Raw genomic sequence first — 42221 nt, 5'->3', positions numbered from 1 at the left:
ATGGTGAGACACGTCGAGGTCCTCGAATCGGATCAGCGAGTTTGCGCTTCTGATCCTCGGGGACCTCGACCCCTACCCGCCCGAACTCACCCGGCGAGCCTCACCCCCACCGGATGTCCGAAGAGCCGCTAATGACAACAAGATCGCTGGATACGTCGCGACACTGCAGATGCGCCTCAGCCGCCTCCTTGCCGATGGCAGATACGACTTCATGACCAGGGTCGAGAAACACGATGACCCCCTTGGTACCTATCTGCGTGCAGTGATGGGAGCCGACCCGACGAAGGACAACGATTCATCAGATTGGCCCGCCGCCGCAAATTATCGAGAGCAAACGAAGAACCACGATTCTGGCCCGTCGGTTACTATCTTCGACCTGAGCCTTATCGCCAGTGATGTACTTGAGAACGTAACGGCGCTGCTTGGTCGTATCCTCTTCGACTTTGCTGTGCGCAGTGATCCTCGCGCGAGACACCCATTGCTGCTGGTGCTCGAAGAAGCACACCGCTTCATCCCGGCTCGCCATGACAGCAACGGAGGCGGAAGCCGCTCAACTGCCGTCTTCGAACGCATCGCAAAAGAAGGCAGAAAGTTCGGAATATCCCTTCTGCTCGCGAGCCAGCGTCCGAGTGAGCTGAGTGAGACTGTCGTTGCGCAGTGTGGCACAGTAATCGCGCACAGACTTACCCACGAGTCAGATCAAGCACTGCTTCGTCACGCCACTGCGCTGAGTTCTCGTGCCCTTCTCGATCAACTGCCGGGCCTTGCTCAGCAACATGCTCTGGTTACCGGGGTGAGTACCGGAGTGCCAGTAGCGGTGCGTATTCGAGATGTTGTGGACGCCCCTAAGAGCAACGACCCCGATTTCATCGCAAGTTGGACTGATGAGGAGAGGATTGCCGAGCTACCTCAGCACATTGACCGGGTCGTAGTGGACTGGCAAGGCCACGCCTAATTAGGCTCGGACAGGCGACCTATCCCGGAGTATTCACGTGCAGTGGACGATTTATTTGCTGCGACCGTGGGTATCGCGCATTGCGACTCCTGAGTCGATGAGCCAGGTGCGCACTGTGCCCGCCGAGAACCCAAGTCTGCTGCCGACCGTTTCAAGCGAGTCGCCAGCCTCGTATCGGCGACGCATCTCATCGACCTCGTGCGGCTCAGGAGCACGGCCTCGGAGTTTCAACCCGCGCTTGCGTAGCTGGTGCGCAAGTGACTGGCGGCTGATTCCAAGGTCTGAAGCAATCGCCTTGAGAGTCGCGCCTGCTTCGTATCGAGCTTCAGCGATGACCAGCTTCTCCTCGCTCAAAGGCGGGAGATGAGTGGGGAGTTTCCGGCCGTGGCGACGCTGTAGCAGAGGTCGCTGTCGGATGAGATGATGGGTACTCACTATGCGGCGCAAGGGCGGGGCACTTTTCGACAGTATTCCCCTTACTTCCACCAAAATGCCCGCCCTCCGGGCGGCGATCCACCCAAGCACCCGCCCTCCGGGCGGCGATCCACCGAAGTTCTGCTTCCCCGATTGAAATGAGTCGGCGGCATCCGGACATGTGTGTGGTGTGACTCGAGACCGAAGCGTGACACAAGTGACCGACCCAGAGCGCGAGAAGCGATTCCGCTCAATCGCCGAGCTCGTCGTCGAGCCGGTACGGCGATACCTCGCGCGTCGAACCGATCCCGCCACCGCCGCCGAGGTGCTCAATGAGACGTTGCTCGTCTGCTGGCGGCGGCTCGATGAGGTGTGGGGATCGTTCGACGATTCGGTGAGCCACGAAGTCGTGCCATGGGCGATCGTGGTGGCGCGCAACCTGCTGGCCAACGCGGAGCGCGCCGAACGGCGCCGGAACAGGCTTGTGGGCAAGATCATCGCACTCGACCCGCCCGCCTCCGTCATCGACGACCCACCCTCCGACGAGACGGGAGACGCCGACACGGTGCTCGACGCCCTCACGCGCTTGCGCTCTGCCGATGCCGAGCTACTGCGCCTCTGGGCCTGGGACGGCCTCGAGAGCCCGCAACTGGCGACCGTGCTCGGGATCAGCGCGAACGCGGCAGCGATTCGCCTGCACCGCGCGAAGGCGCGCCTGCGTGCTGAACTTCTCAACTCGCAGAGCCTGATGAAATCTGCCCACCCCGCCGGACATGTCGAGGCAGAGGAAGGGAGCGAGAATGCACGACGATGACCACCCGCTGCGCGAACAGCTGCGCCGAGTCGACCCGGCGCGCGATCTCGCTCCCCTTCCCCCGACGTGGCTCGACCACAGGATGGAGCAGATGATGACCGACTCGACCGATACCGCTGGCGCGATCAGTGCACAGCCGGCGCGGAGGCGACGCGGATGGATAGTTGCCGCCGCCGCTGCTGCGCTCGCCGCCGGCGCCGCGATCGTCGTGCCCCTCGCGCTCGGAGGTGCACCCACTACCGAGGTGCTCGCCCACCCGAGCGGCGGCGGGATCACCACGGGCAGTTGCCTTCCCGTGACCCCTGAAGGCCTGTCGTCGCAAGAGAAGGCCTTCGCCGCGCGCGTGATCGCGGTCGAGGGTGGCACCGTGACGCTCGAAGTGACCGAGCGTTTCGCAGGCGAGGTCGCCGATCGCGTCGAGGTGACGCAACCCGACGCGATCGACAGTGACTTCTCCAGCGTGTCCTTCGAGTTGGGCGAGTCCTATCTGGTCGCGGCGGGTGACGGGACGGTCCGCGGTTGCGGTCTCAGCGGCACCGACAGCCCCGAACTGCGGGCCGTCTACGACGCTGCGTTCGGTGACTAGGACTCCGGGCCGCCCTGCGTCTCCGCTCCGCGACCGCGGCCCTGGACCAGCTGATCCTCACCCGGGCCGCCGATGAGATCGTCGTCGCCGTTGCCGCCGACGATCTCATCGGCACCGAATCCGCCGATCAGGATGTCGTCGCCGTTGCCGCCGGAGATCTGGTCGTCTCCCGCGCCCCCGCAGATGACGTCGGCTCCGTTCAAGCCCCGGATGACGTCGTCACCACCCAGCCCCATGATCACGTCGGGACGGTTGGTGCCGGTCAGCGCGTCGTCGCCGTCGGTTCCGATGATCGTCGGCTCGAGGCCGGCGCAGCGCTCCATGAGGCCGATCCCGACGATCACGGGGTCGTGGTCGCTCGACCGGTAGGGGTGGGCGGCGTAGAGCTCCGGGTCGCCGCTGTACTGGTACGCGAACGACTCGACCGCGTTGATGTTCCAATGCACGGCATCCGTCACCTTGTCGGCGAGCGGCTGGGAGGCGAGGGCGTGATCGAGCGAGCCGGAGAGCTCGTCGAACACGTAGCTGTAGCGGCCCGGGTCGAACTCGCGCCCGAGGTCGACATACCCGGCGACCTCGAGAGCGACGATCGGATCCTCGCGGCTGTAGGCGTTGAAGTCACCCATGAGCAGGATGTCGGCGTCGCCGGTCTGCTCGGCGATCCCCGCCGCGAACTCCGCGAGCGACTGCGCCTGTCGCACCCGGTCGCCGTTCCACGCCGCCTGCCCGTCGCCGCTGTCGGCGTTGTCGCCCGTCGCCCCGGCAGGGCTGCCCTTGGACTTGAAGTGGTTGGCGATGACGGTGAGGGCGTCGCCATCCTTCACGAACGTCTGGGCGATCGGTTCGCGGGCGTTGTCCCAGACCGTCTCATCGACGAGTCCCACCGAGTCGCCGACGGGTTGCACGACATCCGATCGGTAGATGATGCCGTTCCGGATGACGTCGCGGTCGACCGCGTACAGCTCGTCGGGCAGGGGCACGTAGGCCCAGGCCCCGGAACCTTCTGCGGCGTTGAGGCGTGCGACGAGATCCGCGAGCGCCGCATCCGCGTCTCCGGGGCGGTATCCGGTGGAGTCGGTGTCTTCGATCTCCATGAGCGCCACCACCTCGGCGTCGAGGGCGAGGATCGCGGGCACGATCTTGCCGGCCTGCAACTCGAACTGCTCGGCGCTCCGCGCGCCCCGCCCGACCGCAGGGTCAAAGGTGACGAAGTAGTTCAAGACGTTGAACGCCGCGACCCGTAGGTCGCCGCCCACCGCGTCCGGGGTCGCCGGGCGGGTGTTCTGCGGGGCGAACACCCCGTCGGCGGTGCCATCGGCGGGCTGCAGGCGCCACGCGCTGAAGCCGAAGCCCAGCACGAGCGGTTCGGTGAAGGCGACGACATCGCCCACCCGTACCGGAGCATCCGGCGCGAGGTAGGGGGCGGTCGTGGCGTTCAGCCGTGCGGTGCTGCCGTCGTCGAGCAGGATGCGGCGCAGGGCGTTCTCGGCGGCGATCTGTTGCGCTTCCGCTCCTGGTCGGGCGAGCTCGGTCGGCTGCACGAGCAGGCCGCCTTCGCTCAACGTGAGTTCGCCGAAGCTCGTGAGGTCGAAGACCTCGCTCACCGTGAGGGCGTCGGCCGGTTGGACGAGCATCCCCTCGAGGCTCTCGCGGGCGGCATCGTCGGCCGGGAGATCCAGAGCGGATGCCGCGGGCAGGTCGCCTGCGCCGCCGTCGATGCACACCGCGACGTCGGTCTGCGACGTGATCTGGGTCTGCGCGAAGGTCTCGCTCACTCCGCCGGTGACCGCGACGGTGTCACCGAGCCCGACGTCGACGGGTGAGAAGACGAAGATGCCGTCGGAGGTGGCGGTGTCGCCGTCGCCATCCGGGTCCTGCACATAGAAGCCGGACAGGCCGGGAAGGTCGCCGACGACGACTCCTCGCAGCGTGACCTGCTGGCCCGGGATGGGGGTCGCGGCACCGGTGCCTTGTACGGCACCGATCTCATGGGTCGGTGAGACCTCGCAGGTGGCCGGATCTTCAGGGTCCTCGGGGTCCGGGGTTGGGTTGACGACACCCTGGGTCGCCGCCGCCGGGCCGCTCCAGACGAGCGCGTCGGCCCCGGGGTCGTAGCTGCGCGACAGCGAGAACCCGACGGGGTCGCTCCCGGTCTCGGCCACACCGATATCGGTGCTGGTCATCCCGGCGGCGGGTCCGTCGACGGCTGTCAGGGCGCCCTCGTACGACAGGAATTCGAGCACGGTTCCGTTCGAGACGAGGGCGACCCCGTCGGGCGACCCGTTCTGCAACGTGCCCGCGTAGGCGACGACCGCGACGGCGGGAGCATCGGCGGGCACGGTCATGCCAGGGAGGGCATCGGTGTCGTACAGCTGCCCGTTCGAGCCGTTGTAGAGCACGACGCTCAGGCCGGCGCTGCTGCCGCCCGCGGGAATCTGCACCTCGACGAACTCGCCGGCGTCGGCGCCCGTGTTGTCGTAGTGCAGTTCGGCGATGAACGGCTGCGTCGGCGGAGCGGCACTCGCACCGAGGGCCGGCAGCAGGGCCGCCGTGAGGGATACCGTGCCGGCGATGGCGAGTGCCGTGACAGCACGGCGGTGGCGTTGAGGAGAGCGCATCATGGGTCCTTCCCGAGAATGACGGGGCAAGCGTCTCCTTGAAAGGTAAACTCTGTGTGCCCTGTTTGGGGGTAGACCGGGGGGTATTCGTTACCTGCTCGTAACCTTCAGCAGACAGGGTCGGGAAGTCCCGCCAACTTCGAGCATTGGGAGATCCATGTCCACGAAATCTCGACGCCGCGTGCTCCTCGCCGCGGCGACGGCCGCTCTCACGGCCACCGCATCCGCCGTGCCGACCCTCGCGATGGCAGGGCCGCCGGCGACGCCGAAGGCCGATTTCACCCTCACGGTGTTGCACGCCAACGACATGGAGTCAGCGCTCCTGCCGATCACCGGCACCGACGGCGGCAGTTACGGCGGGGCCGCTCGGTTCGTCGAACTCTTCCAACAGCTCGAGAAGGGCGCGACGAGCGGGCGACCGGCGCCCGGTCACGCGGGCAAGCGCGGCGTGATCACCGTCTCGGCCGGCGACAACTTCCTGCCCGGGCCGAACTTCTCCGCCAGCGAGGACTCCGGCGTCGCCAACTATGACGCCCAGGCATTCTCGGCCGCGGGCTTCGACGCGTCGGCGCTGGGCAACCACGACTTCGACCTCGGGCCCGGCTACCTCGCCGACTGGCTCGGCGACGTCAGCACCGACCCGGCGTTCGTGTCGAACAACCTCGGCTTCGACGCCGAGCCGGAGCTGCTCGGGCGCGTGCAAGACGGCACGATCGTCACCAGCTACGTCGAGAGGGTGAAGGGCGAGCGCATCGGCATCATCGGGCTCACGACGCCCGATCTGCCGCAGCTCACGAGCCTCGGCGACGTCACCGTCGACCCGGCGCTCGCCGAGATCGCGAATGCCCAGGCGGCCGCCTACGCCGAGGCTGGGGTCGACAAGGTGATCCTCGTCTCGCATCTGCAAGACATCGACAACGAGCGGGCGCTTGCGGCCGAGCTGACCGGCATCGACATCATCATCGCCGGTGGCGGGGGCGAAGTGCTCGCGGATGCCGACGACCCGATCGTGCCGACCGGCGCGACCCGCTATGGCGACTACCCGGTGGTCGAGACGGATGCTGACGGCGACGAGGTGCCGATCGTCACGACCACCGGGCTCTACCAGTACGTCGGCCGCCTCGTGGTGACCTTCGACCGCGACGGCGAGATCATCTCGTTCGACGAGGAGCTTTCGCGGGCGATCCCCGTCGCCGCTCAGGGCCCCGACGCGGTCGACCCCGACCCGACGGTTCTCGCGAACGTGGAGCAGCCGGTGGCCGCGTACGTCGCGGGCCTCGCCGAGACGGTGATCGCGCAGACCGCGGTGCCCCTCGACGGCATCCGCGACAACGTGCGCAGCGTCGAGACGAACCTCGGCGACCTGGTCGCCGACTCTCTCGTGTACGCGGGGCAGCTCGCCGCAGCCGAGGCCGGCATCACGGCGCCGATCGTGGGCCTGCAGAACGGCGGCGGCATCCGCATCAACGGTGTCATCCCGCCGGGTAACGTCACGCTGCTCACCACCTACTCGGTACTGCCGTTCCCGAACTTCGTGTCCGTCGCGCCCGATCTGCCGATCGAGACGTTCGTGGCGGTCGTCGAGCACGGTGTGGGCGGCGCGGTGAGTGGCGACGTGCTGCAGCCGGACGGTCGCTTCGGCCAGGCCGCGGGCTACAGCTTCACCTACGACGCGAGCCAGCCGGTCGGGCAGCGGGTCGTCAGCATCACGCTCGACGACGGCACCGTCATCGTCGCGGGCGGCGAGCTCGCGGCCACCGCGCCAACGACGATCTCGTTCGTGACGAACGACTTCACGCTGCGTGGCGGGGACGGCTATCCGCTCGCCGGGGTGCCGTTCGTCGTTCTTCCGTACACCTACCAGGAGGCGCTCGAGACCTACCTCATCGACGGGCTCGGCGGCGTCGTCTCCGCCGCCGACTACCCCGTCGGTGGCGAAGGCCGCATCGTCGAGGTCGACTGACGCACCGAGGTCGGAGCCGTACCATACATACCCTAGGGGGGTATGTATGGTACGGTTTCCCCTTACAGGTAAGGAGCCCTGAATGTCGCACGATCACGACCACACGTCACCCGCCGCCCTGAGCGCCGCAGACGACGAACTCTCCGTCTGCCCGGTCATGCCGTCCAACGTCGTCGTGAAGCAGGAAGCTGAAGAGGCCGGCCTCTACCGCGACTACGAAGGTCAGCGCTACTGGCTGTGCTGCGGGGGTTGCGGTCCGCGCTTCGATGCCGACCCCGAGCGCTTCGTGGCCGCCGCGGCGACCCTGCCGAGCCCTCGAGAGGTGCTGTCGGAGCGTGCCGCGAAGGCCGCCGCGCACGATCACGCCGCGCACGATCACGCCGCGCACGATCACTCGAAGATGGGCCACTAGAACACGGGCCCACGCGGCGGCGGGCGCTCCTGGAGGGTAATGTGCACCGCCTCCAGGGCGGCCCCGGGATCTACAGCCCCTGGGCGAGCCGGTAGTAGGCGGCGTTCCAGCGCAGTTCGCGGCCGAACTCCTCGGTCGTCGTGTTCTCGTCGATGACGAGCAACTCGACCCCCGACATCGCCGCGAAGTCGCGGAACACGTCGACCCCCACCTGCGTCGACATCACGGTGTGGTGGGCGGCGCCGGCCTGCAGCCAGGCGGATGCCGAGGTGCGGAAATCGGGCCGCGGCTTCCACACCGCGTGACCGACTGGCAGCTTCGGCATCGGTGCGGGCAGCGGCACGTTGTCGACGACGTTCGCGACGAGACGGAACCGCTCGCGGACATCCGAGAGCGCCACAACCAGAGCCGGGCCGGGGTCGGCGGTGAAGACCAGTCGCACCGGGTCGTCTTTGCCGCCGATGCCGAGCGGGTGGATCTCGAGGCGCGGCTTCGCGGTCGTGAGCGACGGCGAGACCTCGAGCATGTGGGCGCCGAGGATGAGCTCGTTGCCGGGCTCCAGGTGATAGGTGTAGTCCTCCATGAGCGAGGCGCCGCCGGGTAGACCGGCGCCCATCACGGCGGCGGTGCGCACGAGCACGGCGGTCTTCCAGTCGCCTTCGGCGCCGAAGCCGTAGCCGTCGGCCATGAGGCGCTGCACCGCGAGGCCGGGGAGCTGGCGCAGGCCGCCGAGGTCTTCGAACGAGTCGGTGAAGGCGTGGAAGCCGCCCGCCTCGAGGAACCCGCGCAGGCCCGCCTCGATGCGTGCGCCGTCCCGCAGCGCGTCGTGACGCTCGCCGCCTTGGAGCAGTTCGGGTACGACGTCGTACGCCGCGAGGTACTCGGCCACCAACTCGTCGACCGCGGCCTCGGAAACGCCGGCCGCGGCATCCACCAGGTCGTTGACGCCCCACGTGTTGACCTGGACGCCGAGGCGGATCTCGGCTTCGGTCTTGTCACCCTCGGTGACGGCGACGTAGCGCATGTTGTCGCCGAAGCGGGCGACGCGCATGCCGCGGGTGGCATCCCGGCCGGCGGCGGCGCGCGACCAGACGCCGACGCGCGCGGTGACGGCGGGGTCCGAGACGTGGCCGACGACGGTGGTGCGCGGGATGCCGAGGCGGGTCTCGATGTACCCGAACTCGCGGTCGCCGTGCGCGGCCTGGTTGAGGTTCATGAAGTCGAAGTCGATCTCGCCCCACGGCAGGTCGACGTTCGCCTGGGTGTGCAGGTGTAGCAGCGGCTTGGCGAGCGCGTCGAGGCCGGCGATCCACATCTTCGCGGGGCTGAAGGTGTGCATCCAGGCGATCACGCCGATGACGTCGTCGTCGGCGTTGACCTCGAGCATCGTGCGGCGGATGGCGTCGCTGTCGGTCAGCACGGGCTTCCAGACGACGGTGACCGGGATGTCGGACGAGTCGGCGAGACCCGTTGCGACCGCCTGCGACTGGGTGGCGACCTGACGCAGGGTCTCTTCGCCGTACAGGCCCTGGCTGCCGGTGAGGAACCAGACGGTCTTGGTCTTCAGGTCGGGAACGATGGAGCGGCTCATGAGGGTTTCCTTCGGTTCTGTGTGTTCAGAAAGTCAGAGGGCGGTGACGGCGGCGCGTTCGACGGCGAGGCCGGCGCGGTAGCGGTCGAGGTAGGCGGCGTAGCCCGCGACGTCATCGACGCCGGGCTGGACGGTGCGGGACGCGGTGGATGCGAACACCCGGTCTCGGAGATAGGCATCGAGATCGCCGCCACCGTCAGAGGTGAAGGCGGCGAGCACGGCGACGCCCCACGCGCCACCCTCGCCGGCGCTCTCGGCGACCTCGACGGGGGCGTCGAGGGCGGCGGCGAGGAAGCGCTGCGCGACGCCCGCGGTGCGGAACATGCCGCCGTGCGCCGACATCCGGTCGAGTTTCACGCCCTCCTCGGCCAGCACCTGCATGCCGAGGCTGAGGGTGCCGAAGACGCCGTAGAGGTGGGCGCGCATCGTGTTCGCGAGGTTGAGGCGACTGTCGGGGGTGCGCACGAAGAGCGGGCGCCCCTCGGTGAGCCCGGCGATCGGTTCCCCCGCGAGGTGGTTGTAGGCGAGCAGCCCGCCGGCATCCGCGGCGCCATTGAGGGCCTCTTTGAAGAGCACGTCGTAGGTGGTGTCGATGTCGATCGCGAGCCCGGCGGCTTCGGCGAAGCGGTGGAACATGTTCGCCCACGCCGCCAGTTCACTCGCGCCGTTGTTGCAGTGCACCATCGCCACCGGGTCGCCCGCGGGGGTCGTGACGACGTCGAGTTCGTGGTGCACGTGTTGCAGCGGCTGCTCGAGCACGACCATCGCGAAGATGCTCGTGCCGGCACTCACATTGCCGGTGCGCGGAGCGACGGCGTTGGTGGCGACCATGCCCGTGCCGGCGTCGCCCTCGGGCGGGCAGAACACCGCGCCCGGCTGGAGCGTGCCGGTGGGGTCGAGCAGCGCCGCGCCCGCGGCCGTGAGTTCACCCGCGGGTTGCCCGGCGACGAGCACCTCGGGCAGCAGCGACTTCAGAGGGGCGTGCAGCGATGCGAGTCGGTCGTACCGGGCGAGGAAGTCGGCGTCGTAGTCGGTGCCGTCGATCGGGAACATTCCCGAGGCGTCGCCGATGCCGAGCAGGCGCCGGCCGGTGAGTTTCTCGTGCACGTACCCGGCAAGGGTGTTCACCGCCGCGATCGACGGCACATGGGGTTCGGCATCCCGCACCGCCTGGTGCAGGTGGGCGATCGACCAGCGCAACGGGATGTTGACGCCGAACAGTCCGGTCAGCTCGGCGGCGGCCTCGCCGGTGCTCGTGTTGCGCCAGGTGCGGAACGGGACGAGAAGCTCGCCTGACGCGTCGAAGGCGAGGTAGCCGTGCATCATCGCAGACACGCCGATCGCGGCGAACCCTGTCGGCTTCTCGCCGAGGTCGCGCACGAGGTCGGCGTAGGCCGCTTGCAGTCCTGCCCAGACGTCATCGAGGGCGTAGGTCCAGACGCCGTCGACGAGCTGGTTCTCCCACTCGTGCGACCCGCTCGCGATCACGGACGTCGGGTCGCCGACATCCACCAGACACGCCTTGATGCGCGTCGAGCCGAGCTCGATGCCGAGTACCGAACTCATCGCCGTTCGTCTCCTTGCTGTCCGTAGACGTTCTGGTAGCGCGCGTAGAGCGCGTCGATCTTCTCCTGGGGGATCGGGATGAGGTCCCCCGCCTGCCGGGCGAGGTGCACGCTGCGGGCGGCGTCTTCGCACATTACGGCGGCCTTCACGGCATCCTTCGCGGTCACGCCGATCGTGAACGGCCCGTGGTTCTGCATGAGCACCGCGCGCGAGCGGTGACCGCGCAGCGTCTCGACGATGCCGCGGCCGATCGAGTCGTCGCCGATGACGGCGAACGGTCCCGAAGGGATGGGGCCGCCGAACTCGTCGGCCATGCCGGTGATGACGCACGGGATCTCTTCGCCCCGGGCGGCCCAGGCGACGGCGTAGCTGGAGTGAGTGTGCACGACGCCGCCGACCTCGGGCATCTCGCGGTAGACGTAGGCGTGGGCGGCGGTGTCGCTCGACGGGCTGCGCTCGCTGCCGGGCGTGCCGGGCACGACCTCGCCGTCGAGGGTGCAGAGGATCATGGTGTCGGGCGTCAGGTCGTCGTAGGCGACGCCGGACGGCTTGATGACGAAGTAGTCGGTGCCGGGCACCCGGCCCGAAACGTTGCCGCCGGTCCAGACCACGAGGCCGTAGCGCACCAGTTCGCCGTGCAGCCGGGCGACGTCGGCCCGCACCGCGGCAATGGCCACGTCGACGGTGTCGCTCATCGCATCCTCCTTGACGGTATGGCGATGTTATCGCTCACATGACCGGATTCAAAGTCAAGCCCGAAACGGCGAAGTCGACGAGCGCACGACGAGCGTCGGGGTGACGGTCGGGGTCGCCGGGTCGGGCTCGCGCCCCTCGATCCGGGAGACCAGGTCGCTCACGGCACGGCGTCCGACCTCCTCGAAATCCTGGTGCACGGTCGTGAGCGGCGGCAGGCTGTGCGCCGACTCGGGGATGTCGTCGAAGCCGACGACACTGACGTCGCCCGGCACGGCGCGGCCGAGATCGGCGAGGGCGTGGATGAGGCCGAGCGCCATCTGGTCGTTGCCGCAGAGCACCGCCGTCGTCGCCGGGTCGAGGGCCGAGCCGGCGGCATAACCCGAGTCGGCCGTCCAGTCGCCGGTGAGGTGGGGGAGCCGCGGCGCTCCGGCGGCGGCGAGTTCGTCGTCGACGGCATCCCGGCGCGCCACCGCCTCGAGGTAGTCGGCGGGGCCGGTGAGCTGTTGGATGCTGCGGTGCCCGATGTCGAGCAGGTGACGGGCCGCGAGCCGGGCGCCCGCGCGCTGGTCGACTGCGATCGCCCCGGCCGCGCCGGCATCCCCCGTCTGCAGCAGGGCCGTCGGGATGCCCGGGGGCACGGCATCCAGCTCGTCGGTCACCACCCGGTACGGCGCGATCACGACGAGCGCCTCGATCGACTGGTCGAGCAGAAACTGCAGGCTCTCGCGCACCGCCTCGGTCTCGATGAGGGTGCTGGTGATGAGCGCGTGGTAGCCGGCGGCGCGGGCGGCACGCTCGATCGCGTGCAGGCTGCTCATCGGACCGAAGTCGGCGGTCGCCGGCACGAGCACCCCGATCGCCCGGCTGCGGCTCGTGACGAGGGCGCGCGCCGCCCGGTTGGGGCGGTAGCCGAGGTCGGCGATCGCGGCGAGCACCCGCTCCCGGGTTTCGGGGCGGATGCCGGCGAAGTCGTTGAGCACGCGCGACACCGTCTGGTGCGACACCCCCGCCCGGGTCGCGACGTCGTACATGCTCGGGGCACGCCGGGTCGCATCGGTCACGGCGGCCAGGCTACCTGCCGATCGGGCCTGGTCGAGTGTCGGAGGTGGAGCTTAGGCTCGTGGACATGACTGAGCCGTCGTCGTCTTCGGCCGCCACCGACCCCGTTCCGCCGCCGAACGGCATGCGCACGTTCCTCGGCGTTCTCGTCAACACCGCGATCGCCAACGTCACCACGAGCTACCTCTGGTTCGGTCTCACCTTCTGGGTGTACCTCGAGACCCGGTCGCTACTCGCGACCGGCATCATCGGCGGTGCCTACATGCTGTTGATCGCCCTGTTCGGCATGGTGTTCGGCACGATCGTCGACCGGTTGCGCAAGCACACCGCGATGATCGTCGCGACCGGAACCTCGCTCGCGGCATTCCTGGTCGCGGGCGTGCTCTACCTGCTCTTCCCCGAGAGCGTTCTGCTCGACTACGGCGGTCCGTGGTTCTGGCTATTCGTCGGCATCATCCTGTTCGGCGGCGTGATCGAGTACATGCGCAACATCGCGTTGTCGACCACCGTGACGTTGCTCGTGCCGGTCGAGCGACACGCCAACGCCAACGGCCTCGTCGGAACGGTGCAGGGCCTCGCCTTCATGGTGACCAGCGTGTTCTCGGGCCTCTCGATCGGCATCCTCGGCATGGGCTGGACCCTGCTGATCGCGATCATCTTCACCGCCCTCGCCTTCGCGCACCTGCTGTTCCTGTCGATTCCCGAAGACAAGCCCGAGGTCATCGAGAAGGCGCCGATCATCGACGTGCGCGGCGCCCTCGGGGCGATCAAGCTCGTGCCCGGGCTGTTCGCGCTCATCCTGTTCTCGACCTTCAACAACCTCATCGGCGGCGTCTACATGGCGCTGATGGACCCCTACGGGCTCGAGCTCTTCCCCGTCGAACTGTGGGGCGTCGTATTCGCGGTCGCCTCGACCGGGTTCATCATCGGTGGGCTCGTCGTCGCCAAGTTCGGTCTCGGACGCAACCCCATCCGCACGCTGCTCATCCTCGTCATCATCATGGGCGCGCTCGGGGCGCTGTTCACGATCCGCGAGTCGTGGCTGCTCTACGCGGTGGGCATCTGGATGTACATGACCCTCATCCCCGCCGTCGAAGCGTCGGAACAGACCGTCATCCAGAAGGTCGTGCCGTTCCGCACGCAAGGCCGGGTGTTCGGCTTCGCGGCCGCGTTCGAGGCGGGGGCGGCCCCGATCACGGCGTTCATGATCGCCCCGATCGCCGAGTTCATCATCGTCCCGTATATGAACGAGGGCGGCGGAACTCAGGACTGGGCGTGGTTGCTCGGCGACGGCGAGGTGCGCGGCATCGCGATCGTGTTCCTGTTCGCCGGGCTCGCGATGGTCGTGTTCGCGCTGCTCGCGTTCCTCACCCGGTCGTACCGCACGCTGTCGAAGACCTTCGCGGGTCAGACCGAGTCGGTGAAGCCCGCCGAGGTTGACGGTGCGGATCTCGACGGTGCGGATCTCGACGAGGAGTCGTCCTCGACGCGCTGATCCGAGGCCGCGGCGCCGCCTTCGCTGCGCCACTCGTCGGTGGCACGGTCATCGGCAGCAGCGGTCGCGGCCGTCTTGCGAGCTGCCAGCTCGTCGAGTAGTTCCCGCAGACGTCCCACGGTGTCAGCCGCGGTTCGTCGCGGCGCAAGGAAGCATCCCGCAACGGTAGACCGCGCAGTTGTGCGGGCTCCCAGGTTCAGCGCAGCACGGCCAACTGAAGGGTGTCGTCGCGCGGCAGGTCGTCGACGACCGCCAACACCTGGAGGTCGGTGATCCGTACCGGAAGGTCGCCACGCGCCGACAGAAACGCGATGTCGGCGGCATCTCGACCCGTCGCGATGCGCACCATGCTCTGCCGCGGGGCGAGCGTGGTGGCATCGACCACGTGCCAGACGCCGTCGATCGCGGCCTCGGCGACGGCGTGGAAGTCCATCGGCGCGAGTCCCGGCGCGTACACCGCAACCACCCGCGCCGGAACATCCAGAGCGCGCAGGAAGGCGACGACGAGGTGCGCAAAGTCGCGGCACACACCCCGGCGCGACAGCATCGTGCTCACGGCGCCGTCGGTCGGCAGACTCGAGCCGGTGACGTACGCGACGCGCGTGCCGACCCAACTCGCGACAGCGGAGAGCAGTTCGGCGCCGCGCAGCCCCGAGAACTCGGCGACCGCGACAGGGCGCAGCATGTCGGACTCGCAGTAGCGGCTCGGGCGCAGATAGCGGATCTGTTGCATCGCGTCGATGTCGGCCTCTGCCGCCTGGCCGGTCACCGTTGCGAGGTACTCGACACGAACCGGCCCGGATCGCACGTCGAGCACGTGCAGACGGCCGCCGTGGATGTCGTCGAGCACCGTGACTGGAATTTCAGCACCCGACTGGGTCGCCGTGAAATGTTCCTCGGCCCTTTGCCCGCCGGCGATCGCGACGGCGAGGGCGAGTTGAGCCGGCCCGTCGGACTCGAGGTCGAGGGTCACGGTCACGTTGCGCTGCACGATGCATCCTCGCAGTCGGAGCTGGACGTCCGGCTGAATGGAAGAACCCCGCCCCCTTCGAGAGGGGACGGGGTTCGTTCGGTGTGCGGGACTATCAGCCCTGCGTGATGTTCGACGCCTGCGGGCCTTTCGGGCCCTGGGTCACGTCGTACGAGACCTTCTCGCCCTCATTGAGGTCGCGACGGCCCGTGCCGGCGATCGCGCTGAAGTGCGCAAACACGTCGGGAGTGCCGTCGTCGGGGGCGATGAAGCCAAAGCCCTTGTCGGCGTTGAACCATTTGACGGTTCCAGTTGCCATGATGTTGTTCTTCTCTCTACTGCGGTAAATCCCGATCGAAGTGATCGGGGGTCCGGTCTGTCGACCGGGTCAGGTGCGTCGGTATCGACCGAGCACCGGACAGGTGAAGGGGTCACGCGCGAAGCGCCCGACCCGGTTGAGGTACTCGATGACCTCCGCATAGGCGCGGGGGATCGAGGTCTCGGTATAGGGGATATCAAGCGTACGCGAGTGTTCGCGCACGATGCGGCGGGTCTTGGCCAGGTGCACGCGCGCCATGTTGGGGAACAGGTGGTGTTCGACCTGGTAGTTGAGCCCGCCGTAGATCGCGCTCGCGAGGAAGCCTCCGCGGATGTTTCGCGAAGTCGTGACCTGCTTGGTGAAGAAGTCGAGTTTGGAGTCGGCGGGGATGATCGGCATGCCGATGTGATTCACCGCGAACGCCGCCCCCATGTAGGCGCCGAACACCGCGATCTGCACGCCGAGGAACGCGAACGCCATGCCGAGCGGCAGGAACCAGAACACGACCCCGAAGAGCAGCGCGAACCGCACCGTGAGCAGGCCGAGCTCGATGTATCGGCCTTTGACGCCGCGGCGGGTGAGCAGCCACTGGTACGACTGCACGTAGAGGTTGAGGCCCTCGAGCGTCAGCAGCGGGAAGAACAGCCAGCCCTGACGCTTGTTGATGACCGCCATCAGGCCGCGGGCGTTCGTCGCCTTGCCTTCGGTGAACGCGATGATGTCGCCGGCGATGTCGGGATCTTTGCCGACCTGGTTCGGGTTGGCGTGGTGCCGGGTGTGCTTGTTCATCCACCAGGAGTAGCTCATGCCGACGATGAAGTTGCCGACGAAGCGGCCGACCCGGTCGTTCGCCGGGCCCGATGCCAGAACCTGCCGGTGGGCGGCTTCGTGCGAGAAGAACGCGAACTGGGTGAAGAGGATGCCGAGGGCAGCTGCGATGAGCAACTGCATCCAGGTGTCGCCGAGCAGCACGAAACCCGTGCCCGCGGCGATGAGCGCCAGGCCGAGCCCGGCCATCAGGGTCGCGTAGAACCACGGCGCGCGGCGGAGCAGTCCCGTCTCGCGGACCACCTGGGCCACCGCCGTGAACTGCCGGGCCGGATCGACTTTCGCGGCGGTGCGAGGGCTCGTAGCGCGGATCGGCCCGAGAGCTGCGGCGCCCGTCGAGGCGGGGTTCGAGATGTGGATCCAACCGATCGGTGGCCGCCCCGAGAGGGGTGGTGGCCGTTCATACGCCAAAGGCAGACGCCGATCGCTGTCCCCAGCCTAGGGGGTCGGCCTGGGAATCCGCTCCTCGAGGTCGATAGGGCTGAATTCAGTGCGCGCGAGGGAAGCGAAAATGCTCCAAGATCGTCATGTGAACGATCACGCGGCAGACCCGGCCGACGCCGAGCCGGGTCGCAGCCGGGCCCCCAACATCCGGGATGTCGCCCGACTGGCGGGCGTGTCGTACCAAACCGTGTCGCGTGTTCTCAACGACCACCCCAGCATCCGCGACTCGACCCGCGAACGAGTTCTCGCGGTGATCGCCGAGACCGGGTACCGGCCCAACCCCGCAGCGCGGGCCCTCGTCACGAGCCGCTCGCGCACGATCGGGGTGCTGAGTTCACAGAGTTCGCAGTACGGGCCGGCCACGAGCATCGCGGCGATCGAGATCGCGGCGCGGGATGCCGGCTATCGGTCGAGCGTCACGTCGATCGCCACGACCGATGTCACGTCGATCCGCGCGGCGCTCGACTACCTGATGAGCCAGTCGGTTGAAGCCCTCGTCGTGATCGCCCCCCAGCAGCGGGTGCTCGAGGTGATCGCCGAGATCGCACCCGACGTGCCGTACGTCACCCTGCAGACCGCGAATCTCGCCGAGGGCCACGGGATGTCGACCGACCAGACCCTCGGCGCGCGGCTCGCCACCCGGCACCTGATCGAGCTGGGCCACACCGAGATCCTGCACATCTCGGGCCCCCAGGACTGGATCGAGGCCGAGGCCCGGATGCAGGGGTACCTGGAGGAGATCAACGACGCCGACCTGCGCACGCGGGCGCCGATCCTCGGCGACTGGAGCGCGCACTTCGGCTACTACGCCGGCCTCGAACTGTTGCGTTTCCGCGACTTCTCGGCGGTCTTCGCCAGCAACGATCAGATGGCGTTGGGCTTCATGCACGCCTGCCGCGAGATGGACCTGCGCATCCCGGAAGACATCAGCCTTGTCGGCTTCGACGACATCCCGGAGGCGGCGCACTTCGCCCCGCCGCTGACGACGGTGCGGCAGAACTTCACCGAGATCGGCCGCCGCGCCGTGGCGCTGCTGATGGCGGAGCTGCGGGGCGCGGCACCCGATCATGAGCTCGTGGTCCCCGAGCTCATCGTGCGGCAATCGACGGCGGAACCGCACGCGTCGATGCGCAACTGACCGCGGCTCATGTCACGTTCGGGTCACGGCTGAGGTAATCCGTTTGCGGATGTGACCGTTTCGTGTTTACGATGAGCCGTCTCGTGTGACCGGTCACATGGTGGCGGGGCAAGTGGTCCGAAAGAGCGACGATGGAGTCACAGCGTGGTTGAGCAAGAAGCGGTGCGCACGGGAACCCCCGGTGCCTCCACCGACTTCACCCCCGAACTCCAGGTCACCATCGCCCGGGTGCGCGAAGAGGTCTCGGCCCTTCACGCCGAACTCGTGCGCTACGGCCTCGTCGTCTGGACCGGCGGCAACGTCTCCGCCCGCGTGCCCGGCGCCGACCTGTTCGTGATCAAGCCGAGCGGCGTCGCCTACGACGACCTCGCCCCGGCCAACATGATCCTCTGCGACCTCGACGGCGCGATCATCCCTGACACCCCCGGCGCCGACCGAGCCCCGTCGAGCGACACCGCGGCGCACGCCCACGTCTACCGGAACATGCCGGAGGTCGGTGGCGTCGTACACACGCACTCGCCGTACGCGACCGCCTGGGCAGCGCGCGGCGAAGCCATCCCCTGCGTGCTCACCGCGATCGCCGACGAGTTCGGCGGCGAGATCCCGGTCGGGCCGTTCGCCGTCATCGGCGACGCCTCGATCGGCGAAGGCATCGTCAAGACCCTCTCCGGCCACCGGTCGCGCGCCGTGCTCATGCAGGGCCACGGGCCGTTCACGATCGGCTCCGACGCGCGCGACGCGGTCAAGGCGGCCGTCATGGTCGAGGATGCCGCCCGCGCCGTGCACCTCGCGCGTCAGCTCGGCGAGGTGGCCCCGCTGCCCGCCGACGCGATCGACAGCCTCTTCGCGCGCTACCAGAACGTTTACGGACAGCATCCCGAAAGGGACCTTCCGTGACCCCCAGACTCCCCGGGCAACAGCCCGGACGAGACGCCCGGCTTTCATGGACGATGCCGGGTATTGCACTAACGAACTTGGCGTCCATTCAGAAAGGAATCACACAGTGAAGAAGCGAAGTGTGCTCGCGCTCGTCGCCTCCGCTGCCGTTGCGCTCGGCCTCGTGGCCTGCGCGCCGGCGGCAGGCGGTGGCGGCGACAGCGAAGGCGGCCTCATCGGCATCGCCATGCCCACCCGTTCCTCGGAGCGCTGGATTCAGGACGGCGACGCCCTGAAGGCCCAGTTCGAGGAGGCCGGCTTCGAGGTCGACCTGCAGTATGCAGAGGACGACATCCCGACGCAGGTCAGCCAGATCGAGAACATGGTCACCAAGGGCGCTGTGGCGCTCGTCGTGGCCGCGATCGACGGCACCACCCTCACCACCGTGCTCGAAGAAGCCGCCAGCCAGGATGTCGTCGTCATCGCGTACGACCGCCTGCTGCGTGAGACCGAAGCGGTGAGCTACTACGCGACGTTCGACAACTTCAAGGTCGGACAGCAGCAGGCGTGGTCGGTGCTCAACGGCCTCGGCCTGACCGAGCTCGACGGCACCCCGATCGCGGACGCTCCTGCCGGACCGTTCAACATCGAGCTGTTCGCCGGCTCGCTCGACGACAACAACGCGTTCTTCTTCTTCAACGGCGCGATGGATGTGCTCCAGCCGCTGATCGACGACGGAACGCTCGTCGTGAAGTCGGGTCAGACCGACATCGAGCAAGTCGCCACGCTGCGCTGGGACGGTGAGACCGCTCAGAGCCGCATGGAGGACATCCTCGCGTCGCAGTTCTCGGACGGCTCGACGGTCGACGCCGTGCTGTCGCCTTACGACGGCATCAGCCGTGGCATCATCTCCGCCCTGACCGACGCCGGCTACACCGTCGGCGCCGACTTCCCGATCATCTCGGGTCAGGACGCGGAGCTGGACAGCGTCAAGGCGATCATCGCCGGTGAGCAGTACGCGACCATCTTCAAGGACACGCGCCTGCTCGCCGCCAAGGCCGCCGAGATCACGATCGCCGCGCTGAGCGGCGAGGAGCCGGAGATCAACGACACCGAGACCTACGACAACGGCGTGAAGGTCGTTCCGTCGTACCTGCTCGAGCCGTTCATCGTCGTGGCGGACAACATCCAGGAGCAGCTGGTCGACAGCGGCTACTGGACCGAAGAGGAGATCAACGGCTAAGTCCGTCTTCTCTTCACCTCTCCTGGTGGGGGGAGCTACGCTCCCCCCACCGGCAGTTCCCGAATACAACGTCGCTTCTTAGAAAGCTGGTCGGATCGCGATGGCGAACACCCTCCTTGAGATGCGGGACATCACCAAGACGTTCCCGGGCGTCAAGGCCCTGCAGAACGTGACCCTCGAGGTCGAGCCCGGCGAGGTGCACGCGATCTGCGGCGAGAACGGCGCCGGCAAGTCGACCCTCATGAAAGTGCTCTCGGGCGTCTACCCGCACGGCACGTACGACGGCACCATCCTCTTCGAGGGTCGCGAGATGAACTTCCGCACCCTGCGCGACAGCGAGGCCGAAGGCATCGTCATCATCCACCAGGAGCTCGCCTTGAGCCCCTACCTCTCGATCGCCGAGAACATCTTCCTCAACAACGAGGTCAAGGGCCGCTTCGGTCTCATCGACTGGAACAAGGCCAACCAGGAGGCGAAGAAACTTCTCGCCCGCGTCGGGCTGAGCGAGAACCCGACCACCAAGATCCGCGACATCGGCGTCGGAAAGCAGCAGCTCGTCGAGATCGCGAAGGCGCTGAGCAAGCGCGTGAAACTGCTCATCCTCGACGAGCCCACGGCGGCGCTCAACGACGAGGACTCCGACCACCTGCTCGACCTGATCCTGCACCTCAAGGGTCAGGGCATCACGAGCATCATCATCAGCCACAAGCTCAACGAGATCAAGAAGGTCGCCGACCGCGTCACCGTCATTCGTGACGGCAAGGCGATCGAGACGATCGCGAAGACCGACGTGACCGAAGACCGCATCATCAAAGACATGGTCGGTCGCGATCTCGAACACCGCTACCCCGATCACACCCCGCACATCGGCGAGGAGGTGCTGCGTGTCGAGGACTGGACGGTCCACCACCCCCAAGACCCGGGCCGGGTCGTCGTCGACAACGTCGATCTCACCGTGCGAGCCGGCGAGATCGTCGGCATCGCCGGGCTCATGGGCGCGGGACGCACCGAGTTCGCGATGAGCGTGTTCGGGCGGTCCTACGGAACGCGCATCTCGGGCAAGGTCTTCAAGAACGGCAAGCAGATCCGCATCCGCAACGTCGCAGAGGCGATCGATCACGGCATCGCGTACGCGACCGAAGACCGCAAGTACTACGGCCTCAACCTCATCGAAGACATCAAGCGCAACATCTCGGTCGCGTCGTTGAAGAAGCTGTCGCGCGGGGGACTGGTCAACGACGGCGAAGAGTTCAAGGTCGCCAACCAGTACCGCAAAGAGATGAACATCAAGGCGCCGAGCGTGCTCGTGCCCACCGGCAAGCTCTCCGGCGGCAACCAGCAGAAGGTCGTGCTGTCGAAATGGATCTACTCCGCCCCCGACGTGCTCATCCTCGATGAGCCGACGCGCGGTATCGACGTCGGCGCCAAGTACGAGATCTACACGATCATCAACCGGCTCGCCGCCGAGGGGAAGGCGATCATCGTCATCTCGTCGGAGCTGCCCGAGCTGATCGGCATCTGCGACCGCATCTACGCCCTGTCCGAAGGCCGGATCACCGGGGAACTCCCGATCGAGAAGGCAACCCCCGAAGCACTCATCAAGCTCATGACCATGGAGGCCCCGCGCTGATGTCCGAACCGACCACTCGCACCACCGTCGCCGAGACGTCGTCGCCCCCGACCAACCGCATTACGTCGGCGCTGGCCCACGTCGTCACCGACCTCGGCCGCAACGGCATCTTCGTCGCCCTCATCGCGGTCGTCGTGCTGTTCTCGATCACCACGAGCGGGGTGCTGCTGCGTCCGCAGAACATCTCCAACCTGATCGTGCAGAACGGGTACATCCTCGTGCTCGCGATCGGGATGGTATTCATCATCGTCGCCGGGCACATCGACCTCTCCGTCGGGTCGGTCGCCGCGTTCATCGGCGCCGTCTCGGGGGTGCTGGTATCGCCGTTGTATCTCGGGTTGCCGTGGTGGGCCGCGATCGTCATCTCGCTGCTGGTCGGGGCGGTGGTGGGGGCCTGGCAAGGCTTCTGGGTCGCCTTCGTCGGCATCCCAGCGTTCATCGTGACGCTGGCCGGCATGCTGATCTTCCGCGGGCTCGCGCTCGTCACCCTCGGCAACCAGAACATCGGGTCGTTCCCCGCCGAGTACCGGGCGCTCGGCAACGGCTTCCTCAGCTTCCTTGAGGTGCCGTACGGCGCGCGCGGGCACATCGACCTCATCACCCTCATGGCGGGCGGGCTCGCGATCATCGGCATCGTCGTGCAGTCGCTGCGCACCCGCCGCGGACGTCAGAGCTACGCCCAGGAGGTCGAGCCGCTCGGCTGGTTCCTGCTCAAGATGGCGCTCGCCGTCTTCGGCATCGGGGCGTTCGCCTTCGCGCTCGCCCAGGCGAAGGGCCTGCCGATCACGCTCATCGTGCTCGCCGCGCTCGTGCTCATCTACGGCATCATCCAGAACCGGTCGGTGTTCGGGCGCCACGTCTACGCGATCGGCGGCAACCGCCACGCCGCCGAGCTGTCGGGCATCAAGACTCGCCAGGTGGACTTCTGGCTGTTCGTCAACATGGGCACCCTCGCGGCGCTCGCCGGCCTGATCTTCACGGCGCGCCTCAACCTGGCCGGCCCGAAGGCCGGTGACGGCTTCGAGCTCGAGGCGATCTCGGCCGCCTTCATCGGCGGCGCGGCGGTACAGGGCGGCGTAGGCACCATCGGCGGCGCGATCATCGGTGGTCTCATCATCGGCGTGCTCAACAACGGCATGTCGCTCATGGGGATCGGCATCGAGTGGCAACAGGCGGTCAAGGGCCTGGTGCTGCTGCTCGCCGTCGCGTTCGACGTCTTCAACAAGCGGCGCTCCGGCGGGCGTTGACACATGGGATATTGACACCATGATCGAGCGCGACCCCGCCCAGTTGCCCGGCCCGACGGCCGGCCAGTGGCAGGGTCGCGCCCGGCTGGTGCTTGCGGCATCGATCGGCGTGCTGCTGGTCACTCTCGCCGCGCTCGGCTTCGGCTGGCGGCCGCATCCGGCGGTTCTGATCGTGCCGGGCGCGATCGTGCTCGTGGACTTCGTCGCCTGGATCGTCCTCGGAGAGTTTGCCCTGCGCCGGATGCGGGTGGAGCACGACAACGGCTACTCGACGACTCTCGACGTGAACGAGATCGATCTGCGGGATCCGCGCACGGGCGTGCTGGTTCGCGCCGCCGGGGAACCGCCGGTTCAGCCCCGACGGGATGCGCTCGTCTGGCGCATGCTGCAGTTTCCGCGCGGCTCGCTGCTGGAACGCCCGCCGCGCGAGTGACTCAGCGCCCGCGCAACGCTTGCGTCAGCCGGTGGGCGTGCTCGAGCAGCAGCCGCCCGAGTTCCGGTCGTCGGTCGGCCGAGAAGCGCGCCTCGATGCCGGTGAGGCTGAGCGCCCACGCGGGTTGATCGGAACCGTCGAACACGGCGGCACCCATGCCCCAACTGCCCTCGACGAGCAGCCCGGGGTTGAGGGCGTATCCGGCGGCGCGAGTGGCGGCGACACGTTCCCGCACGAGCTCGGTCTCGTGTGCCGGCCCGAACGCCGATAGGTCGGCCGAGGCCAGGTAGCGCTCGATCGTCGCGTCAGGCAGGAAAGCCAGGATGGCGAGGCCGGCCGAGGCGACCCCGAGTGGAAAGCGGATGCCCTCGTGCAGTACGTGCGAGCGGATAGGGAAGGCCCCGTCTTCCCGCAACAGGCAGACGGTCTCGTCGCCGCGCCGCGCCGAGAGGAAGGCGCTCTCGCCCGTGGCCTCGGCGAGGGCGCGCACGACCGGGCGTGCCGAGGCCGTGATGTCGTAGCGCTCGGCGGCGGCCGCGCCGAGCAGATAGAGCTCCGGCCCCGGAACCCAGCGACCCGAGAGAGCATCGTGGTCGATGAAGCCTTCGGCCGCGAGGGAGGCGAGCAGCCGGTGTGCGGTGGGGCGCGTGAGTCCGGTCGCGATGGCGACGGCCGAGGTGCTCAAGCCGCGCGGCATCGCGGCGCCCACGGCGCGCAGCACCGCGGCGGCGCGGCCGATCACCTGAGTACCGGGAACAGTCGTCACGTCCACATTATGGACGCCTCTCGGGGCAGGTGGCCACATCGCGACCGATCTTCGACAGACAGCCTTGAAGAACGTACGCTGAGCCTCGACCACGATGTGGGCACGCGCACGAAGGAGTGGCATGGCTCAGAAGATCTGGCCGTCGGCGACGGAAGCCCTCGCCGGCGTCGTCGAAGACGGGATGACGATCGCGGTCGGCGGGTTCGGCCTGAGCGGCAACCCGACCAACCTCATCCGCGCGCTGCGCGACACCGGGGCGAAAGACCTCACCATCGTGTCGAACAACATGGGCGTCGACGGCAAGGGCCTCGGCCTGCTGCTCGAGAACAAGCAGGTCAAGAAGGTCATCGCCTCCTACGTCGGCGAGAACAAGCTGTTCGCCGAGCAGTACCTCTCGGGCGAACTCGAGGTGGAGTTCGCACCCCAGGGCACGCTTGCCGAGCGGTTGCGCGCGGGGGGCGCCGGCATCCCGGGCTTCTACACCCCGACCGGCGTCGGCACCCCGATCGCCGAGGGCAAACCCGAGGCCGAGTTCGACGGGCGTCGCGTGATTCTCGAGCGCGGGATCGTCGCCGATGTGGCGCTCGTGCGGGCCCGGTGGGCCGACCCGTACGGCAACCTGCGCTACCGGCTCACCGCCCGAAACTTCAACCCGCTCGTCGCGACCGCGGGCAAGGTGACCCTCGCCGAGGCGGAGGAGATCGTCGACGGGTTCATCGACCCCGACGACGTGATGACTCCCGGGATCTTCGTGCAGCGGCTCGTGCTCGCGGAGGACCTGACGAAAGAGATCGAGCAGCGCACGGTTCGCCCCAAGGAGGCCGCTCATGTGGACGCGTGACGAGATGGCCGCCATCGCGGCCCGTGAACTCAAGGACGGCGACTACGTCAACCTCGGCATCGGCATCCCGACGCTCGTCGCCAACAACCTGCCTGCCGGAGTCTCGGTGACGCTGCAAAGCGAGAACGGCATCCTCGGCATGGGGCCGTTCCCCTATGAAGGGGAAGAGGATGCCGACCTCATCAACGCGGGCAAGCAGACCGTGACGCTGTTGCCGGGTGCCGCGGTGTTCGACTCGGCGATGTCGTTCGGGATGATCCGTGGCGGTCACGTCGCGACCGCGATCCTCGGGGCGCTCCAGGTCGCGGGCAACGGGGATCTGGCGAACTGGACCATCCCGGGCAAACTCGTGAAGGGCATGGGCGGCGCGATGGATCTCGTCGCCGGCACCCCCTACGTCATCGTCGTCACCGAGCACGTCGCGAAAGACGGCAGCCCGAAGATCGTCGAGACCTGCGATCTGCCGCTCACCGGGGTCGGCGTCGTCGACCGGATCGTCAGCGACCGCGCCGTGTTCGATGTCACGCCCGACGGGCTGGTGTTGCGCGAGATCGCGCCGGGAGAAGATGTAGAAGAGCTGCGGACGCTGACCGGGGCACCGTTCACCGTCGAGTTGGGCACCGTCGAACTGGAGGCACACTGATGGCCGTCGTCATCGCGGGCTACGCCCGCACCCCGTTCTCCCGCTTCACCGGCCGGTTCGCCGACATCCCGGCATCCGACCTCGCGGCGCACGCCATCCGGGCGGCGCTCGCTCGGGCCGCTGTCGAGGCGGCAGAAGTCGAGCGCATCTGGGGTGGTCAGGTGTTGCCGGCCGCCGCGGGCCAGGGGCCGATTCGTCAGGCGGCCGTCGGCGCGGGCATCCCGCTCTCGTCGCCGGCGATGACGATCAACGCCGTCTGCCTGTCGGGGATGGAAGCGGTCATCGCGGCCGCCCGCAACATCGAGGCCGGCGAGCACGGCATCGTCGTCGCCGCCGGCATGGAGTCGATGTCGCGCGCTCCGCACGCCTACCGGGCCCGCGCCGGGGTCAAGTACGGCGCCATCGAGATGGTCGACACCCTCGAACACGACGCGCTGCTCGACTCGTTCGAGCACGTCTCAATGGGGGCCTCGACCGAAGACGGCAACGCCGAACACAAGGTCACGCGTGAGGCTCAGGATGCCTGGGCCGCGGGGTCTCATCAGCGTTCTGTGGCATCCGCCGCCTTCCTCGCGGAAGAGATCGCCCCGTACACGCTCACCTCGCGCGCGGGCGAGACGGTCGTGACGGATGACGACGGCGTGCGGGCCGACACGACGCCCGAGTCGCTGGCGAAGCTTCGTGGCGCGTTCTCGCCCACCGGATCGATCACTGCGGGCAACTCGTCGCAGATCACCGACGGCGCCGCGGCTCTCGTGCTCATGTCAGAGGAGACGGCCACCGCACGCGGGATCACGCCGCTCGCCCGCATCGAGAGCCACGCCGCCGTGGCCGGGCCTGACACGCGGCTGCACGCCCAGCCGGCCAACGCCATCCTGGCTGCCCTCGCGCGGCTCGAGGGGGTCACGCCGGCCGACCTCGCTGCCGTCGAGATCAACGAGGCGTTCGCCGCGGTCGCGGTGCGCTCGGTCGAACTTCTGGGAATCGACGGTGCGATCGTGAACGCCCACGGCGGCGCGATCGCGCTCGGGCATCCGGTCGGTGCCTCGGGCGCCCGCATCGTCGGCACCCTCGCCCGGCAGCTCGTCGCCGCCGGGTCGGGATCGTACGGCGCTGCCGGCATCTGCGGCGGTGGCGGCCAGGGTTCTGCGGTCATCCTTCGCGCGTTCTGAGGGTCAGTCGTAGGGCCAGCCGGTGTAGGCCTCGGCGAGGTAAGTCATCGCCGCGTCCGACGAGACGACGCTCTCGAGTTCGCCGATCTGCCGACGGCGGTCGAAGTCGCTCGCGTCGGGGGTCGAGTGCAACATGCTCGTCATCCACCACGAGAAGTGCTGGGCGCGCCAGATGCGATGCAGGGCGCGTTCCTCGTAGCGGTCGAGCTCGGTTGTGTCGTTGCGGGTGAAGAGCGCGAGCAGACCCTCGTGCAGGATGCGCACATCGTTGACCGCGAGGTTCAGGCCCTTCGCGCCGGTCGGGGGCACGGTGTGGGCGGCATCCCCGGCCAGGAAGACCCGGCCCTTCTGCAGCTTGTGGGCGACGAAGGAGCGGAAGCGCAACACGTCGCGCTGGAAGATCGGGCCCTCGTGCAGGGTGCGGCCGGCGACGCGGGTCTGGAGGGAATCCCAGATCTGGGCGTCGCTCCACTCGTTCGGGTCCTGCTCGGGGTCGCACTGCAGGTACATGCGCTGCACCGTCGCCGAGCGCTGGCTGATGAGGGCGAAACCGTTGTCGGAATTGGCGTAGATGAGCTCGTCGGATGACGGGGGAGCCTCGCAGAGGATGCCGAACCAGGCGAACGGGTACTCCCGGAAGTAGCCGCCGGTCATCGAGCCGACGACGGCGGTGCGGGCGACGCTGCGGGATCCGTCGGCGCCGATCACGACATCCGCGACGATCTCGAACGGCTGGCCCGCGGCATCCTTCCCCACCACGCGGGGGGCCTCGGTTGTGCCGTCGACGTCGATGGCCTCGTGCTCGAAGCGGATGTCGCCGCCGTCGGCGATCCGCCGCGCGAGCAGGTCGATGAGAACCTCGTGCTGCGGGTAGAGGTAGACGGCGCGGCCGACCAGCTTCTGGAAGTCGATGCGGTGACCCTCGCCCTGGAACTGCAGCTCGATGCCCTCGTGGCGGTGGGCCTCTTTCAGGACGCGGTCCGAGGCGCCGGTCTCGACGAGCAGGTCGACGGTGCCGTTCTCGAGGATGCCCGCGCGGATCGTCTTCTCGATGTCGGCGCGGGTGCGGTTGTCGATGACGATCGACTCGATGCCGTCGAGGTGCAGCAGGTGGGAGAGCAGCAGCCCGGCGGGGCCGGCGCCGACGATGGCGACGCGGGTGCGGATGGGGGTGGGCATGTGATCTCCTTCGATCGTTCTCGGGACTTTCGCCAGTTTGGGGTGCTCGTGCGGCGCTGGGGTCAAGTTGCCCGTTCAATGGGATATGAATTCGAGTCCTTCACAGGGTGTTTTTGCGCGACTTCTTGTACTTTCGAAAGTTTGTTCTGGTTGGGAGAATGGGGTTCGGAAGGATGATTCTCATGACCTCGACTGCCGCTCTGGCCACCGCTGTTGCGGTGCTGCGGGACGTGCCGCGGTCGGTGTCGGCGTGTCGTGCGGCGTCGGATGCTTCGGTGATGGAGTGGCTGCGGCTCGCGGGGGAGGCTCGGCGGCTGGCGGATGCGCATCTGGCGCTCGCGGCGGGGGAGCTGGCGCGACGTTCGGACCCGTCGCTGGGCGGTGCCGGGTTGGCCAGGCGGGAAGGTGCCCGCACCCCCGAGGAGTTGTTGAAGTCGGCGACCGGCGCGACCGGTCGGGATGCCGTCGTCGCTGTGCGGATCGGGCGGCTCGCGCAGACTGAGGATTCCGTTCTGGGCAGCGCTGTCGCCGAGGGGTCGGTGTCGGTGCAGGAGGCCGAGGCGATCCGTGCCGGCCTGGATGGGGCGGCCGCGCCGCCGGAGCTTGTGGCTCACGCGACCGAGCTGTTGTGTGAAGAGGCGTCGACCCTTGACCCTGATCGGTTGCTGAAGCGGGCCCGGGAAGTGCGTGACGAACTCGACGAGGCCGGCATCGCACCCCGCGAAGCGGTGCTGCGGGGTCGGCGGTCGCTGCGCCGACTCGACCTGCGCGACGGGATGAAACGCCTGATCTGGGACTACGACCCGGTCACCGCCGGGGTCGTCGACGAGATCTACGACCGCGCCACCTCACCCCGCCGAGGTGGACCCCGGTTCGTCGATGACGAGCAGAAGGGGCGCGCAGAGGCGTTGGAACGCGATGAGCGCACGACCCAGCAGATCGCGTCGGACGCGTTCACCGAACTGCTGCGCCAAGCGGCCACCATCGGCAGTGATGTTCTGCTGGGGAAGGGTGCGCCGGCGGTGCGGGTGTTGGTGCAAGCCACCGACCTGATCGCCGGAACCGGGCACGGCGTCATCGAAGGGTCGGGCGAAGTGCTCTCGATCGGCACCGTGCAAGCCCTCGCCTGCGCCCAGGGCACCCAGACCGCGCTGATCGACTCGCTCGGGGATGTGCTCGACCTCGGCCGCGAACAGCGGCTGTACTCGCGCCACCAGCGGGTCGCGCTCGCGATTCGTGACGGCGGATGTCTCTGGCCGGGCTGCGAACGGCCGCCCTCCTGGTGTGAAGCGCACCACATCGACCACTACGTCAGGGATCAGGGCCGCACCGACCTCGAGCGGGGCGTGTTGCTGTGCAAGCACCATCATCTGAAACTGCACAACGAGGGGTGGCAGATCCGCCGACGAGAGGGTCGCTACTGGCTCCACCCACCACCCGATCGACGCCGAGCCGCGGTATCACTGGTCACGAAATCCCGAGCCATCCGCGAACACCTCAGCCGAAGACGGAGGGCGAGCGCGTGAGTGTCTCCTCGATCTCCTGCGCGGCGGCGCGCAACACGGCGACCGTGCGTCGCTCGTCGACGTTCTCGCGCGGCAGCACGACGCCCAGCGCGGCGACGACAGCGCCCCGGTCGCGCACGGGCACCGCGATTCCGGTCGACACGGTTTCGACCGACCCCGGCGCGGCGGCAAAGCCCAGGCGTCGCACCTCGGCGAGTTTGCGCCGTAGTGCGGCCGGATCGGTCAGCGTGCCGGGGGCGAGCCCGGCGAGCGGGCCGGCGAGCACCCGCTCGAGCACCTCGGGGGGAGCTGCCGCGAGCAGCACCAGACCCGACGACGACGCGTGCAGCGGCAGCCGCCCGGCGATGCGGGCGATGTTGGCGCCGGCGTCGGGATGCGACAGGCGCTCCAGGAACAGCACCTGGTCGTCATCGAACACCCCGAGCTGCGTGTGCTGGCGCAGCGCTGCCTGCACCTTCTCCATGGCAGGAAGTGCCGCCTGTCGCAGACCCAGGGCCAGCGACCCCCGCGTCGCCAGCTCCCAGAGGCGCATGCCCACCCGGGCTCGGCCGTCCTCATCCCGTTCGAGCAGACCCGACCCGATCAGGTCGGCAACCAGGCGGTGCGCAGTGGAGGCGGGCAGCTCCGCGCGGCGGGCGATCTCGCTCGGGGTCTGGGCCGTGTGCCCGGCGTCGAACGTCGCCAGCACCCGCACGAGACGGTCGATCACGCTGTCGCCCGAGCGCGAGTTCGCCATGCACCGACCATATGCTGCCGCCCTCCTGCCGCCCCTCCTGCCGCCCCTCCTGCCGCCCCGCATCGAGATCGTCGACAATTTTGGCTACATTCGAGTCGTGATCATCGACTGCCACGGCCACTACACGACGACGCCGGCCGGAGTGGGGACCTGGCGCGCGGCACAGGTCGCCGCGCTCACCGGCGGCTCGGCACCGGACGGCTCCTTCGACGTGACCGACGACGAGATCCGCGAGAGCATCGAAGGCGGCCAGCTTCGCGTGCAGCGCGAACGGGGGATCGACGTCACGCTCTTCTCGCCCCGCGCATCCTGGATGGGGCATCACGTCGGCGACCAATCCACCTCGATCGGCTGGACGGTGCGCCAGAACGACCTCATCGCGCGTGCGTGCCATCTCTTCCCCGGCCGGTTTGTGCCGGTCGCTCAACTGCCGCAATCGCCCGGCGCATCGATCGATGCCTCGGTACGGGAACTGCGGCGCACCGTCGACGAACTCGGATTCGTGGCCGTCAACATCAACCCCGACCCCACGGGCGGCTACTGGACCGGCCCCGACCTCGGCGACCGGTATTGGTGGCCGCTCTGGGAGGCGATGCAAGAGCTCGACGTGCCGGGGATGCTGCACGTCAGCCAGGCCGAGAACCCGTTCTTTCAGACGACCGGCTCGTACTACCTGTCGGCCGACACGACGTTCTTCGTGCAGGCGCTCAGCAGCGGATTCATGAAAAACCAGCCGGGGCTGCGGTTGATCATTCCCCATGGGGGCGGGGCGATTCCCTTCCATTGGGGGCGGCTTCAGGGCATGAGCGTGCGCGAAGGGTGGGACTTCGACGCCTCGACCGAGCGCATCTACTTCGACACGTGCGTCTACCACCAGCCGGGAATCGACCTGCTGCTCGAGGTCGTGCCGACCGATCGGGTGCTGTTCGGCTCCGAGATGCTCGGGGCAGTCCGCGGCGACAACCCGACCACGGGTTCCGGTTGGGATGACACCGGCAAGTACCTCGAGGCGTCGGCGTTGGCCGCGGAGGCCAGGGCCCAGGTGTACAGCGGGAACGCGCAACGGGTCTATCCTCGGCTGGCGGCGTACCTCAGCTGACCGCGACCGGTAGACCTCTAGCCGGCTGGCGGTGCGCCCGCGTGCCGCGGGGGGCCCAGGTGGCCGTCGTGGACGGCGGGACCGTGCTGCTCGAGCAGATGCTCGAAGTAGGCCATCGACCGCTCCGACGAACTCACCAGCTGCCGGTAGACCCCGCCGGGGCGGGCCTGCGGGTGGCCCGGCGGCAGGTAGCTGCGCAGGAGGGCGTCCGAGATCCCCGTCGCGGCGAGCTTCAGCAGCCGCACCAGGTCATCGACCGGCGAGTGATCGTTGGGAATGACGACGCTCACCGTGCCGACGACGACATCCTGTGACCCGCGCACCGGCACGGCGATGCCGCGGGACTCCTCGAAGATCCAGCCCTCCGACACGGCGTATCCCAGACGGCGGGTAGAGGCCACGGCATCCCGCAGCTGCGCGGGCGTCGCCAGACTCGACGGGGTGATCGGCGCGAGCCCGCGCTCGATCACCTTCTCGGCCAAGTCGTCGTCGGCGTCGGCGAGCAACACGATGCCGCTCGACGAGTGTTGGATGGGGATACGCCCGCCGACGATCGACGCGTTGACGACGGCGTCGCGCGACGACAGCCGCTCGATGACGAGCACGTCGAGCCCCGACCGCACGAGCAGCTGGGTGTGCTGCCGCACCCGCGACTGGATCGCGTGCAGGAATGGCAGCGCGATCTCGCGCAGCCCCAGAGCTCCCGGGGTGCGGCTGCCCATCTCCCAGAGTCGATTGCCGACCCGGTAGCTGCGGTCTGGCATCCGCTCGAGCAGGCCGTGTTCGACCAGTTCGGTGACGATCCGGTGGGCCGACGACATCGGGATGCCGGCGCGTTCCGAGATCTCGCTCAGCGAAAGGAACGGGGCCTCGAACGAGAACGTGTCGAGCACCATGACGACGCGGCTGATCGCCGAAACGCCGTTCGACTGCCGCGCCATCGAGCTCCTTCGCTTGTCACGACCCTACTTCCTTTCATAGAGAGCATCCGACCGGATGGCGCCGTGCCGCTCGTACACTCCGAACCGAAGCCGACGCCATCGACGACGTCGGTCACGAAAGCGAGAACTCCGATGACATCTCCCACCCCGCAGGCCGAGTCGCTCGCCGCCGCCGTGGCCCGGGCAGGCGGCCCCGTCGAACTGCTCCGCAACCAGGACTGGCCGTCGATCACCTTCCCGATCCAGCCCGAATTCACCAACTGGCGCGACGAGCAACGGGCCTGGATGACGAGCGTCGCGATCATGGACCAGTCGCACCACATGACCCAGCTGTTCCTCGGCGGGTCCGACCTGATCCCGATGCTCTCCGCCATCTCGCCCAACACGTTCGCGAACTTCCGCCCGGGTGTCGCCAAGCAGCTGATCTCCGTGAACCACGCCGGCTACCTGATCGGCGACGGGATCCTCTTCTACAACTCCGACGAGCGGGAAGGGATCGTGTTGGTCGGCCACCACATCCTCATCGACTGGGTGCGCTACAACGCCGAGAAGGCCGAAGCCGCGGGCAACGACGTGCACCACCGCCTCGAAGCCAACTCGAACATGCGCGGTGCCGGCAACGACCCGACGTTCTTCCGCTACGAGATCCAAGGCCCCGAAGCCGACCACGTCATGGAGAAGCTCTGGGGTGGGCCCGTGCCCGACGTGAAGTTCTTCCACATCGCCGACCTTGAGATCGCCGGCATCCCGGTCAAGGCGCTCCGCCACGGCATGGCCGGCCAGCCCGGCTTCGAGTTCTACGGCAACTACGCCGACGGGCAGACCATCATCGACGCGATGATGGAAGCCGGGGCCGAGTACGGCATCCGGCGGGTCGGGGCGAAGGCGTACTCGTCGTCGCCGCTGGAGTCCGGGTGGGTGCCGACGCCGTTCCCCGCGATCTGGGACGACGACTTCGCCGAATACCGCGAATGGCTTCCCGCCGCCCGCGCGGGCTCCATCGGTGGCTCGCTGTACTCGACCGACGTGCATGACTACCAGTTCACGCCGTACGACCTCGGGCTCGGCCGGTCGGTCAGATTCGACCACGACTTCCACGGCCGCGAAGCACTCGAGAAGATCGCCGCGAACCCCGAGCGCCGCAAAGTGACGCTGCTGTGGAACTCCGACGACGTCGCCGCGATCGTCAAGTCGCAGGTCGAGCCGGGCATCCCGGCGAAGTTCCTCGACTTCCCGAAAGCCCGCTACGGCTTCTACCAGATGGACACCATCGAGCTGGGGGGCACGCAGGTGGGCATCTCGACCGACGCCGGCTACGTCGCCAACGAACAGCTCTACATGTCACTCGCCACCCTCGACACCGAGGTGCCCGAAGGGGCCGTCGTGGAGGTGGTCTGGGGTGAGGACCCGATCTCACGCAAGCCGCAGGTCGACCAGAACCATCGGCAGGTGAAGGTGCGGGCCACGGTCGCGCCCGCCCCGTACCACGACTATGCGCGCACCGTGTATCGGGCGAATTGAGTTCCTCGCTCGTGGGGTCGACGTGCGGTCGCCTCGATCGTCGGGGCTGGGCGCCTGCGCTTGCCCGGATTGCCGGGGTCACCGCGGGGGGAGACCGGCCACCAGCACGGGGGTGTTCGCGTTGAGCAGGATCTCGTGGAGGACGCTGCCGATCGGGGAGCGCTCGATGCCCGTCGAACCGGGGCCGATCACCAAGAGCGCCTGAGACCGGGCCGCGTCGAGGAGCGCCGCCGACGGCGCCCGGTTGGATCGGCGTGCCTGAACGACCAGCTCGGGGTAGGCGGTGCGCGCGCAGGCGAGCGCGACCTGGAGGGGGGCGTCGTCGGCGACCGCACCGGAAAGCCCGGCATGCACCAGGGTGAGCTGGTCGCCGCAGACGGTGGCCTCGTGGGCTGCGACATCGACGATGTGGCGGGCCGTCTCCTCACGGTCGATACCGGCCACGACGCCGCGACGGAAGCGCACATCGGTGGCGGGGATGACGGCGACCGTGCATCTGCAGGCGGCCGCGATCTGAACACTCCGCGAGCCGAGGACCCGCCCGCTGCTGAACCCGGTCTTGTGAGTTCCGACGACGAGCACGTCGCCGGCGCGGGTGAACCGGGTCAGCTCCCACGGGGTAGACCCCTCCAGCAGTTCGGAGGAGAGCTCGAGGGTCGGCTCCTCCGTGCGCAGGCGGGCTTGCGTCCGCTCCAAGAGGCGACGGCCGAGCTCGGTCGCCTCGGCGCGGAAGTCGGGCCCCATCCGACCCGCCTCCGCGTCGACGACGTGGACGACGACGAGGGGGGCTCGGTCGCGGCGCGCCCGACTCACCGCCCAGCTGACGGCGCTCTCGGACGGGGCCGAGCCGTCGACGCCGACGATGTACCGCATGTTGGCCTTTCCCTCGTCAGCACGATCATCGTCCGCATCCCGCGTCGGTCCCAGGGACCTAGGTCCCCCGGGCTGGCTACACTCGCACCAATGACCGACGGATCGCCGTTCACGGATGCGCCTCGCATCCGGGAACTGTTGCGCGCGACGCGCGTCGTCGTCGAGCAGATCGATGTCGACCAGGTGCTGCGCACGATCGTCGAGGCGGCCGTGTCGCTCTCTGGGGCGCGCTACGGCGCACTCGGTGTCATCGCGCCGACCGGGGGTCTCGAACAGTTCATCCATGTGGGGATCGCGCCCGAACTGGCTGCCCGCATCGGCCATCTGCCGGAAGGTCGGGGGCTGCTCGGCGCGGTGATCGACTCCGGGGCATCGATCCGCCTCGAGCATCTCGGCGCCGACGAGCGGTCCGCGGGCTTTCCGACCCACCATCCGCCGATGGACTCCTTTCTGGGAGTTCCGGTCGTCGTGCGCGGTGAGGTGTACGGCAACCTGTATCTGACCGACAAGGCCGGGGGTGCGTTCTCGGCGGAAGACGAAGAACTCGTCGCCTCGCTCGCTGCCACCGCAGGCATCGCGATCGACAACGCGCGGTTGTTCGCCGAAAGCCGCCGCCGCGAGCGCTGGAGTGCCGCGCTCGCCGAGATCAACGTCACCCTGTTGTCGGGTGAAGTCGACGATCCGCTCGCCGTCGTGGTCGAGACCGTCGCGTCGGCCGTCGGCGCCGAACTGGTCTGCCTCATCCGACCCCGCGACGATGGCCTGCACATCGAAATCGCCCGGGGCGAGGGGGGGCTCAGCCTCCAAGGGACCCTGGTCGAGGCCGAAGGGTCGCTCGTGACCCGGGCACTCGAAAGCGCGGGGCCGGTGGTCGTCGACTCCCTCTCCCATCCGCAGAGCGGAGAATTCGGCTACGGCCCGACGGTCGCCGTGCCGTTGTTCGCCGACGGGCAGCCGCTCGGTGGGCTCACGATCTCACTCCCCGTCGGTAGCGAGCGATTCAGCACGGCCGATCTGGAGATGGCTGCCGAGTTCGCGCGTCAGACGAGTGTCGCCATCGCCTTCGCCCGCGCCCGGCTCGACCGTCAGCAGCTGGAGCTCGTCGAAGAGCGCACCCGCATCGCGCGTGACCTGCACGACCACGTCATCCAGCGGTTGTTCGGCGCGGGGCTCGGTCTGCAATCGGCAAGCGGTCTCGCCGACCCCGCGCTCGCCGCGCGGATCGCCGAACAGGTCGACGCCATCGACACGGCGATTTCTGAGATCCGCACCGTCGTCTTCACCCTGCAGTCGCGGCCGAACGCGGCCCGCGACGGCCTGCGGCACCGAGTGCTCGACGTGGCGACATCGGCGGCCGCCGCCCTCGGCTGGAGCCCGCGCCTGGCATTCGCCGGAGCCATCGATCTGTTCGTCGGCGACGACCTCGCCGACGACGTCGTCGCCGTCGTCCGCGAGGGCCTCGCGAATGTGACGCGGCACGCGCGAGCCCGACGGGGTGACGTGCGGATCGAGCTGGCGAACGGGCGCCTGATCGTGACGATCGAAGACGACGGCGTCGGCCTGCCGGAAAGCCCCGAACGGTCGAGCGGGACCGACAACCTCGCCGACCGCGCGGCTGCTCGGGGCGGAACGTTCCTGCTCGCCGCGACCGAACCGCACGGGACGCGGCTGGAGTGGTCGGTTCCGTTCGCCGAGGAGGCCTGATGACACGCGTGTTCCTGGTGGACGACCACGAGATCGTGCGGCGGGGGATCGCCGAACTCGTCGATGCCGAGCACGACCTCGAGGTCGTCGGGGAGGCCGGCGATGTGAAGCAGGCGCTGGCGCGTATCGCGGCGACCCGCCCCGATGTCGCCGTTCTCGATGTTCGGCTCCCGGACGGCAACGGCATCGACCTGTGCCGAGAGATCCGGTCGCGGTATCCCGAGATCGCGTGTCTCATCCTCACCGCCTACGACGACGACGAAGCGCTGCGCTCCGCGGTGCTCGCCGGGGCGGCCGGGTATGTCGTGAAGGACATCCGCGGGCAGGCACTGATCGGCGACATCCGCCAGGTCGCTGCCGGAAAGCGATTGTTGCCTGCGGCGGCGGGGCGCCGGGTCGTCGAACAGCTCGTGGCGACCCCGACGGCGCCGGCCGACCCCGAGCTCAGCTTGCGCGAACGGCAGGTTCTCGAGTTCATCGCCGACGGGCTCACCAACCGCCAGATCGCCGAGCGGCTCGACCTCGCCGAGAAGACGGTGAAGAACTACGTCTCGGGGCTGCTCGCGAAGCTCGGGCTGGAGTCGCGCACGCAAGCGGCCGTCTACCGGGTCACCCGTCGTCGGACCGGCGAACCGGGGCGCGCTCAGACGTAGCGCTCGGGTTCCGGCCCGCGACGGAACGCCCGGCCGGTCACCGACTCGGGACGGATGCGCACCCACCGGTACTTGGGTGTGGGGATCCACGGCGTGAGCGGTAGCTCCTCGGCGGCGTCGATGTCGGCGTGACGCTCGAGGCGCTCCGCGACGCCCTTCACGACGACACTGAACGCGGTGTCGTCGTCGTAGCCGTCGACTTCGAAGGCGACGCGCGGGTTCGCCGCGATCTCCGCGAGCTTCGACCCCGGCGCGGTGCGGAAGTAGAGATCGCCGCCGGAGAGCACGACGTTGACCGGAACGATGTCGACCTGGTCGGAGACACTCATGGCGAGTCGGCCGTACGGAGCGGCAGCGACGCGGTCCCAGCATTCCGCTTCGCCGAGTACCCGAACCGGCTCGTCAGATCCCATGGGCCGAGGATGCCGTGCCCGGCGTGATCGCGCCCAGGCCGAAAGTCCCGCGGGTCATGCGGCGAGCCGCAGCAACCGATCGCGACTGCGCGCGGTGGCGGGATGCCGCAGGGCCCGGGGCACCCCGTCGGGTTCGACGGCGGCGGCGGCGACGATCGCGCGGGCCAGGGTGGCATCCGGGACGACCCGCCTCGCGCTGTCGTCGGCGAGCAGTTCGACGAGCACGTCGACCTCTTCGGCGGCGCGCGCGGCGATCGGGAACCAGGGCAGGGCGCTCCGCCACGCCCGGAAGGCGACCAGCAGGATGTCATGGCGCTGCTCGAGGTGAGCTCGCTCGTGGGCGATGACGGCGGAGAGTTCGTCGGGGCTGAGCCGGTCGAGCAGACCACGGGACAGCACGGTGAGCGAGTTCCAGCCCCTCGGGACGCAGTAGGCGAGCGGCGCGCTGTCTTCGAGAACGAGGGTCGATGCCCGGGTGGGGTGGGGCGAGGTGAGGAGGCCCAGCAGTGCCCGATGTCGTCGTCGTGACCGCGCGACGAGGGCGACGGTGACGGCGAGGTGACTCAGCAGGTAGGCGGCGAGGGCGGCGCCCGCGCCGAACACGATGCCGCCGCCGATCTCAGTGGACGGCAGGAGCGCGAACCCCGCGGCGATGAGGGCGCCGATCATCGAGAAGCCCCCGGCGAGGGCGATGACCTGCCAGAGCAGCAGGGCGCGGGCCGGCGCCCGAGTCGGCCAGGCGGTGCGGGCGAGCGCAATGGGCACCGGCACCGCGAGGGCCGCGGCGATCAAGATGAGCGCTGCGGCGACGACGAGCAGTCCGGTCATCTGGCATCGTGGCGCCGGGCGAGCAGGTCGCGTAGCACGGCGGCGTCGGCGGCCGACACTCCTCCGACGAAGCGTTCGAGCACGGCGTGCCGGTCGGCCGACTCGCCGAGCGCTTCGTGCAGCAGTTCGGCGACGTGGTCGGCCCGGGATGCCGTCGCGGTGTAGCGGTGCGGGCGGGCGGTGCGGTCGGCGCGCACGAAACCCTTCTTCTCGAGGCGGCTGAGTACGGTGAGCACCGTCGTGACGGCGAGGCGTTTGGTCCCGCCCGCCCCGGAGACGAGGGGCAGCACGTCGTACGCCGACAGAGGCGCGTCGGCATCCCAGAGCGTCTGCATGACGCCGCGTTCGAGTAGCCCGAGGTTGGCCATGTCCACCTCCTCCGCCCGATTCTACGCCCTGTCGAACTGTTTCGATCGGGTGTAGAAATAGTTCTACATAGTGTAGAAATTGGAGAGGACCATCGAAAGGAGCACCCCACAGTGGACCCCCTCGACATTGCCCGTTGGCAGTTCGGCATCACCACCGTCTACCACTTCGTCCTGGTGCCGCTCACGCTCGGGCTGGGTCCGGTCGTCGCGTTCTTCCACTTCCGCTACGTCGCCACCGGCGACGAGAAGTGGCTGCGGCTGACCAAGTTCTGGGGCAAGTTGTACCTCGTCAACTTCATCCTCGGCGTCGCCACCGGCATCGTGCAGGAATTCCAGTTCGGCATGGCCTGGAGCGAGTACTCCCGCTTCGTCGGCGACGTCTTCGGCGCCCCGCTCGCCATGGAGGGGCTGCTCGCCTTCTTCGTCGAGTCGACCTTCCTCGGCCTGTGGATCTTCGGCTGGGGCAAGCTGCCCCAGAAGGTGCATCTCGCCACCATCGTGCTCGCCGTCGTCGGGTCGTGGATCTCGGCCTTCTTCATCATTGCGGCGAACTCCTGGATGCAGCATCCGGTCGGCGTCGAACTCGTCGACGGCCGCCCCGTGCTCGTCGACATCTGGGCGGTGCTCACCAACAACACCGCAATCGCCGCCTATACCCATACGCTGTTCGGAGCGGTGGCGGTCGCGGGCGGGTTCCTGCTCGGTATCGCCTGGTACCAGCTCTGGCGCCGGCGCAAGGATGGCATCGACACCGTCGACGAGAAGGGTCGCGTCGTCGTCGGCGAGGCGCCCGAGATCGCCGGCCGGGACGTCGCCGACCACAGCGTCTGGCTGACGTCGCTGCGGGTCGGCGCGGTCATCGCGATCGTCGGATTCGGCGGGGTCGCCCTCACCGGCGACCTCCAGGCGAAGCTCATGTACGAGCAGCAGCCCCTCAAGATGGCCGCGGCCGAAGCGGCGTGCCACACCGGAACCGAGTTCTCGGTGCTCTCGATCGGCGACCTCGGCTCGCAGGACTGCGAGAGCGTCACGACCGTGATCGCGATCCCCGGGCTGCTCTCGTTCCTGGCCAACGGCGACTTCGAGACCGAGATGCCGGGCATCAACGAGCTCATCCCGCAGTACCAGGATGCCTACGGCCTCACCCTGCCCGACGACCCGCGGTATGGCGACCGGGCAGGTCAGGAGATCTCCTACCTGCCGCTCATGGAGGTGACCTACTGGGGCTTCCGCATCATGATCGGGTTCGGCGCGATCGCCGCCTTCGCCGCGGTCGTGGCGCTCTGGATCACCCGCAAGGGCACCGTGCCGCGTTCGAGGTGGCTCATGCGCCTGGCCGTGTTCGGCATCCTCGCCCCGTTCGGAGCGAACATCTCCGGCTGGGTGTTCACCGAGATGGGTCGCCAGCCGTTCGTCGTCGCGCCCAACCCCGACCCGAGCGGCATCGACGGGGTGTACATGTTCACCGCCGCCGCCGTGTCACCGGGCGTCACGGCCGGCGAGATGCTGTTCTCGGTCATCACGCTCACGCTCGTCTACGCCGCCCTCATGGTCGTCGAGGTCGGCCTGCTCGTGAAGTACGTGCGCGCCGGCGTCGCGGGAGCGATGCCCGAACTCGGTCACCCCGATGACCACGGCCCCGATGACGACGACCCCGACGACCACGGCCCCGACGGCACATCGCGTCGCGACGACGTGCTGGCGTTCGCCTACTGACCCCGAAGGGATCGAAGAGAGATGGATGTTCTGCCCACGGTCTGGTTCATCGCGATCGCCGCGCTCTGGATCGGCTTCCTGCTGCTGGAAGGCTTCGACTTCGGGGTCGGGATGCACCTGCTGTTCCGCGCCCGCACCGAACAGGAGCGCCGCGTGATGCTCAACGCGATCGGTCCGGTCTGGGACGGCAACGAGGTCTGGCTGCTCACCGCCGGGGCCGCGATGTTCGCCGCCTTCCCGCTCTGGTACGCCTCCCTGTTCTCGACGCTGTACGTGCCGCTCGTACTCGTGCTGCTCGGCCTGATCTTCCGCGCGGTCTCGATCGAGTACCGCGGCAAGGGCTCGGGACGTCGCTGGACGCGTGCCTGGGACCTCGCGATCGGCCTCGGCTCGCTCGTCGCCGCGTTCGGCCTCGGCGCGGGGCTCGCGCTCACCACCACGGGACTGCCGATCGACGCCAACGGTGATCGCGTCGGCGGCCCGTTCGTCTGGCTGACCGTGCCGGCCGTGCTGGGCGGTCTCGCCGTCGTCGGCTTCGCGCTCGTGCAGGGCGCGACCTTCCTCGCGCTGAAGACCGAGGGCGAGGTGCGCGAGCGCGCCGGGCGCGATGTCGTGCGCTTCGCGCCGGTGGCCCTGGTGCCGATCGTGGGGTGGGTGCTGCTGGTGCAGGTGCAGACCGGAAACCTGGCGTCGTGGCTGCTCGTCGGCGTCGCCGTCGTCGCGGCGGTGTTCGGCTGGCTCGCCGCCCGTCGTCGCCGCGAGGGGCGCGCGTTCCTGGGCTTCTCCGGGTTCCTCGTCGCCGGGGCCGCGTCGCTCTTCGTCGCGATCTACCCGGTGGTGCTGCCCTCGACCGTCGACGCGGCGTTCAACCTGACGGTCTCGAACGCCTCCAGCAGCGACTACACCCTCGCGGTCATGTCGGTCGTGACCGGGGTGGCGCTGCCGGTCGTGCTCACCTATCAGGCGTGGAGCTACTGGGTGTTCCGCAAGCGCATCGCGGTGCACCACATCCCGGAGCCCCACGAGGTGGTGCCGGCGGTGCGCGGATGACGCGAGACCGCTCACCCGAGGTGCCGCGGGCGACGCTCGCGGCCCTCGCGGTGTCGGCGGTCGTGCGGGCCGCGGCGCTGCTGCTCATCGCGGAAGGGTTCGCCCGGCTCGTCGCCGAGGGATCGACTGCTCTCGTGCCCGGGGCCGCTCTGGCACTCGGCGGTCTGCTGCTGCGGGCGGCCGGGGGATGGGCGACCGGCGTCACGGGGCGACGTGCCGCAGCGCATGCCAAGCTCGCCCACCGAGCCGACCTGGCGCGCGGCGTCGTCGAGCGTGATCTCGACGCCGGCTCCGTCGCGGTGACGGCGAGCCGTGGCCTCGACGGCCTCGACGCCTACTACACCTCCGTCGTGCCGGCCACGGTCGCGGCGATCGTCGTGCCGCTGGGACTTGGCGCCCGCATCCTCATCGCCGACCCGCTCAGCGCGCTCGTGCTCGCCCTCACCATCCCGCTCGTGCCGGTGTTCATGGTGCTCATCGGCATGCACAGCCGGGATCGGGTGGAGGAAGCTCATGCCGCCCTCACGCGGCTGGCCGACCACATCGCCGAGCTCGCCCGCGGCCTGCCCGTGTTCGTGGGGCTCGGGCGGGATCGCGAGCAGGCCGAGCGGCTGGCGGCGATCCAGGATGCCCACACCGCACGCACCCGCGGAGTGCTGCGCACGGCGTTCCTGTCGGCGCTCGCCCTGGAGCTGCTCGCGACGCTCTCGGTCGCCGTCGTCGCCGTGGTGCTCGGCATCCGCCTGATCGCGGGCGATGTCGGCCTCTTCGATGCGCTGGTGGTGCTGTTGCTCGCGCCGGAGTGCTTCACGGTGCTGCGCGAGCTCGGGGCGGCCCACCACGCCGGACAGGATGGCCGCTCGGCCCTCGCCCGGGTCCGCGAGCTGCTCTCGGT

The 42221-nt window shown here is 68.7% G+C and carries 39 protein-coding genes; 23 read left to right on the top strand and 16 right to left on the bottom strand.

Annotated features, from left to right (window positions below):
• The first annotated feature begins 211 nt into the window (after window positions 1-211).
• The 3 genes from WBL06_RS11415 (at window position 212) to WBL06_RS11405 (ending at window position 2769) form a co-directional block, all read left to right on the top strand.
• Window positions 212-955 (top strand): ATP-binding protein, encoded by a 744-nt coding sequence (locus WBL06_RS11415; RefSeq protein WP_424456162.1) that lies wholly within the window; start codon window positions 212-214, stop codon window positions 953-955.
• A 631-nt stretch (window positions 956-1586) separates the two neighbouring features.
• Window positions 1587-2183 (top strand): RNA polymerase sigma factor, encoded by a 597-nt coding sequence (locus tag WBL06_RS11410; RefSeq protein WP_424456160.1) that lies wholly within the window; start codon window positions 1587-1589, stop codon window positions 2181-2183.
• Entirely contained in the window at window positions 2170-2769 is a 600-nt protein-coding gene (locus tag WBL06_RS11405; protein WP_424456158.1) for a hypothetical protein, read from the top strand. The genes WBL06_RS11410 and WBL06_RS11405 overlap by 14 nt, the downstream gene beginning before the upstream one ends.
• On the opposite strand, the gene WBL06_RS11400 is transcribed toward WBL06_RS11405, so the two are convergent.
• A complete protein-coding gene (locus WBL06_RS11400; protein WP_424456156.1) occupies window positions 2766-5390 on the bottom strand; it encodes an ExeM/NucH family extracellular endonuclease in 2625 nt (874 codons plus the stop codon). The genes WBL06_RS11405 and WBL06_RS11400 overlap by 4 nt on opposite strands.
• A 154-nt stretch (window positions 5391-5544) precedes the next feature.
• On the opposite strand from WBL06_RS11400, the gene WBL06_RS11395 reads away from it, so the two are divergent.
• Both WBL06_RS11395 and WBL06_RS11390 read left to right on the top strand, forming a co-directional pair.
• Window positions 5545-7350 (top strand): bifunctional metallophosphatase/5'-nucleotidase, encoded by a 1806-nt coding sequence (locus WBL06_RS11395; RefSeq protein WP_424456154.1) that lies wholly within the window; start codon window positions 5545-5547, stop codon window positions 7348-7350.
• A gap of 82 nt (window positions 7351-7432) precedes the next feature.
• Window positions 7433-7762 carry a hypothetical protein gene (locus WBL06_RS11390; protein WP_424456152.1) on the top strand — a complete coding sequence of 110 codons (330 nt, stop codon included), beginning with the start codon at window positions 7433-7435 and terminating at the stop codon, window positions 7760-7762.
• Between the two features lie 70 nt (window positions 7763-7832).
• On the opposite strand, the gene araA is transcribed toward WBL06_RS11390, so the two are convergent.
• From araA to WBL06_RS11370, 4 genes are read right to left on the bottom strand one after another with little or no spacing between them, the layout of a single operon-like run.
• Window positions 7833-9353, bottom strand: coding sequence for an L-arabinose isomerase (gene araA, locus WBL06_RS11385; protein ID WP_424456150.1), 1521 nt, complete (start codon window positions 9351-9353; stop codon window positions 7833-7835).
• 33 nt (window positions 9354-9386) lie between these two features.
• Complete coding sequence (locus WBL06_RS11380) at window positions 9387-10919, bottom strand: xylulokinase (protein WP_424456148.1); 1533 nt, start codon at window positions 10917-10919, stop codon at window positions 9387-9389.
• Complete coding sequence (locus WBL06_RS11375) at window positions 10916-11614, bottom strand: L-ribulose-5-phosphate 4-epimerase (RefSeq protein ID WP_424456146.1); 699 nt, start codon at window positions 11612-11614, stop codon at window positions 10916-10918. Before WBL06_RS11375 ends, WBL06_RS11380 begins: the two co-directional genes overlap by 4 nt.
• A gap of 54 nt (window positions 11615-11668) precedes the next feature.
• Complete coding sequence (locus WBL06_RS11370) at window positions 11669-12676, bottom strand: LacI family DNA-binding transcriptional regulator (protein WP_424456145.1); 1008 nt, start codon at window positions 12674-12676, stop codon at window positions 11669-11671.
• A 65-nt stretch (window positions 12677-12741) separates the two neighbouring features.
• On the opposite strand from WBL06_RS11370, the gene WBL06_RS11365 reads away from it, so the two are divergent.
• A complete protein-coding gene (locus WBL06_RS11365) occupies window positions 12742-14169 on the top strand; it encodes an MFS transporter (protein ID WP_424456143.1) in 1428 nt (475 codons plus the stop codon).
• Between the two features lie 196 nt (window positions 14170-14365).
• Here the strand turns inward: WBL06_RS11365 and WBL06_RS11360 are convergent, their stop codons facing one another.
• The 3 genes from WBL06_RS11360 to WBL06_RS11350 all read right to left on the bottom strand — a co-directional run bounded on the left by WBL06_RS11360 (window position 14366) and on the right by WBL06_RS11350 (window position 16655).
• Entirely contained in the window at window positions 14366-15160 is a 795-nt protein-coding gene (locus WBL06_RS11360; RefSeq protein WP_424456141.1) for a transglutaminase-like domain-containing protein, read from the bottom strand.
• 94 nt (window positions 15161-15254) lie between these two features.
• On the bottom strand, window positions 15255-15458 hold the full coding sequence (locus tag WBL06_RS11355) for a cold-shock protein (RefSeq protein WP_424456139.1): 204 nt from the start codon (window positions 15456-15458) through the stop codon (window positions 15255-15257).
• Between the two features lie 69 nt (window positions 15459-15527).
• Window positions 15528-16655, bottom strand: coding sequence for a fatty acid desaturase family protein (locus WBL06_RS11350; RefSeq protein WP_424456166.1), 1128 nt, complete (start codon window positions 16653-16655; stop codon window positions 15528-15530).
• Window positions 16656-16815: 160 nt separating this feature from the next.
• Between WBL06_RS11350 and WBL06_RS11345 the strand changes: the two genes are divergently transcribed.
• From WBL06_RS11345 to WBL06_RS11320, 6 genes are all read left to right on the top strand, one after another.
• Entirely contained in the window at window positions 16816-17868 is a 1053-nt protein-coding gene (locus WBL06_RS11345) for a LacI family DNA-binding transcriptional regulator (protein WP_424456137.1), read from the top strand.
• 162 nt (window positions 17869-18030) lie between these two features.
• Window positions 18031-18765, top strand: a complete 735-nt coding sequence (locus WBL06_RS11340; protein ID WP_424456164.1) for an L-ribulose-5-phosphate 4-epimerase — start codon at window positions 18031-18033, stop codon at window positions 18763-18765.
• A gap of 106 nt (window positions 18766-18871) precedes the next feature.
• Entirely contained in the window at window positions 18872-19987 is a 1116-nt protein-coding gene (chvE, locus tag WBL06_RS11335) for a multiple monosaccharide ABC transporter substrate-binding protein (protein ID WP_424456135.1), read from the top strand.
• Between the two features lie 100 nt (window positions 19988-20087).
• On the top strand, window positions 20088-21617 hold the full coding sequence (gene mmsA / locus WBL06_RS11330) for a multiple monosaccharide ABC transporter ATP-binding protein (RefSeq protein ID WP_424456133.1): 1530 nt from the start codon (window positions 20088-20090) through the stop codon (window positions 21615-21617).
• The gene (gene mmsB, locus WBL06_RS11325) at window positions 21617-22864 is read left to right on the top strand and encodes a multiple monosaccharide ABC transporter permease (protein WP_424456131.1); all 1248 of its coding nucleotides are present in this window, start codon (window positions 21617-21619) and stop codon (window positions 22862-22864) included. The genes mmsA and mmsB overlap by 1 nt, the downstream gene beginning before the upstream one ends.
• Window positions 22865-22883: 19 nt before the next feature.
• Window positions 22884-23297, top strand: coding sequence for a hypothetical protein (locus tag WBL06_RS11320; protein WP_424456129.1), 414 nt, complete (start codon window positions 22884-22886; stop codon window positions 23295-23297).
• Between the two features lies 1 nt (window position 23298).
• Here the strand turns inward: WBL06_RS11320 and WBL06_RS11315 are convergent, their stop codons facing one another.
• The gene (locus WBL06_RS11315; protein ID WP_424456127.1) at window positions 23299-24102 is read right to left on the bottom strand and encodes an IclR family transcriptional regulator; all 804 of its coding nucleotides are present in this window, start codon (window positions 24100-24102) and stop codon (window positions 23299-23301) included.
• Window positions 24103-24184: 82 nt separating this feature from the next.
• On the opposite strand from WBL06_RS11315, the gene WBL06_RS11310 reads away from it, so the two are divergent.
• The 3 genes from WBL06_RS11310 to WBL06_RS11300 are packed head-to-tail and all read left to right on the top strand — an operon-like array spanning window position 24185 to window position 26719.
• Window positions 24185-24904, top strand: coding sequence for a CoA transferase subunit A (locus WBL06_RS11310; protein ID WP_424456125.1), 720 nt, complete (start codon window positions 24185-24187; stop codon window positions 24902-24904).
• On the top strand, window positions 24891-25547 hold the full coding sequence (locus tag WBL06_RS11305) for a CoA transferase subunit B (protein WP_424456123.1): 657 nt from the start codon (window positions 24891-24893) through the stop codon (window positions 25545-25547). The genes WBL06_RS11310 and WBL06_RS11305 overlap by 14 nt, the downstream gene beginning before the upstream one ends.
• Entirely contained in the window at window positions 25547-26719 is a 1173-nt protein-coding gene (locus WBL06_RS11300; RefSeq protein ID WP_424456121.1) for an acetyl-CoA C-acyltransferase, read from the top strand. Before WBL06_RS11305 ends, WBL06_RS11300 begins: the two co-directional genes overlap by 1 nt.
• A 3-nt stretch (window positions 26720-26722) precedes the next feature.
• Here the strand turns inward: WBL06_RS11300 and WBL06_RS11295 are convergent, their stop codons facing one another.
• The gene (locus tag WBL06_RS11295; protein ID WP_424456119.1) at window positions 26723-27898 is read right to left on the bottom strand and encodes a 4-hydroxybenzoate 3-monooxygenase; all 1176 of its coding nucleotides are present in this window, start codon (window positions 27896-27898) and stop codon (window positions 26723-26725) included.
• A 182-nt stretch (window positions 27899-28080) separates the two neighbouring features.
• On the opposite strand from WBL06_RS11295, the gene WBL06_RS11290 reads away from it, so the two are divergent.
• Window positions 28081-29424 carry a DUF222 domain-containing protein gene (locus tag WBL06_RS11290; RefSeq protein WP_424456117.1) on the top strand — a complete coding sequence of 448 codons (1344 nt, stop codon included), beginning with the start codon at window positions 28081-28083 and terminating at the stop codon, window positions 29422-29424.
• Here the strand turns inward: WBL06_RS11290 and WBL06_RS11285 are convergent.
• Window positions 29396-30160 (bottom strand): IclR family transcriptional regulator, encoded by a 765-nt coding sequence (locus tag WBL06_RS11285; protein WP_424456115.1) that lies wholly within the window; start codon window positions 30158-30160, stop codon window positions 29396-29398. The genes WBL06_RS11290 and WBL06_RS11285 overlap by 29 nt on opposite strands.
• Here WBL06_RS11285 and WBL06_RS11280 point away from each other — a divergent pair.
• Entirely contained in the window at window positions 30159-31259 is a 1101-nt protein-coding gene (locus WBL06_RS11280) for an amidohydrolase family protein (protein ID WP_424456113.1), read from the top strand. The genes WBL06_RS11285 and WBL06_RS11280 overlap by 2 nt on opposite strands.
• A 17-nt stretch (window positions 31260-31276) precedes the next feature.
• Here WBL06_RS11280 and WBL06_RS11275 read toward each other — a convergent pair whose 3' ends face one another.
• Window positions 31277-32200 (bottom strand): IclR family transcriptional regulator, encoded by a 924-nt coding sequence (locus WBL06_RS11275; RefSeq protein WP_424456111.1) that lies wholly within the window; start codon window positions 32198-32200, stop codon window positions 31277-31279.
• Window positions 32201-32332: 132 nt separating this feature from the next.
• Between WBL06_RS11275 and WBL06_RS11270 the strand changes: the two genes are divergently transcribed.
• The gene (locus tag WBL06_RS11270) at window positions 32333-33721 is read left to right on the top strand and encodes an aminomethyl transferase family protein (RefSeq protein WP_424456109.1); all 1389 of its coding nucleotides are present in this window, start codon (window positions 32333-32335) and stop codon (window positions 33719-33721) included.
• A 78-nt stretch (window positions 33722-33799) separates the two neighbouring features.
• Here WBL06_RS11270 and WBL06_RS11265 read toward each other — a convergent pair whose 3' ends face one another.
• Complete coding sequence (locus tag WBL06_RS11265; RefSeq protein ID WP_424456108.1) at window positions 33800-34594, bottom strand: universal stress protein; 795 nt, start codon at window positions 34592-34594, stop codon at window positions 33800-33802.
• Window positions 34595-34684: 90 nt separating this feature from the next.
• Between WBL06_RS11265 and WBL06_RS11260 the strand changes: the two genes are divergently transcribed.
• Window positions 34685-36298: a GAF domain-containing protein gene (locus tag WBL06_RS11260; RefSeq protein WP_424456107.1), complete on the top strand. Its 1614-nt coding sequence runs from the start codon at window positions 34685-34687 to the stop codon at window positions 36296-36298.
• Window positions 36298-36951 carry a response regulator gene (locus tag WBL06_RS11255; protein ID WP_424456106.1) on the top strand — a complete coding sequence of 218 codons (654 nt, stop codon included), beginning with the start codon at window positions 36298-36300 and terminating at the stop codon, window positions 36949-36951. Before WBL06_RS11260 ends, WBL06_RS11255 begins: the two co-directional genes overlap by 1 nt.
• Here WBL06_RS11255 and WBL06_RS11250 read toward each other — a convergent pair.
• The 3 genes from WBL06_RS11250 to WBL06_RS11240 are packed head-to-tail and all read right to left on the bottom strand — an operon-like array spanning window position 36942 to window position 38560.
• On the bottom strand, window positions 36942-37364 hold the full coding sequence (locus WBL06_RS11250) for a pyridoxamine 5'-phosphate oxidase family protein (protein ID WP_424456105.1): 423 nt from the start codon (window positions 37362-37364) through the stop codon (window positions 36942-36944). The genes WBL06_RS11255 and WBL06_RS11250 overlap by 10 nt on opposite strands.
• A 54-nt stretch (window positions 37365-37418) precedes the next feature.
• The gene (locus WBL06_RS11245) at window positions 37419-38192 is read right to left on the bottom strand and encodes a M56 family metallopeptidase (RefSeq protein ID WP_424456103.1); all 774 of its coding nucleotides are present in this window, start codon (window positions 38190-38192) and stop codon (window positions 37419-37421) included.
• Window positions 38189-38560: a BlaI/MecI/CopY family transcriptional regulator gene (locus WBL06_RS11240; RefSeq protein WP_424456101.1), complete on the bottom strand. Its 372-nt coding sequence runs from the start codon at window positions 38558-38560 to the stop codon at window positions 38189-38191. The genes WBL06_RS11245 and WBL06_RS11240 overlap by 4 nt, the downstream gene beginning before the upstream one ends.
• Before the next feature lie 111 nt (window positions 38561-38671).
• On the opposite strand from WBL06_RS11240, the gene WBL06_RS11235 reads away from it, so the two are divergent.
• The 3 genes from WBL06_RS11235 to WBL06_RS11225 form a co-directional block, all read left to right on the top strand.
• Window positions 38672-40276, top strand: a complete 1605-nt coding sequence (locus tag WBL06_RS11235; protein WP_424456099.1) for a cytochrome ubiquinol oxidase subunit I — start codon at window positions 38672-38674, stop codon at window positions 40274-40276.
• Between the two features lie 21 nt (window positions 40277-40297).
• Window positions 40298-41326, top strand: a complete 1029-nt coding sequence (gene cydB / locus WBL06_RS11230; protein WP_424456097.1) for a cytochrome d ubiquinol oxidase subunit II — start codon at window positions 40298-40300, stop codon at window positions 41324-41326.
• The coding region (locus tag WBL06_RS11225; RefSeq protein ID WP_424456095.1) for an ABC transporter transmembrane domain-containing protein at window positions 41323-42221 on the top strand (899 nt) is incomplete at its 3' end. The genes cydB and WBL06_RS11225, both read left to right, overlap by 4 nt.

The sequence above is a fragment of the Pseudolysinimonas sp. genome, assembly GCF_049651805.1.
GTDB lineage: Bacteria > Actinomycetota > Actinomycetes > Actinomycetales > Microbacteriaceae > Pseudolysinimonas_A.
Note: the sequence above shows the minus strand (reverse complement) of the source record. Positions and strands in the feature narration are given on the sequence as shown.

Coding starts and splice junctions, on each gene's coding strand:
- WBL06_RS11415 (WP_424456162.1), top strand. CDS start 212: ATGACCAGGGTCGAGAAACACGATGACCCCCTTGGTACCTATCTGCGT.
- WBL06_RS11405 (WP_424456158.1), top strand. CDS start 2,170: ATGCACGACGATGACCACCCGCTGCGCGAACAGCTGCGCCGAGTCGAC.
- WBL06_RS11400 (WP_424456156.1), bottom strand. CDS start 5,390: ATGATGCGCTCTCCTCAACGCCACCGCCGTGCTGTCACGGCACTCGCC.
- WBL06_RS11395 (WP_424456154.1), top strand. CDS start 5,545: ATGTCCACGAAATCTCGACGCCGCGTGCTCCTCGCCGCGGCGACGGCC.
- WBL06_RS11390 (WP_424456152.1), top strand. CDS start 7,433: ATGTCGCACGATCACGACCACACGTCACCCGCCGCCCTGAGCGCCGCA.
- araA (WP_424456150.1), bottom strand. CDS start 9,353: ATGAGCCGCTCCATCGTTCCCGACCTGAAGACCAAGACCGTCTGGTTC.
- WBL06_RS11380 (WP_424456148.1), bottom strand. CDS start 10,919: ATGAGTTCGGTACTCGGCATCGAGCTCGGCTCGACGCGCATCAAGGCG.
- WBL06_RS11375 (WP_424456146.1), bottom strand. CDS start 11,614: ATGAGCGACACCGTCGACGTGGCCATTGCCGCGGTGCGGGCCGACGTC.
- WBL06_RS11365 (WP_424456143.1), top strand. CDS start 12,742: ATGACTGAGCCGTCGTCGTCTTCGGCCGCCACCGACCCCGTTCCGCCG.
- WBL06_RS11355 (WP_424456139.1), bottom strand. CDS start 15,458: ATGGCAACTGGAACCGTCAAATGGTTCAACGCCGACAAGGGCTTTGGC.
- mmsA (WP_424456133.1), top strand. CDS start 20,088: ATGGCGAACACCCTCCTTGAGATGCGGGACATCACCAAGACGTTCCCG.
- mmsB (WP_424456131.1), top strand. CDS start 21,617: ATGTCCGAACCGACCACTCGCACCACCGTCGCCGAGACGTCGTCGCCC.
- WBL06_RS11320 (WP_424456129.1), top strand. CDS start 22,884: ATGATCGAGCGCGACCCCGCCCAGTTGCCCGGCCCGACGGCCGGCCAG.
- WBL06_RS11315 (WP_424456127.1), bottom strand. CDS start 24,102: ATGTGGCCACCTGCCCCGAGAGGCGTCCATAATGTGGACGTGACGACT.
- WBL06_RS11310 (WP_424456125.1), top strand. CDS start 24,185: ATGGCTCAGAAGATCTGGCCGTCGGCGACGGAAGCCCTCGCCGGCGTC.
- WBL06_RS11305 (WP_424456123.1), top strand. CDS start 24,891: ATGTGGACGCGTGACGAGATGGCCGCCATCGCGGCCCGTGAACTCAAG.
- WBL06_RS11300 (WP_424456121.1), top strand. CDS start 25,547: ATGGCCGTCGTCATCGCGGGCTACGCCCGCACCCCGTTCTCCCGCTTC.
- WBL06_RS11295 (WP_424456119.1), bottom strand. CDS start 27,898: ATGCCCACCCCCATCCGCACCCGCGTCGCCATCGTCGGCGCCGGCCCC.
- WBL06_RS11290 (WP_424456117.1), top strand. CDS start 28,081: ATGACCTCGACTGCCGCTCTGGCCACCGCTGTTGCGGTGCTGCGGGAC.
- WBL06_RS11280 (WP_424456113.1), top strand. CDS start 30,159: ATGCACCGACCATATGCTGCCGCCCTCCTGCCGCCCCTCCTGCCGCCC.
- WBL06_RS11285 (WP_424456115.1), bottom strand. CDS start 30,160: ATGGCGAACTCGCGCTCGGGCGACAGCGTGATCGACCGTCTCGTGCGG.
- WBL06_RS11275 (WP_424456111.1), bottom strand. CDS start 32,200: ATGGCGCGGCAGTCGAACGGCGTTTCGGCGATCAGCCGCGTCGTCATG.
- WBL06_RS11270 (WP_424456109.1), top strand. CDS start 32,333: ATGACATCTCCCACCCCGCAGGCCGAGTCGCTCGCCGCCGCCGTGGCC.
- WBL06_RS11265 (WP_424456108.1), bottom strand. CDS start 34,594: ATGCGGTACATCGTCGGCGTCGACGGCTCGGCCCCGTCCGAGAGCGCC.
- WBL06_RS11260 (WP_424456107.1), top strand. CDS start 34,685: ATGACCGACGGATCGCCGTTCACGGATGCGCCTCGCATCCGGGAACTG.
- WBL06_RS11255 (WP_424456106.1), top strand. CDS start 36,298: ATGACACGCGTGTTCCTGGTGGACGACCACGAGATCGTGCGGCGGGGG.
- WBL06_RS11250 (WP_424456105.1), bottom strand. CDS start 37,364: ATGGGATCTGACGAGCCGGTTCGGGTACTCGGCGAAGCGGAATGCTGG.
- WBL06_RS11245 (WP_424456103.1), bottom strand. CDS start 38,192: ATGACCGGACTGCTCGTCGTCGCCGCAGCGCTCATCTTGATCGCCGCG.
- WBL06_RS11240 (WP_424456101.1), bottom strand. CDS start 38,560: ATGGCCAACCTCGGGCTACTCGAACGCGGCGTCATGCAGACGCTCTGG.
- cydB (WP_424456097.1), top strand. CDS start 40,298: ATGGATGTTCTGCCCACGGTCTGGTTCATCGCGATCGCCGCGCTCTGG.